Source organism: Allosediminivita pacifica, from assembly GCF_003054175.1.
GTDB classification, from domain to species: Bacteria; Pseudomonadota; Alphaproteobacteria; order Rhodobacterales; family Rhodobacteraceae; genus Allosediminivita; species Allosediminivita pacifica.
This window is the reverse complement of record NZ_QBKN01000001.1, coordinates 278,697-334,147: the sequence shown is the minus strand read 5'-3', so window position 1 is coordinate 334,147 and position 55,451 is coordinate 278,697. Positions and strand designations below refer to the sequence as shown.

At 67.3% G+C, this 55,451-nt stretch carries 54 protein-coding genes (2 of these 54 cut by a window edge); 29 read left to right on the top strand and 25 right to left on the bottom strand.

Annotated features, from left to right (window positions below; genetic code table 11):
• Both C8N44_RS01620 and C8N44_RS01615 read left to right on the top strand, forming a co-directional pair.
• Window positions 1-492 carry the final stretch of a YeeE/YedE family protein gene (locus C8N44_RS01620; RefSeq protein ID WP_107974401.1) on the top strand. The gene continues 570 nt to the left of window position 1, outside the view, so the window shows 492 of its 1,062 coding nt (coding positions 571-1,062); its start codon lies off the left edge, out of view; the stop codon is at window positions 490-492.
• Window positions 493-564: 72 nt separating this feature from the next.
• Window positions 565-1,707, top strand: coding sequence for an MFS transporter (locus C8N44_RS01615; protein WP_245412985.1), 1,143 nt, complete (start codon window positions 565-567; stop codon window positions 1,705-1,707).
• Here C8N44_RS01615 and C8N44_RS01610 read toward each other — a convergent pair.
• Entirely contained in the window at window positions 1,700-2,287 is a 588-nt protein-coding gene (locus C8N44_RS01610) for a riboflavin synthase (RefSeq protein WP_107974399.1), read from the bottom strand. The genes C8N44_RS01615 and C8N44_RS01610 overlap by 8 nt on opposite strands.
• A 375-nt stretch (window positions 2,288-2,662) precedes the next feature.
• Between C8N44_RS01610 and C8N44_RS01605 the strand changes: the two genes are divergently transcribed.
• A complete protein-coding gene (locus C8N44_RS01605; protein WP_107974440.1) occupies window positions 2,663-3,757 on the top strand; it encodes a polysaccharide biosynthesis/export family protein in 1,095 nt (364 codons plus the stop codon).
• 232 nt (window positions 3,758-3,989) lie between these two features.
• On the opposite strand, the gene ribD is transcribed toward C8N44_RS01605, so the two are convergent.
• The 4 genes from ribD to C8N44_RS01585 all read right to left on the bottom strand — a co-directional run bounded on the left by ribD (window position 3,990) and on the right by C8N44_RS01585 (window position 6,891).
• Window positions 3,990-5,093 carry a bifunctional diaminohydroxyphosphoribosylaminopyrimidine deaminase/5-amino-6-(5-phosphoribosylamino)uracil reductase RibD gene (ribD, locus tag C8N44_RS01600; RefSeq protein WP_280514069.1) on the bottom strand — a complete coding sequence of 368 codons (1,104 nt, stop codon included), beginning with the start codon at window positions 5,091-5,093 and terminating at the stop codon, window positions 3,990-3,992.
• Window positions 5,090-5,566, bottom strand: a complete 477-nt coding sequence (nrdR, locus tag C8N44_RS01595; RefSeq protein WP_107974397.1) for a transcriptional regulator NrdR — start codon at window positions 5,564-5,566, stop codon at window positions 5,090-5,092. Before nrdR ends, ribD begins: the two co-directional genes overlap by 4 nt.
• Before the next feature lie 127 nt (window positions 5,567-5,693).
• The gene (locus C8N44_RS01590) at window positions 5,694-6,410 is read right to left on the bottom strand and encodes a DUF1353 domain-containing protein (protein ID WP_158273979.1); all 717 of its coding nucleotides are present in this window, start codon (window positions 6,408-6,410) and stop codon (window positions 5,694-5,696) included.
• 70 nt (window positions 6,411-6,480) lie between these two features.
• Window positions 6,481-6,891: a secondary thiamine-phosphate synthase enzyme YjbQ gene (locus C8N44_RS01585; protein ID WP_107974395.1), complete on the bottom strand. Its 411-nt coding sequence runs from the start codon at window positions 6,889-6,891 to the stop codon at window positions 6,481-6,483.
• A gap of 81 nt (window positions 6,892-6,972) precedes the next feature.
• On the opposite strand from C8N44_RS01585, the gene C8N44_RS01580 reads away from it, so the two are divergent.
• Together C8N44_RS01580 and C8N44_RS01575 are read left to right on the top strand one after the other, a co-directional pair.
• Window positions 6,973-7,653 carry an SDR family oxidoreductase gene (locus C8N44_RS01580; RefSeq protein ID WP_107974394.1) on the top strand — a complete coding sequence of 227 codons (681 nt, stop codon included), beginning with the start codon at window positions 6,973-6,975 and terminating at the stop codon, window positions 7,651-7,653.
• Between the two features lie 266 nt (window positions 7,654-7,919).
• Window positions 7,920-8,780 carry an NAD(P)H-binding protein gene (locus tag C8N44_RS01575; RefSeq protein ID WP_107974393.1) on the top strand — a complete coding sequence of 287 codons (861 nt, stop codon included), beginning with the start codon at window positions 7,920-7,922 and terminating at the stop codon, window positions 8,778-8,780.
• Window positions 8,781-8,831: 51 nt separating this feature from the next.
• On the opposite strand, the gene rpoD is transcribed toward C8N44_RS01575, so the two are convergent.
• The 7 genes from rpoD to C8N44_RS01540 form a co-directional block, all read right to left on the bottom strand.
• Entirely contained in the window at window positions 8,832-10,832 is a 2,001-nt protein-coding gene (gene rpoD, locus C8N44_RS01570) for an RNA polymerase sigma factor RpoD (RefSeq protein ID WP_107974392.1), read from the bottom strand.
• 132 nt (window positions 10,833-10,964) lie between these two features.
• Entirely contained in the window at window positions 10,965-12,923 is a 1,959-nt protein-coding gene (dnaG, locus tag C8N44_RS01565; RefSeq protein WP_107974391.1) for a DNA primase, read from the bottom strand.
• A 55-nt stretch (window positions 12,924-12,978) separates the two neighbouring features.
• Entirely contained in the window at window positions 12,979-13,305 is a 327-nt protein-coding gene (locus C8N44_RS01560; RefSeq protein ID WP_107974390.1) for a hypothetical protein, read from the bottom strand.
• Window positions 13,306-13,336: 31 nt separating this feature from the next.
• The gene (locus C8N44_RS01555; RefSeq protein WP_107974389.1) at window positions 13,337-13,903 is read right to left on the bottom strand and encodes a sarcosine oxidase subunit gamma; all 567 of its coding nucleotides are present in this window, start codon (window positions 13,901-13,903) and stop codon (window positions 13,337-13,339) included.
• A complete protein-coding gene (locus C8N44_RS01550; RefSeq protein WP_107974388.1) occupies window positions 13,896-16,826 on the bottom strand; it encodes a sarcosine oxidase subunit alpha family protein in 2,931 nt (976 codons plus the stop codon). Before C8N44_RS01550 ends, C8N44_RS01555 begins: the two co-directional genes overlap by 8 nt.
• Entirely contained in the window at window positions 16,816-17,082 is a 267-nt protein-coding gene (locus C8N44_RS01545; RefSeq protein WP_107974387.1) for a sarcosine oxidase subunit delta, read from the bottom strand. The genes C8N44_RS01550 and C8N44_RS01545 overlap by 11 nt, the downstream gene beginning before the upstream one ends.
• 24 nt (window positions 17,083-17,106) lie before the next feature.
• The gene (locus C8N44_RS01540; protein WP_107974386.1) at window positions 17,107-18,360 is read right to left on the bottom strand and encodes a sarcosine oxidase subunit beta family protein; all 1,254 of its coding nucleotides are present in this window, start codon (window positions 18,358-18,360) and stop codon (window positions 17,107-17,109) included.
• A gap of 128 nt (window positions 18,361-18,488) precedes the next feature.
• Between C8N44_RS01540 and C8N44_RS01535 the strand changes: the two genes are divergently transcribed.
• Window positions 18,489-18,959, top strand: coding sequence for a DUF1203 domain-containing protein (locus C8N44_RS01535; protein WP_107974385.1), 471 nt, complete (start codon window positions 18,489-18,491; stop codon window positions 18,957-18,959).
• A gap of 3 nt (window positions 18,960-18,962) precedes the next feature.
• Here C8N44_RS01535 and C8N44_RS01530 read toward each other — a convergent pair whose 3' ends face one another.
• The 3 genes from C8N44_RS01530 to C8N44_RS01520 form a co-directional block, all read right to left on the bottom strand.
• Window positions 18,963-20,405 (bottom strand): Glu/Leu/Phe/Val family dehydrogenase, encoded by a 1,443-nt coding sequence (locus C8N44_RS01530; protein ID WP_107974384.1) that lies wholly within the window; start codon window positions 20,403-20,405, stop codon window positions 18,963-18,965.
• A 148-nt stretch (window positions 20,406-20,553) separates the two neighbouring features.
• Window positions 20,554-21,036, bottom strand: coding sequence for a hypothetical protein (locus C8N44_RS01525; protein WP_107974383.1), 483 nt, complete (start codon window positions 21,034-21,036; stop codon window positions 20,554-20,556).
• A 22-nt stretch (window positions 21,037-21,058) separates the two neighbouring features.
• Window positions 21,059-21,892 (bottom strand): prephenate dehydratase, encoded by an 834-nt coding sequence (locus C8N44_RS01520; protein ID WP_107974382.1) that lies wholly within the window; start codon window positions 21,890-21,892, stop codon window positions 21,059-21,061.
• Between the two features lie 133 nt (window positions 21,893-22,025).
• Here C8N44_RS01520 and C8N44_RS01515 point away from each other — a divergent pair, with 133 nt between their 5' ends.
• The 5 genes from C8N44_RS01515 to C8N44_RS01495 all read left to right on the top strand — a co-directional run bounded on the left by C8N44_RS01515 (window position 22,026) and on the right by C8N44_RS01495 (window position 28,590).
• Window positions 22,026-22,541, top strand: coding sequence for a c-type cytochrome (locus C8N44_RS01515; RefSeq protein ID WP_107974381.1), 516 nt, complete (start codon window positions 22,026-22,028; stop codon window positions 22,539-22,541).
• A 186-nt stretch (window positions 22,542-22,727) separates the two neighbouring features.
• Window positions 22,728-24,716, top strand: coding sequence for an extracellular solute-binding protein (locus C8N44_RS01510; protein ID WP_244640933.1), 1,989 nt, complete (start codon window positions 22,728-22,730; stop codon window positions 24,714-24,716).
• 1 nt (window position 24,717) lies between these two features.
• Entirely contained in the window at window positions 24,718-25,812 is a 1,095-nt protein-coding gene (locus C8N44_RS01505; RefSeq protein ID WP_107974380.1) for a microcin C ABC transporter permease YejB, read from the top strand.
• A 4-nt stretch (window positions 25,813-25,816) separates the two neighbouring features.
• Window positions 25,817-27,004 (top strand): ABC transporter permease, encoded by a 1,188-nt coding sequence (locus C8N44_RS01500; RefSeq protein WP_107974379.1) that lies wholly within the window; start codon window positions 25,817-25,819, stop codon window positions 27,002-27,004.
• Window positions 27,001-28,590, top strand: coding sequence for an ABC transporter ATP-binding protein (locus C8N44_RS01495; RefSeq protein WP_107974378.1), 1,590 nt, complete (start codon window positions 27,001-27,003; stop codon window positions 28,588-28,590). The genes C8N44_RS01500 and C8N44_RS01495 overlap by 4 nt, the downstream gene beginning before the upstream one ends.
• 99 nt (window positions 28,591-28,689) lie before the next feature.
• Here the strand turns inward: C8N44_RS01495 and C8N44_RS01490 are convergent, their stop codons facing one another.
• The 3 genes from C8N44_RS01490 to hemN form a co-directional block, all read right to left on the bottom strand.
• Window positions 28,690-29,670 (bottom strand): zinc-binding dehydrogenase, encoded by a 981-nt coding sequence (locus tag C8N44_RS01490; protein WP_107974377.1) that lies wholly within the window; start codon window positions 29,668-29,670, stop codon window positions 28,690-28,692.
• Entirely contained in the window at window positions 29,667-30,281 is a 615-nt protein-coding gene (locus C8N44_RS01485; RefSeq protein ID WP_107974376.1) for a TetR/AcrR family transcriptional regulator, read from the bottom strand. Before C8N44_RS01485 ends, C8N44_RS01490 begins: the two co-directional genes overlap by 4 nt.
• 397 nt (window positions 30,282-30,678) lie before the next feature.
• Window positions 30,679-32,034, bottom strand: a complete 1,356-nt coding sequence (gene hemN, locus C8N44_RS01480; protein ID WP_107974375.1) for an oxygen-independent coproporphyrinogen III oxidase — start codon at window positions 32,032-32,034, stop codon at window positions 30,679-30,681.
• A 62-nt stretch (window positions 32,035-32,096) separates the two neighbouring features.
• Here hemN and fnrL point away from each other — a divergent pair, with 62 nt between their 5' ends.
• From fnrL to C8N44_RS01465, 3 genes are all read left to right on the top strand, one after another.
• Window positions 32,097-32,843: a transcriptional regulator FnrL gene (fnrL, locus tag C8N44_RS01475; protein ID WP_107974374.1), complete on the top strand. Its 747-nt coding sequence runs from the start codon at window positions 32,097-32,099 to the stop codon at window positions 32,841-32,843.
• Window positions 32,815-33,756 (top strand): PhzF family phenazine biosynthesis protein, encoded by a 942-nt coding sequence (locus C8N44_RS01470; protein WP_244640934.1) that lies wholly within the window; start codon window positions 32,815-32,817, stop codon window positions 33,754-33,756. Before fnrL ends, C8N44_RS01470 begins: the two co-directional genes overlap by 29 nt.
• A gap of 63 nt (window positions 33,757-33,819) precedes the next feature.
• Entirely contained in the window at window positions 33,820-34,275 is a 456-nt protein-coding gene (locus C8N44_RS01465; RefSeq protein WP_244640935.1) for a MarR family winged helix-turn-helix transcriptional regulator, read from the top strand.
• 3 nt (window positions 34,276-34,278) lie between these two features.
• On the opposite strand, the gene C8N44_RS01460 is transcribed toward C8N44_RS01465, so the two are convergent.
• Both C8N44_RS01460 and C8N44_RS01455 read right to left on the bottom strand, forming a co-directional pair.
• Window positions 34,279-34,635: a DUF1428 domain-containing protein gene (locus tag C8N44_RS01460; RefSeq protein ID WP_107974372.1), complete on the bottom strand. Its 357-nt coding sequence runs from the start codon at window positions 34,633-34,635 to the stop codon at window positions 34,279-34,281.
• Window positions 34,636-34,804: 169 nt separating this feature from the next.
• Complete coding sequence (locus C8N44_RS01455; RefSeq protein ID WP_107974371.1) at window positions 34,805-35,644, bottom strand: universal stress protein; 840 nt, start codon at window positions 35,642-35,644, stop codon at window positions 34,805-34,807.
• A gap of 202 nt (window positions 35,645-35,846) precedes the next feature.
• On the opposite strand from C8N44_RS01455, the gene ccoN reads away from it, so the two are divergent.
• The 4 genes from ccoN to ccoP are packed head-to-tail and all read left to right on the top strand — an operon-like array spanning window position 35,847 to window position 39,320.
• On the top strand, window positions 35,847-37,457 hold the full coding sequence (gene ccoN / locus C8N44_RS01450; protein WP_107974370.1) for a cytochrome-c oxidase, cbb3-type subunit I: 1,611 nt from the start codon (window positions 35,847-35,849) through the stop codon (window positions 37,455-37,457).
• 14 nt (window positions 37,458-37,471) lie between these two features.
• Complete coding sequence (gene ccoO / locus C8N44_RS01445) at window positions 37,472-38,203, top strand: cytochrome-c oxidase, cbb3-type subunit II (RefSeq protein WP_107974369.1); 732 nt, start codon at window positions 37,472-37,474, stop codon at window positions 38,201-38,203.
• Window positions 38,204-38,215: 12 nt separating this feature from the next.
• The gene (locus C8N44_RS01440; RefSeq protein ID WP_107974368.1) at window positions 38,216-38,407 is read left to right on the top strand and encodes a cbb3-type cytochrome c oxidase subunit 3; all 192 of its coding nucleotides are present in this window, start codon (window positions 38,216-38,218) and stop codon (window positions 38,405-38,407) included.
• Window positions 38,408-38,420: 13 nt separating this feature from the next.
• On the top strand, window positions 38,421-39,320 hold the full coding sequence (gene ccoP / locus C8N44_RS01435; RefSeq protein ID WP_107974367.1) for a cytochrome-c oxidase, cbb3-type subunit III: 900 nt from the start codon (window positions 38,421-38,423) through the stop codon (window positions 39,318-39,320).
• A 519-nt stretch (window positions 39,321-39,839) separates the two neighbouring features.
• Here ccoP and C8N44_RS23290 read toward each other — a convergent pair.
• Window positions 39,840-40,004 carry a hypothetical protein gene (locus tag C8N44_RS23290; RefSeq protein ID WP_158273978.1) on the bottom strand — a complete coding sequence of 55 codons (165 nt, stop codon included), beginning with the start codon at window positions 40,002-40,004 and terminating at the stop codon, window positions 39,840-39,842.
• Window positions 40,005-40,107: 103 nt separating this feature from the next.
• On the opposite strand from C8N44_RS23290, the gene C8N44_RS01430 reads away from it, so the two are divergent.
• From C8N44_RS01430 to ccoS, 5 genes are all read left to right on the top strand, one after another.
• Window positions 40,108-40,986: a LysR family transcriptional regulator gene (locus C8N44_RS01430; RefSeq protein ID WP_107974366.1), complete on the top strand. Its 879-nt coding sequence runs from the start codon at window positions 40,108-40,110 to the stop codon at window positions 40,984-40,986.
• Window positions 40,987-41,077: 91 nt separating this feature from the next.
• The gene (gene ccoG / locus C8N44_RS01425) at window positions 41,078-42,514 is read left to right on the top strand and encodes a cytochrome c oxidase accessory protein CcoG (protein WP_107974365.1); all 1,437 of its coding nucleotides are present in this window, start codon (window positions 41,078-41,080) and stop codon (window positions 42,512-42,514) included.
• Complete coding sequence (locus tag C8N44_RS01420; protein WP_107974364.1) at window positions 42,514-42,990, top strand: FixH family protein; 477 nt, start codon at window positions 42,514-42,516, stop codon at window positions 42,988-42,990. Before ccoG ends, C8N44_RS01420 begins: the two co-directional genes overlap by 1 nt.
• A 1-nt stretch (window position 42,991) precedes the next feature.
• A complete protein-coding gene (locus C8N44_RS01415) occupies window positions 42,992-45,172 on the top strand; it encodes a heavy metal translocating P-type ATPase (protein WP_107974363.1) in 2,181 nt (726 codons plus the stop codon).
• A 4-nt stretch (window positions 45,173-45,176) separates the two neighbouring features.
• Complete coding sequence (ccoS, locus tag C8N44_RS01410; protein WP_107974362.1) at window positions 45,177-45,338, top strand: cbb3-type cytochrome oxidase assembly protein CcoS; 162 nt, start codon at window positions 45,177-45,179, stop codon at window positions 45,336-45,338.
• A 3-nt stretch (window positions 45,339-45,341) separates the two neighbouring features.
• Here the strand turns inward: ccoS and C8N44_RS01405 are convergent, their stop codons facing one another.
• The gene (locus tag C8N44_RS01405) at window positions 45,342-45,800 is read right to left on the bottom strand and encodes an Lrp/AsnC family transcriptional regulator (RefSeq protein WP_107974361.1); all 459 of its coding nucleotides are present in this window, start codon (window positions 45,798-45,800) and stop codon (window positions 45,342-45,344) included.
• Window positions 45,801-45,936: 136 nt separating this feature from the next.
• Here C8N44_RS01405 and ald point away from each other — a divergent pair, with 136 nt between their 5' ends.
• Window positions 45,937-47,055, top strand: coding sequence for an alanine dehydrogenase (gene ald, locus C8N44_RS01400; RefSeq protein WP_107974360.1), 1,119 nt, complete (start codon window positions 45,937-45,939; stop codon window positions 47,053-47,055).
• 106 nt (window positions 47,056-47,161) lie between these two features.
• The gene (locus C8N44_RS01395; protein WP_107974359.1) at window positions 47,162-47,863 is read left to right on the top strand and encodes a glutathione S-transferase family protein; all 702 of its coding nucleotides are present in this window, start codon (window positions 47,162-47,164) and stop codon (window positions 47,861-47,863) included.
• 109 nt (window positions 47,864-47,972) lie between these two features.
• Here the strand turns inward: C8N44_RS01395 and C8N44_RS01390 are convergent, their stop codons facing one another.
• A complete protein-coding gene (locus C8N44_RS01390; protein WP_107974358.1) occupies window positions 47,973-48,422 on the bottom strand; it encodes a YtoQ family protein in 450 nt (149 codons plus the stop codon).
• A gap of 70 nt (window positions 48,423-48,492) precedes the next feature.
• On the opposite strand from C8N44_RS01390, the gene C8N44_RS01385 reads away from it, so the two are divergent.
• Entirely contained in the window at window positions 48,493-49,242 is a 750-nt protein-coding gene (locus C8N44_RS01385; protein ID WP_107974357.1) for a DUF4336 domain-containing protein, read from the top strand.
• A 71-nt stretch (window positions 49,243-49,313) separates the two neighbouring features.
• Here C8N44_RS01385 and C8N44_RS01380 read toward each other — a convergent pair whose 3' ends face one another.
• Together C8N44_RS01380 and C8N44_RS01375 are read right to left on the bottom strand one after the other, a co-directional pair.
• Window positions 49,314-50,105, bottom strand: a complete 792-nt coding sequence (locus C8N44_RS01380) for a hypothetical protein (protein ID WP_107974356.1) — start codon at window positions 50,103-50,105, stop codon at window positions 49,314-49,316.
• 1 nt (window position 50,106) lies between these two features.
• A complete protein-coding gene (locus C8N44_RS01375) occupies window positions 50,107-52,611 on the bottom strand; it encodes a GcvT family protein (protein WP_107974355.1) in 2,505 nt (834 codons plus the stop codon).
• Window positions 52,612-52,884: 273 nt separating this feature from the next.
• On the opposite strand from C8N44_RS01375, the gene C8N44_RS01370 reads away from it, so the two are divergent.
• The 3 genes from C8N44_RS01370 to mreC form a co-directional block, all read left to right on the top strand.
• Window positions 52,885-53,526 carry an alpha/beta hydrolase family protein gene (locus tag C8N44_RS01370; protein WP_107974354.1) on the top strand — a complete coding sequence of 214 codons (642 nt, stop codon included), beginning with the start codon at window positions 52,885-52,887 and terminating at the stop codon, window positions 53,524-53,526.
• A gap of 158 nt (window positions 53,527-53,684) precedes the next feature.
• Entirely contained in the window at window positions 53,685-54,731 is a 1,047-nt protein-coding gene (locus C8N44_RS01365) for a rod shape-determining protein (RefSeq protein ID WP_107974353.1), read from the top strand.
• Window positions 54,732-54,810: 79 nt separating this feature from the next.
• Window positions 54,811-55,451 carry the 5' portion of a rod shape-determining protein MreC gene (gene mreC / locus C8N44_RS01360; RefSeq protein ID WP_107974352.1) on the top strand. Its footprint extends 286 nt past the window's final position, so the window shows 641 of its 927 coding nt (coding positions 1-641); it begins with the start codon at window positions 54,811-54,813; its stop codon lies off the right edge, out of view.

Sequence of the window (55,451 nt, the reverse complement as noted above, 5' to 3'; positions counted from 1 at the left end):
GCCTGCAGGGCGCTATGGACGCGGCCGATGCAGATCTTCTGGGCCGCTGCCGTGGGCCTCGGCGTGGTGATCGGCTGGGCGGGCACCGCTTACGTCGCACGCACCGGCTTTGCCGGGCTGTCGCCGGTGTCGCACAGCTTTGCCGCCCCGCTGGGGGACTCGGTGCTGTGGTGGATGACCGGCTCGGCCCGGCCTCTGTCCTTTGCCGTGGGGTCCGTTGCGGGCGTCTGGTGCGGCGCCTTCCTCGGCTCGCTCATCAAGGGCCACTTTCGTTGGGAAGCCTGCGAGGACCCGCGCGAGCTGCGCCGCCAGATCGTCGGCGCGGCGCTCATGGGCGGCGGCGCCGTCATCGCGGTGGGCTGTTCGGTCGGACAGGGGCTGTCGGCCTTTTCGCTGCTTGCCTTTTCGGGGCCGGTGACGCTGGCCGCGATCTTCGCAGGCGCGGCGCTGGGACTGCGCCAGCTGATCGCCGGGTTCCTGCCTGCCGAATAGCGGTTGCGGCGCGCAGCGCCTTTGGCCAGTGTCGCGCGGCACGCGAAGGCACGGGGCGGCATGTCATCTTCCATGAAAACCTGGGGGCAGGTTCTGCTGCTCTACGCCACAGGGCTCGGCGCCGCGGGGCAGTTCGCCAAGCTGTCGAGCGGGTTCGCCGGGCTGGAGAGTTTCTACGGTGAGGCGGCAGGGCAGCTCGGCTTTGCCGTGTCTCTGATCAGCTTCTTAGGCGTGGCGCTCGGGCTGGTCGCAGGCATGATCGTCGCGCGGATCGGATTTCGCCGGGTGCTTGTGGCGGGGCTGGTGCTTGGCGCCGTGCTGTCGGCCTTTCAGGCGACATTGCCCGCCATGCCGCTACTGATGCTGAGCCGCCTTGTCGAGGGCGCGGCGCATCTGGCCATCGTGGTTGCGGCCCCCACGCTGATCGCCGAGATCACCGGTGACCGCGAACGGCCCGTGGCCATGTCGCTCTGGAGCACCTTCTTCGGCACGGGGTTCGCCCTCTTCGCCTATTTCGTGACGCCGCTTGCGGAGGTTCACGGGCCCGCCCTGGCCCTCTGGCTTCACGCGGGCGTCATGGCGGTGCTGGCAGCTGTCGTGCCCTTTGTCCTGCCCCCGGCCCGGACGCATTCGGAGGAGCCGCTCGGGGTGCGCGAGATCGCGGCGCGGCATGTCGCGGTATACCGCTCGCCCTTCATCGCGGCGCCGGCTCTGGGGTGGCTGTGCTACACGCTGACCTTCGTGTCAGTCCTGACCTTGCTGCCGAGGCTCGCGCGCGATGCCGGCTGGCTGGCGACCGCCCTGCCCCTCGTCGGCATCGTCATGTCGCTGACGCTGGTGGCGGCCCTGCTGCGCCGTGTGCCCGCGGTGCCGGTGGTGATCGCGGGATTTGCGCTGGCCGCGCTCGGGGTGGCGGCGATCGCACTTGCCCCGGCAAGCCCCCTGCCCTGGATCGCGTTGTTTGCCGTGCTCTCGCTGGTCCAAGCGGGAAGCTTTGCCGCGATTCCGCAGCTCAACCGGGACCTCTCGGCGCGGGCGCTGTCGAACGGGGCGGTGGCGCAGATGGGCAACCTCGGCAACTTGGCCGGGACGCCCGTCCTGCTGGGTGTGCTGGCGCTGGGGGGCCTGCCCGGCGCGCTGACATTCCTCGGGGCCTGCTACGCCGGGGGCGTGGCACTGCACCTCTGGCTGGCGCGCCGCAGGCGGCTCAGCTGAACTCGTGCAGGCGCGCCACGTAGCGGGCAAGCGTGTCGATCTCGAGATTCACGTGGTCGCCGACCGAGGCCTTGCCCCATGTCGTGACCGCCTTGGTGTGCGGTATGAAGTTGATCCCGAATTCCAGGCCCTCGACCTCGTTCACCGTAAGCGAGGTTCCGTTGAGCGCGACCGAGCCCTTCTGCGCGATGAAACGGGCAAGGTCCTCGGGGGCGCGCAGGGTGACGCGGGTGCTGTCGCCCTCCTCGTGCATGCCGACGATCTCGGCCACGCCATCGACGTGGCCCGACACGATGTGGCCGCCAAGTTCGTCGCCTACCTTGAGCGCCCGCTCGAGGTTCACGCGGTGGTCGGTCGCCCATGTGTCGAGATTGCTGCGCGAGAGCGTCTCGGCACTGACGTCGACCTCGAACCAGTCCTGGCCAAGCGCGACCACCGTCAGGCAGACCCCGTCACAGGCGATGGAGGCGCCGATCTCGATGCTGTCGGTGTCGTAGGACGTGCCGATGCGCGCCCGCATGTCGCCGCGCCGCTCGATCCCGCGGAGGGTGCCCATATCGGAGATGATCCCGGTAAACATGTCCCGCCCTTTTCCGCCGGCCTGCCGGCCTGCCGGCCTGCCGGCTCAGATGTCGTGGAAGTGGGAAAACTACAAACCCCGCTTTCGCATACCCTTAGTTGCGCCCCCGGAGCGACGCAACACCCATGGCCCATGGTCTCCCGACCGTCCGAGATTGCGCGATTTCTGTGCATTGCGGCGGCCTTGCACCGCGGCGCCATGGCAACAGTCGGGGCTGCGGCGGGGCGCAGGGGCGCGCCGCGGTGGCATTTCGTCACTGCCCATGTATCCTTTCGGGTACAACACGACCGAGGCAGACAAGAACCAGGTCGAGGAGAGCGAGCAGTGAGTACCCCCCCGACCCGTTGGGCGCGGACGGTGGCGATCGTGGCCGCGATGTCGATTGTGGCATCGTGCGGTCTGCCGCGTCTCGGGCCCAGCAAGCGAGAGATCTACGCCGGGTCGATCCAACGGCAAGGCGATGCCTTTGTCGTGGCCGTGAACGACCGCGTGACGCGGGCCACGGCGGTGGCGCCCGCGCTTGGCTTTTCCGACGATTTCCTCCGTGCCGGCCCCCTGGGATCCGACACGATCCGGCCCGGCGACAGCCTGGGCCTGACCGTCTGGGAAAACGTCGACGACGGGTTGCTGTCACCCCCCGAGGCCAATGCCACCGTGCTCGAAGAAGTGCAGGTGGACGGCGCCGGTTTCATCTTCATCCCCTACGCCGGGCGCATCCGCGCCGCCGGCAATACGCCCGAGGCGCTGCGCCGGGTGATCACCGAGCGGCTTGCCGACCAGACGCCGGACCCGCAGGTGCAGGTCCGCCGGCTGTCGGGCGACGGCGCAACGGTCAGCCTTGTCGGTGCCGTGGGCGAGCAAGGGGTCTACCCGATCGAGCGGCCGACACGAACGCTTGCCACGATGCTGGCCGAAGCGGGCGGCATCACGATCTCGCCCGAGGTGGCGCAGGTCACGGTCATGCGGGGCGCCCGGCGCGACACGATCTGGTTCGAGGATCTCTACGACCACCCGGGTCTCGACATCGCGCTGCGCGGCGGCGACCGCATCCTTGTCGAACAGGACACCCGCGCCTTCACCGTGCTCGGCGCCACCGGGCGGCAGGCGCGCGTGCCATTCGAAACCCAGACGCTGAGCGCCATCGAGGCGCTGGCCACCGTCGGCGGCCTGCGGACGTCGGCGTCGGACCCGACGGGTGTCTTCGTCTTCCGCAACGAACCAGAGGCCATCGCCAACCAGGTGATGGGGCGCAACGACCTCTACGGGGCGCAGCGCATGGTCTACGTGTTGGACCTGACCGAGCCCACCGGCATGTTCGTGGCGCGCGATTTCGTCGTGCGCGACGGTGACACGCTCTACGTGACCGAGGCACCCTTCGCGCAGTGGAACAAGGTCATCGCCGCGCTGACCGGATCGCTGGGCGCGGTGGACAGGGTCACCAATTCGGCGCGGACGCTGGGCAGCGAATAGTCAACTTGGCCTAAACGAGGGACAGGCCGGCGCCGGGGAGGAGATGCCCCGGCGCCTTTTCCTTCGCGCCCACCTGGGCACACTACCGCAGCGTCGCCACCCGATGGCGGCGCTAACAGGACGCCACACAACGGGTTGTCGCGGAAGGCTTTTTCGCGCTCCGCTCACAGGCTTCCGCGGCGTCATAAACGCGGCGCACCAATTCCCTCAAAACACTGTTACGGAATGTATTTTAGCCGCGCGTGGTACGTCGCCAGACATGTCGGATGTCCACACCATCCACCGAGTTATCCACAAGCTCGAAACGCGGGGCTTCGGCCAGACGGTCGACGCCGAGCGCACCGATGGCAGGCTGCCCTTCGGCGCCCAGAGCCAGCCCCGCCGTGAAGACCTGCAGTTCGTCGACGAGGTCCGCCGAGAGAAGCGCCGCGGCAAGCTGACCGCCGCCTTCGCAGAAGACACGTGTCAGCCCCGCCTCTCCGAGCGCGCCGAGAACACCCGCCGGATCAAGACGACCCGCGCTGACCGGGCAGCTGAAAAGCCGCGCGCCGAGCCCCTCCCAGGCGCTGCGCCTTTCGCGCGGCGCGTCGCTTCCGTGGCAGAGCCAGAGCGGCACCTCGCCCGCCGTCATGGCGAGCTTGCCCATCAGGGGCACGTCGAGCAGCCGCGACACGACGATCCGCAGGGGCTGATGCCCCATGCCGAGGCCCCGCACGGTCAGCGAGGGGTCATCGGTGCGCGCGGTCCCTGCCCCGACCATCACTGCATCATGGCTGGCGCGCAGGGCGTGCACACTGCGGCGGGCCGCGGGCCCCGTGATCCACTGGCTTTCGCCGGTGGCCGTGGCGATGCGACCGTCGATGGTCATGGCGAGCTTAAGGGTCACGAAGGGCCGGCCCCGCCTTACCCGCAGGAAGAAACCTGCGTGATCGCGCGCGGCTTCCTCGGCGAGGACGCCGGTCTCGACCACGACCCCGGCCGCGCGCAGCCGATCAAAGCCACGCCCCGAGACCCGAGGATCGCTGTCACCGATCGGGGCCACAACGCGGGCAATGCCTGCCTTGATCAGCGCGTCGGCGCAGGGCGGCGTCTGACCGTGATGAGAGCAGGGTTCCAGCGTGACATAGGCGGTGGCGCCGCGGGCCGCCTCTCCGGCCATGGCCAGCGCCTGGGGTTCCGCATGCGGGCGACCGCCGGGGGCTGTGTGCCCGCGGCCGACCACACGGCCGTCGCGGACGATGACGCAGCCCACCGAAGGGTTGGGCCAGCAGCGCCCCATGCCCCGCCGGCCCAGCCGGAGGGCGTGGGCCATGTGGCGGGCGTCTTCGGAGGTCACTTCTCGACCGGCGCTCCCTGTGGGACCGGGCGAAGCTCGCTCACGAAGCGGTCGAAATCATCTGCGGCCTGGAAGTTCTTGTAAACGCTTGCAAAACGCACGTAGGCGACGGTGTCGATCCGGGCGAGCGTCTCCATCACGATCTCGCCGATCATCTTGGAGGGAATGTCGGTCTCGCCCATGCTTTCGAGCCTGCGGACGATGCCGGAGATCATCTGATCGACGCGTTCGGGTTCGATCGGGCGCTTCTGGAGCGCGATGCGGATCGAGCGTTCGAGCTTGTCGCGGTCGAAATCCTCGCGCCGGCCGCTGGACTTGATGACCACGAGGTCACGAAGCTGGACCCGTTCGTAAGTGGTGAAGCGACCGCCGCAGGCCGGGCAGAACCGCCGCCGCCGGATCGAAACGTGATCCTCGGCAGGGCGGGAATCCTTCACCTGCGTATCGATATTTCCGCAAAACGGGCAGCGCATTCCCGTCCCCCTTGATGCTAGCAGTCCGCCTCATCACGGGGTTGGCCCCCGCTTATCCACAGCCACTATAGGGGAGCCGCCATAATTTGGGTAGGGGTGAAATAACGCCGCTATATACGCGTCCGATCTACTCGCCATGCGCGGCGCGCATCTTTGCTTCGCGGTCCTTCATCCAGTCCATGATCTCTTCGGGCCCCGGGTCCGCGCGTTCGATCCAGTCCATTCCCTGCTTCATTTCCTTCATGAGGTCGTCATCGGACATCATGTCGAGCGCGCGCGCCGGGTCATTCCATCGCGGACCGCCAAGATAGACGGCGGCGAACATGACCTTGGCGATACGCGGTGGCGTGCCCGCGGTGAGCAGCGCGTCGTAGAACATGCGGTGGACCTCTTCCCAGGGCCGGCTCTGGTAGGTCGGGAGCGCCTCGTTCCCGATGCCGCAGTAGGCGTCGTGCAACGCCGCCGCGAGCAGGTACTCGCGGCGCTGCCGGTCACCCACGAGCGGCGCGAAAAGCGGCGGGATCGAGGCCCCGTCGGTAAGCGTGTCGGGGGGCACGATCCAGCGCCGCCCGCTGCCGTCGACGAAGCTGATCTCTTCAAGCGTGGGCAGGAAGGCCCCCTGCCGGTTGCCGATGTAGACGGGCGTGCCCGAGACGCGCAGGGGCGTGCCTTCGAACCGGCAGACCTCGCTGCCCGCGCCTTGCGGGCAGGTCACCCTGCCCTCGGACTGTTGGCGCAGCTGCTCGATCCCGGCGAGTGTCGCCGCCGCGGCCAGAAGCGCCGAGATCATCACGCCAATCGCGCGACCCGAAACGAGCTTGAGGCTTGCGCCGCCACTATGCATTGGTCGAAATCCCTTAACCGCAGGCAGCATGCGGCGAATCCTGACGTCGGGGCAAGTCCGGTTTCACATCTCACACGGCGAAATGCGCGGCGACCGTGCGGCGATGCGGTGCGGAGCGATGCTCCACAAGGTAGATCCCCTGCCAAGTCCCGAGCCGCATGCGCCCGCTTTCCACCGGGATCTGGAGCGAAACCGGCAGCAGCGCGGACTTGATATGGGCGGGCATGTCGTCCGGCCCCTCGAGCACGTGCGTCAGGTAGGACATCGACGGATCGCTAGCCGGCGGCACGAGGCGGTCGAGATAGGCCATGAGATCGGTGCGCACGTCAGGATCGGCGTTTTCCTGGATCAACAGCGAGGCCGAGGTGTGACGCACCATGAGGGTGAGAAGGCCGTCGCGCCCGTCGAGCCAATCGGCCACTTCGCGGGTGAACTCGTAGAGGCCCGGGCCCAGCGTCTCGATCGTGAAAGTGGTCTGCATGTCATCCTTTCCCCTGGTCGCGGGCAACTCCGGCGGGGGGCCCGCGTTGTCCCCCGAGACACATCACTACTGTGAGGGTACATGACCGATAAACCCAAGACCCTGTTCATCACCGGCGCATCCACCGGGATTGGCGCGGAAACCGCCCGCGCCGCGGTTAAGGCGGGGTGGAACGTGGGGCTCTTCGCCCGCTCCGCCGACAAGCTCAACGACCTCGCGGCCGAGTTCGGCGACAAGGCGCTGGCGCTGCCCGGCGACGCGACCTCGCTCGACGACCAGACCGGCGCACTGGAAATGCTGGCCGAGAAGTTCGGCGGAGTCGACGCCGTCTTTGCCAATGCCGGCATGGGCCTGTCGACCTCGGGCACGGACGAGGGCCAGCCCGATGAGTGGCGCAAGATGATCGAGCTGAATGTGCTCGGGGTCCTCTGGACGACCAAGGCCGCGACGCCGCACCTGAAGAAGACCGGCGGCCATCTGCTGCTGACCGGGTCGGCCGCCGGGCGCCGGCACATCAAGGGATCGGTCTACGGGGCCTCCAAGTGGTTCGTGCACGGCTACGGCGGAAACCTCGCCGAGGAGATGCGCGAATGGGGCGGGCGCTGCACCGTCATCGCGCCCGGCATGGTCGATACGCCCTTCTTCGATGAAGGCAAGCCCGACAAGCTCAAACCCGAGGACATTGCCGAGGCGGTGATGTACGCGCTGCACGCCAACAAGCGCGCGAACGTTCAGGAAGTCTTCGTGATGCCGACGGGCTGATCCTGTCGCGATGCGCCCTGCCACCTCATGCCGGCGGCGGGGCGCCCTTCCGGAAGCCCCACCCAACGCCAAGTTGCGCGAGAAGGGCAAACTTTTAACGAGTTGGCGGCAGTCCGGAGGCTACCAAGCGGCGTGGCATAATTCCCATCTTTCTTTTTCAGATTCCACTTTGACTCGACTTCACCCTGCCATCTTTTACTGATCTGACAACCGCTTAGAGGAGAATCATTCTCCCGCAGGTACGGCTCAAACAGGCATTTGCAGTCATGAACCCGATACTCGTCACCGGAGCGAGCGGAGAGCTCGGCCGCTGCATCCTCAAGGAACTTTCGAAATTCTCGCCAGACGGAGAGGTCTTTGGCCTCGTCCGGACGCCGGGCGACGCGCAGGCGCTGAGCGCTGCGGGCCTTCTGTCGCGCATCGGCAGCTGTGACGACCCGGCAAGCCTCAGGGTGGCACTGGAAGGCGTCGGTCGCCTGTTGCTCGTATCGCCGGAAGCGCCCGTGCTGCGCGCCGGACGCAATGCGAGGGTGATCGCCGCCGCCCGTGAGGCCGGCGTGACCTACATCACCTACATCTCGTTCCTGAATGCCGACCGTTCGCCGCTGCGCATCGCGGCGGCTCATGCCGAGACAGAGGCCATGCTGGCGCAATCGGGTATTCACCACGCGATCCTGCGCACAGGCTGGTTCCTGGAGAACCTGACTTGCCGGTTGCAAAAGGACCTTGCCTCGGGTCGACATCCGGGCACATCGGGCAAGGGCAGGCTCTCGCTGGCATCGCGCAGCGACTACGCGGCCGCGGCGGCGGTGACGATCCTCAACTCCGAATTCGCGGGACAGGTCTACGAGCTGGCCGGCGACAGCGCGATCAGCCGCGAAGAGTACACCGACCTTCTGTCAGAGCTTTCCGGGCGCGAGGTGAAGTATCGCCATCTGACCCGAAAGGAATACGGCAAGTTCCTGAGGAAGGGCGGCATGACGCCCGAGACCTCGGAGCTTTTCGCCGACTGCGAAGCGGGGGCCCGAAAGGGATGGCTGCGGTCCGACACGGGTCACCTTTCGCGTCTGATCGGTCGGCCGACACGCACGGCCGAAGAACTGCTGCGCATCGAACTGGCCAAATGAAAAGGGCCGCACAATGGTGCGGCCCCTTCCGAAATACCGTGATCGCCAGCCCTACTGGTCGAGGAAGCTGCGCAGCTTGCGCGACCGGCTGGGGTGCTTGAGCTTGCGAAGCGCCTTGGCCTCGATCTGGCGAATACGCTCGCGCGTCACGCTGAACTGCTGGCCGACCTCCTCGAGCGTGTGATCGGTGTTCATGCCGATGCCGAAGCGCATCCGCAGGACGCGTTCCTCGCGCGGCGTGAGGGACGAGAGAACCCGGGTCGTGGTTTCCTTGAGGTTTTCCTGAATGGCGCTGTCGAGGGGCAGTATCGCGTTCTTGTCCTCGATGAAGTCGCCAAGCTGGCTGTCTTCCTCGTCGCCGATGGGCGTCTCGAGCGAGATGGGCTCCTTGGCGATCTTCATCACCTTGCGGACCTTCTCGAGCGGCATCTGCAGCTTCTCGGCCAGTTCCTCGGGCGTCGGTTCGCGGCCGATCTCGTGGAGCATCTGGCGCCCGGTGCGGACCAGCTTGTTGATCGTCTCGATCATGTGGACCGGGATACGGATCGTGCGGGCCTGGTCCGCGATGGAGCGGGTTATGGCCTGACGGATCCACCAGGTCGCGTAGGTCGAGAACTTGTAGCCGCGGCGATACTCGAACTTGTCGACGGCCTTCATCAGGCCGATGTTGCCTTCCTGGATGAGGTCCAGGAATTGCAGGCCGCGGTTCGTGTACTTCTTGGCGATGGAGATCACGAGGCGCAGGTTGGCCTCGACCATTTCCTTCTTGGCCTGCCGGGCTTCCTTCTCGCCCTTCTGGACCTGCCCGACGATGCGGCGGAATTCGCTGATGTCGAGACCGACGTACTGGCCGACCTGTGCCATGTCGGCGCGCAATTCCTCGACCTTGTCGGACGAACGCTCGATGAACATCTGCCAGCCACGGCCCGGCTTCTGCGACATCCGCTCCATCCAGTTGGGATCAAGCTCGTGACCGCGATATTCCTCGACGAATTCGCGACGGTTGATCCGGGCCTGGTCGGCGAGCTTCACCATGGCGCTGTCGATGGCCATGATGCGCTTGTTGATCCCGTAGAGCTGGTCGATCAGCGCTTCGATGCGGTTGTTGTGCAGGTGAAGACCGTTCACCAGCGTCACGATCTCGGAGCGCAGCTTCTGGTAGCGTTCCTCGTCGCCCGCGCTGAAGGAGCCGTCCTCGTTCAGGGTCGCCGAAATCCGGCTGTCCTGCATCGCGGCCAGTTCCTCGTAATCGCCGGCGATCGTGTCGAGGGTTTCGAGCACGCGCGGCTTGAGCGCGGTCTCCATCGCGGCAAGCGACATGTTCGCCTGCTCGTCGTCGTCCTCGTCGTCGTCCTTGGCGATCGGGTTGCCGTCCGCATCAAGCTCGGGCTCGCCCGAGGTGCCCTGCTTCTCGGCCTTCTTCTCGGCGTCGACGGCATTCGCCTCGCTCACCATCTGCGGGTCGATCTCGCCGTCCTCGCCGAGCTGACCCGAGAAGGTCGTCTCGAGGTCGATCACGTCGCGCAGCAGAATGTCCTCGGCGAGAAGTTCGTCACGCCAGATCGTGATCGCCTGGAAGGTCAGCGGGCTTTCGCAGAGGCCCGCGATCATGGTGTTGCGCCCGGCCTCGATCCGCTTGGCGATGGCGATCTCGCCCTCGCGCGACAGAAGCTCCACGCTGCCCATCTCGCGCAGGTACATGCGGACCGGGTCGTCGGTGCGGTCGAGCTTTTCCGAACCACCGCCCGAGACGGCGACTTCGCCGGCCTTCTTGGTCTCGACGAGATCGGTGGTGCCCTTGTCCTCGTCCTCGGTTTCCTCCTCGGCCTCGGTCACCTGGATGCCCATTTCGGAGAGCATCGACATCACGTCCTCGATCTGGTCCGAGCTCACCTGGTCGGGAGGCAGGACCTGATTGAGCTGGTCGTACGTGATGTAGCCACGCTCCTTGGCCTCGGCGATCATCTTCTTGACCGCCGTCTGGCTCATGTCGAGCGAAAGCTCTTCTTCCTGCTCTTCCGGCTTGGCGTCGTCGGTGTCCTTGGCTGCCATGCGGCTCTCCTGCTGGGGCATTCCCTGATGGGGATTCGGGCCGAGCGATTCGTTAAACCGAATCAATATCGTTTTGGAACGATTCGCACACCCGTATCACCCGAATTTCCTTAAAAGTTGCCGTCCGAGGACCTAGCGCTTGGATTTCTCAAAGCGAATCCTGTCGAACAGCGCATCGAATGCACTGCGTTCCTCGCGGTCGATGTGGGCCCCGTTGGGACCGATGTCGAAGTCTGCATCTTCTTCGTCGCTCAATCGTCCGGCGTGATTGCGTGCCTCGGCCGCCTGGGCCAGGCGGTAGGTCATCGACTCGTCCGCCCGATCCTCAAGATCCTCCTCGGCCTCGGCCAGTTCCTCGGCCCAGCCCTGGTGGGCCGCAAGCTTGGCCAGTTCCTCTGCCACGGTCTGACGGGCGAGTTCCGCGTCGCCCGGCCGCCGGATACAGGGCACGACGGCTACATGGCGCGCAGACAGCAGGGTTTCAAGGGCTTGGGGGCCTATCGCGGCCTCGGCGGCCTCGCGCATCAGGCGCGTGTCGTCGAGACTGCGCAGGATCGCAGCACGCAGCGCTTCGTGGTCGGCATCGAGACAAGCCATCTCGGCGAGGCGGGTTTCGAACTCGGGCGCGATCTCGGGCGCAGAGAGGATGGCGCAGAGCACCACCTGCTCGCGCAGCCGGTCCTGGCCGCGTTCATCAGCCACCAGAAGGGACTGACGCGCGGCTGCCGAGGCTGGCAGCGGCGCCTTCCAGTCGCGGCGCGGGCCGCGCTGGCCCCCTGCCCCGCCAAAGCCGCGTGGCGCGCGCTGCGGACGGAAAAGCTGGTAGCGCAATTCCTTGATCTCGTCGCCGTAGTGGCGGCGCAGGCCCTGGTCCGCGATCCGCGCGATGCGCTCGCGCAGGCGCTTTTCGAGCGCGGCCTTGCGTTCGGGGCTGTCGAAGACCTTGCCCTCGGTTTCCTGGCGCCAGAGCAGCTGGACCATGGGAATCGCCCCTTCCAGCAGCTTGCGCACGGCATCGGCGCCCTCGGCGCGCAGCAGATCGTCGGGGTCCTTGCCCTCGGGCATGATGGCAAAGCGCAGGCCCTTGCCGGCCTCGAGCAAAGGCAGTGCAAGGTCGATGACCCGGTACGCGGCGCGCAGTCCCGCGGTGTCGCCGTCGAGCGCGATGATCGGCTCTTCGGACATGCGCCACATGAGCTGCAACTGCGGCTCGGTCACGGCGGTGCCGAGCGGGGCCACGGAGGATTCGAAGCCCGCCTCGCTGAGCGCGATGACGTCCATGTAACCCTCGGCCACCACCAGCGGCTGGCCCTTGCCCGCGGCGGCGCGGGCGGGCTGGAGGTTGAAGAGATTGCGCGACTTGTCGAAAAGCTCGGTCTCGGGCGAGTTCAGGTATTTCGCGTTGTCGGAAGGGTCCATCGCGCGCCCGCCGAAGGCGATTGCGCGGCCCCGCCCGTCGCGGATCGGGAACATGATGCGGTTGCGGAACACGTCATAGGGCGCGCGGCCCTTGTCGGACTGCCGCACCAATCCTGCGCCCAGCATCAGGTCCGGCGACACGCCCTGCCCTTCGAGTTGCGTGCGCAGCCCTTCCCAGGCTGCAGGGGCAAACCCGATCTCCCAACGCTCCAGCGCCGCTTCATCAAGCCCGCGCTTCTGCAGGTAGGCCCGGGCCTCGGACCCGGCGGCGGTGCGCAACTGCATGCGGAAGAAGCGGACAGCCTGCTCCATGACCTCGGTCAGCTGCGTGCGGCGGTCGGCCTTCTGCTGCGCCTTGGGATCGGGCTGGGGCACCTGCATGCCGGCCTCGCCGGCAAGGATTTCCACCGCCTCCATGAATTCGACGTTCTCCGTCTCCTTCACGAAGGAAATCGCGTCGCCCTTCGCGTGGCAGCCGAAGCAGTAGTAATAGCCCTTCCGGTCGTCGACGTGGAAGGAGGCGGTCTTTTCATGGTGGAAGGGACAGGGCGCCCACATGTCGCCCTTGCCCTGGTTCGATTTGCGCTTGTCCCACAACACCTTGCGCCCCACCACCTGGCTCAGGCTGATGCGGGTGCGCAGTTCGTCGAGAAATCCGGGAGGCAGACTCATGCCCGACAATATCGGGCCGCGGCGCCGCGGAGTCGAGAGGGCGCGAGCGCGCCTCTCACTCGTTGGCGAGCTGCTCGAGCGCGGCGATGCACTGCGCCTGCCAGGCGTCGCCCACGGCAGGGGTCAGTTGCTCTTCGGGCAGGCTGTAGATCCACGCGCTCAGCATCTCGGCGGCTTCGGGACCCAGTTCCTTGCGCAGGCCGCGCCGGGCGCGGCGTTGCGAAACCCCGTCGGCGCGCGCCTCCACGGCGCCGGCGACAAGCTGGGCCTGGCGGGTGCAGCTTTGCAGCCGCTCGGTGTCGGCACCGTCGGTGCCGCTTTGCTGTGCGGCCACCGGGGCCGCGAGGATCAGTGTCAGGGCCGCGGCCTTGATGCTTTGCATGGTCGCCTCCGTTCGATTGGCTGGCGCGGGGTTATCCCGCCTCTGCCCGGGCCGCAACGCGGCGCATGGCGGTTTCCAGTTCATGGACCAATGTGGTCGCCATGGAACGAAAGGCGAGGATGGTGAAGGCCGTTTCCGCCACGTCGGCAGGATCACGCAGGATCGTGACCGTCATGTGGCCAAGCAGGGTCCGGGCGGCGCTACCGGGCGGAAAGGCACCGGGCCGCAGGTCGATGGGCACAAGCCGCGCCAGGGCATCGGTCGCGCCTGCCCCCGATAGCCGCACGACAGCCCAGCCGTCCGACTGATCGGTGAGCGCTGCGAGCGAGGCCAGCGCCGCGTCGGGTTCCGGACCTGCCAGCAGGGCCTGCGCCCGACCGGACCAGAGGCAGAGCGTGTCCCACACCCTGATCGCCACGCCCGGATCGGGAAAGCCAACGCCATGCGCGTCGTGCAGCGCGTCGGAGGTGGCCTCGACCTGCCCGGCGAAGGGCGCGACGAGGGTCAGCGAGCCGAGGTCCAGCTCGGCAAGGATCATGTCGCCCACCTGAAGCGGCAGCAGGTCGCCGCAGGGGGATGCGGGGGCCAGTTCAATCACGCAGGCGTCCTCCCTCGGGGTCGTAGGCAACCGGATCCGTCACCTCGCAAAGCGTCTCGACCCCGCGCAGGTGGTCGACCATGCGGACCCTTTCGCCATGACGCGCGCGGCCATTGCGCAAGAACCCCAGAGCCAACGGCAGGCCCAGCGTCGGGGAGTGGCAGGCCGAGGTGGTGTAGCCCTGCGCGTGGATACGATCGGCGGGATCGCCTTCGTTGAAAAGAAACGCCCCGGCGGTGAGCCTGCCCAGCCCGTCGACGGGTCGCAGGCCCACCATTTGCTCGCGCTCCGGCCCGGTCAGGCCCGGCCGCGCGGCCATGGTCTTGCCGATGCAGTCCTTCTGCGCGCTCACCATCCGTTCGAAGCCGCAGTCGAAGGCGGTGGTGCGGCCGTGGATCTCGGCATGGGTGATATGGCCCTTCTCGATCCGCAGGACGTTCAGCGCCTCCATCCCGTAGGGGCCGCCGCCCAGCGCCTCGGCCCGTTTCACGAGTTCATGAAAGAGCGAAGCCCCGTAGCGGGCGGGCACCGCGATCTCGTAGGCCTCTTCGCCCGAAAAGGAGATGCGGAAAAGCCGCGCGTCGATGCCCCCGATGCTGACGGGACCGCAGGCCATGAAGGGGAAATCGCCAAGCGGGGCATCCAGCAGCCCGTCGAGCAGCTCGCGCGATTTCGGGCCGGCCACCGCGAACTGCGCCCATTGCTCCGTCACCGAGGCGAAGCGCAGGTCGAGCTGCGGCATCAGCGCCTGATGCACCCAGTCGAGGTGGCGCATGACCTGCCCCGCCGCGGCCGTGGTCGTGGTCATGACCCAGCGATTGTCGTCGAGCCGCGCGGTCGTGCCGTCGTCCATGACGAAGCCGTCCTCGCGCAGCATCAGGCCGTAGCGCACCCGGCCCGGTTTCAACGTGCTGAAGGTGTTGGTGTAGACGAAGTCGAGGAAGCGGCCCACGTCGGGGCCCTGAAGCTCGATCTTGCCCAGCGTCGAGACATCGCAGATGCCGACGCTGTTGCGGACCATCCGGACCTCGCGATCGCAGGCCACCTGCCAGTCGCGCTCGCCCTTCTGCGGAAAATAGCTGGGCCGGTACCAGAGCCCTGCCTCGATCATGGGCGCGCGGCGGGCGGCGCTGGCCGCGTGGCTGGTGGTGAGGCGCCGGGGCGCAAAGCCCGGCCCCTCGCCCCCCGCGCCCATCGCGGCGATGGCGACGGGGGTGTAGGGCGGGCGGAAGGTAGTCGTGCCGGTCTCGGGGATGGCGCGGCCGGTGACATCGGCGAGGATGGCCAGCGCCGCCACGCTCGAGGTCTTGCCCTGATCGGTCGCCATGCCCTGCGTGGTGTAGCGCTTCATGTGCTCGACCGAGCGGAAATTCTCCTGCGCGGCCTGCTTCACGTCCTTGACGGTCACGTCGTTCTGGAAGTCGAGCCAGGCGCGGCCCTTGCCCTCGACCGCCCAGAGGCGGCGGAGCCTGTAGGGCGCGTCCTCGGCCTCGGGCAACGCGGCTGGCGTCGTGGCATAGCCAAGCGCGCCTGCGGCCTCGGCCCCAACCTCGGCGCCCTCGCGCAGGCAGGCGGCGGTCGAAAAGCTGCCCCGCGCAGCCCCGGCGGAGGTCAGGCCGGGCACCGCGCCCTCCGGCGGGACGAAGGCGGCGATGCGGTCGTCCCAGAGGGGTTTCGCGCCCTGGTGGCAGGTCAGGTGCAGCGTCGGGTTCCAGCCGCCCGAGACGCCCAGCGCCTGCACGGCAAGCCGCCGTTCGCCACCATCCGGCGCGCGCAGCGAGATCGCCTCGAGCGCAGACCCCCCATGGGCGCGAGTCACCTGCCAGCCGGGATAGAAGGGCACGTCGCCGGCAAGGTTCTCGGCCTCGTGGCGGGAATCGACGAGGGCGACCACCTCCAGCCCGGCGGCGGCCATGTCCCGCGCGGTGCGATGGGCGTCGTCGTTGTTGCCGAAAACCGCCACTTGCCGCCCCGGAACAGTGCCCCAGCGGTTGAGATAGGCGCGCAGCGCGCCCGCCATCATCACGCCGGGCCGGTCGTTGTCGCGGAAGGCGATGTGGCGCTCCAGCGCCCCGGCGCAGAGCACCGCGCGCTTGGCCACGATCCGCCAGAAACATTCGCGCGGCAGATCGCCGGGTTCAGCCAAGTGCTGCCCGCTGCGTTCCAGCGCGCCGTAGGTGCCCTGGTCATAGGCGCCGGTAACGGTCGTGCGCGGCATGAGGCGGACGTTGTCCATCCCCGCCAGTTCAGCCGCGAGCGCCGCGGCCCAGTCGGCTCCGGGCTGTCCGCCCACCTGCTCGTCCTCGGCCAGAAGGCGACCGCCGAAATCGCGATCCTCCTCGCAGAGGATCACATCCGCACCGGCCCTGGCGGCCGACAGCGCCGCCATGAGACCCGCAGGCCCGCCACCGATCACCAGCACGTCGCAGAAAGCCCAGGCCTTCTCGTAGGTCTCGGCATTGGGCGCGCCCGAAAGTGCCCCGAGACCGGCGGCACCACGGATGAGCGGCTCGAAGAGCTTTTCCCAGGTTTTCCCGGGGCCCATGAAGGTCTTGTAGTAGAAACCCGCGCCAAGGAAGGGCGCGAAGCGGTCGTTCAGCGACAGGATATCGAAGTCGAGCGAGGGCCAGCGGTTCTGGCTGCGCGCCTCGAGGCCGTCGTGGATCTCGACCATGGTGGCGCGGCGGTTGGGCTCCGCCCTGCCCCCGTGGCCCGTGATGACCAGCGCGTTGGGTTCTTCCGAACCGGCAGTGAGCACGCCGCGCGGGCGGTGATACTTGAAACTGCGCCCCATGAGCATCTGCCCCGAGGCCATGAGCGCCGAGGCAAGCGTGTCGCCGGGGTGCCCAGCACGCACCACGCCATCGAAGAGGAACTTGACCTCGCGGGTCCGGTCGATGCGGCCCCTGCCCTCAATCCGCATGGCGGGCCTCCACCAGCGTGGCGCCGTAGATTTCGTGCGTGACCGTGTCGCGATCGACCACCAGCCAGCAGCCGCAGCCGGCCTCGTGATACCACAGGTCCTGCGTCCGCCCGGCGGGGTTGTCGCGCAGGTGCAGGTAGGCGTCCCATGCGTCTTCCCCGGCCTCGGGGTCAGGCCGGTGCAGCGCCTCGGCCGCGCCCTGGTAGTAGAATTCGCGCCGGTCGCGCGTGCCGCAGATCGGGCAGGTTATCCGCATGTCATAAACCTCCGCCGCGCGGCGTCAGTGCAGGTTGTGCTGCGCACCGGTGCCCTCCTCGTCCATGAGCCCCACGCCGTCGCGGAAGCGATCCAGCCGGAACCTCGCGGCGCTGTCGTGCGGGCGGTCCTGCGCGATGAGATGGGCGAAGGCAAAGCCCGAGCCCGGGACCGCCTTGAAGCCGCCGTAGCACCAGCCGCAGTCGATATAGAGCCCCTCGATCCCGGTGCGGTCGATGATGGGCGAGCCGTCGGGCGTCATGTCCATGATGCCGCCCCAGCTGCGCCGGACCTTGGCCTTGCCGATCATGGGCATGAGCGTCATCGCGGCCTCCATCACGTGTTCGGTCAGGGGCAGGTTTCCGCGCTGCGCGTAGGAGGCGTACATGTCGAGGTCGCCGCCGAAGACCAGCCCGCCCTTGTCGGACTGGCTGATGTAGAAATGCCCCATGCCAAAGCTCACCACGTGGTCGATGCAGGGTTTGAGCCCCTCGGTCACGAAGGCCTGCAGCACGTGGCTTTCGATCGGCAGGCGCATGCCCGCCATGGCGGCAACCTGTCCCGAGCGTCCCGCGACGACGATGCCGACCTTCTTGGCCTTGATCGCGCCGCGCGTGGTCTGCACTCCGGTGACGCGGCCACCCTCGGTGTCGATGCCGGTGACCTCGCAATTCTGGATCAGATCCACGCCCCGGCTGTCGGCGCCGCGGGCATAGCCCCAGGCCACGGCGTCGTGCCGGGCGGTGCCGCCGCGCGGGTGGTAGAGCCCGCCGTGGATCGGGAATCGACCGCTGTCGAAATTGAGGTAGGGCAGATGTTCGCGCACGCCCTCGCGGTCGAGCAGGATGGCGTCGTCGCCCTGGTTGATCATCGCGTTGCCGCGCCGGGCGAAGGCGTCGCGCTGGCCGTCGCTGTGGAAGAGATTGATCAGCCCGCGCTGCGAATGCATCACGTTGTAGTTCAGCTCGTGCTCCAGCCCCTCCCAGAGCTTGAGGGAGTGCGAGTAGAACTCGGAATTGCCGGGCAGGAAGTAGTTCGCCCGCACGATGGTGGTGTTGCGCCCCACGTTGCCGCCGCCGAGGTAGCCCTTCTCCAGCACCGCGATGTTGGTGAGCCCGTGTTCGCGGGCAAGGTAGTAGGCAGTGGCAAGGCCGTGCCCCCCACCGCCGATGATGACGATGTCGTATTCGGATTTCGGCTCGGGATCGCGCCAGTGCGGCACCCACCCCTTGTTGCCTGTCAGCCCCTCGCGCAGAACGCGCAGCCCTGAAAATCGCATCGCCTCGCCCCGTTGTCTCGGGCGCACTCAAGCAGGACGAGGGCCGGGGTGCAATCCGCAAGCTTCGGGTCGCGCGTGACGGTCGCAGTGGCAATTCTGCGGGCCTGCAACCAAGGGAAGAACGACCGATGGCCTATCGCATCACGGGGTTGGACCCCGCCCCTTTCCGCCACCTGTGGCACACGAGCGAGGCATCGCTCGCCCAGCACGGCGCCCGCCGCGTCCGGGCGGACACCTGCCCGGGCTATCCCGACCGCATCACGCTGAGCGACGCGCCAGAGGGGGCGACGCTGCTGCTGATGAACCATATCAGCATGCGGACGGCATCCCCCTACCGGGCGAGCCATGCCATCTTCCTGCTGGAGGGAGCGGACGCCCCTTGGGACGCGGTAGACGCACTGCCGCCCGTCATGCGGCACCGTCTGCTGTCGCTACGCGGCTTTGATGCAGACGGCATGATGCGCGACGCCGACGTGAGCGAGGGGGTCGACCGGACCGAGGCCCTGATCGACCGCCTGTTCGCTGACCCCGCGATCCACGAGATCCACGCCCACAACGCCCGGCAGGGCTGTTTCGCGGCGCGGATCACGCGGGCCTGAGGGTCAGAGACCCTTGGCCTTGTAACTTTGCGCCACGCGATCGATGGACACGAGGTATGCCGCGGTACGCAGGTCGGTGACATCGTCACGCCCGTGCCAGACCTGGCGCATCGACTGGTAGGCGATGCGCATGGTGTCATCGAGGCCCGAACGCACCAACTCGAGTTCGTCGGCACCGCGCAGGTACTTTTCCTTGAAGTCCGGCGAGAGTGTCCAGCCGATGCCGCTGTCCGCCGAGAGGCGTTCGAGTTCGTCAACGACGAGCTGGTGGCGGGATTCCTCCTGCCGCCGCTGCATGCGACCGAAGCGGATGTGGCTTAGGTTCTTGACCCACTCGAAGTAGGAGACCGTCACGCCACCCGCGTTGGCGTACATGTCGGGGATGATGACCACGCCGCGTTCGCGCAGGATGTCGTCGGCCCCGGCCGTGATTGGCCCGTTTGCCGCCTCGATGATCAGGTTGGACTTGATGTTCTTGGCGTTGCCGAGGTTGATGACCCCCTCGAGCGCGGCCGGGATGAGGATGTCGCAGTCCTCTTCCAGCACCGCCGCACCTTCGGCCGTGTGCGAGGCGTCGGGAAAGCCCGTGACCCCGCCGTGGCGGACGATCCAGTCGCGCACCGCGTCGACGTTGAGCCCGTCGGGATTGAAGAGCGCGCCGTCGTGCTCGATGATCCCGGTGATCCGGCAGCCGTCCTCGTTCCGCAGGAAGCTTGCCGCGTGGTAGCCCACGTTGCCGAGGCCCTGGACGATGACGCGCTTGCCGTCGAGCTTGCCTTCGAGCCCCGCCTTCTGGACGTCCTCGGGGTGGCGGAAGAATTCGCGCAGCGCGTATTGCACGCCACGCCCCGTGGCCTCGACGCGCCCTGCGATGCCGCCGGCGTTCAGCGGCTTGCCCGTGACACAGGCATTGGCGTTGATGTCGGTGGTGTTCATCCGGCGATACTGGTCGGCGATCCAGGCCATTTCGCGCTCGCCCGTGCCCATGTCGGGGGCGGGGACGTTCTGGCTGGGGTGGATCAGGTCGCGCTTGGCGAGCTCGTAGGCGAAGCGGCGGGTGATGCGTTCCAGCTCGTGCTCGTCGTATTCGCGCGGATCGAGGCAGAGCCCGCCCTTGGAGCCACCGAAGGGCGCCTCCACCAGGGCGCACTTGTAGGTCATGAGCGCGGCAAGCGCCTCGACCTCGTCCTGGTTGACGCTGGGGGCAAAGCGGATGCCGCCCTTGACCGGCTCCATGTGTTCGGAATGCACCGAGCGGTAACCGACAAAGGTCTGGATCTGGCCGCGCAGCCTGACCCCGAAACGCACCGTGTAGGTGGCGTTGCAGACGCGGATCTTCTCTTCGAGACCCGGCGGAAGATCCATGAGCGCCACGGCGCGATTGAACATCAGATCGACGGATTGGCGGAACGTCGGTTCGTTGGCCGGTACGGCTGCGGCGTTCATCGGGTCCTCCTCAGTTTCCCGCCACGCTGACGTGGCGCCCGTTGCGTGAGTACCCGCCTAACATGTCGCGGTGGTTAATGTCCTCCCCGGAAACCGCGTAGGATGCGATCCGTTCCGGCAAGGCAACCGGAAGCTGTCTCGGTGGCCGTCATTCCCCGTCGCGTTGGCTGAGGCGCAGGGTCATGATGTCTGCCATGGGCTTGGTTTCGGACCCGGCGGTGACACCGCCCACGGCGACCCGCTTGCCGAAGCGCCACCACAATCCCGGCCGCCAGCCCCGTCCCGCGGAACCGTGCAGCAGGACGATGAATCCGTTCGACGGCTTCATCGCGAAGGTGCCGCGGTCGACCTTGCGAATTTCCTCGAAGGCCGCAAGCCGGGTGCCGTCGCTGTCGTAGAGACCGCTTTCGCGCAGAACCAGGGAATGGGCCGTCGCGCGCCAGAGCCGGTGCGCCATGAAAAGCGCCGAAAGCCCCACGGCCGCCAGCATCACGACCCAGCCGAAACCGCCCTGAGGGACAGCAAGGGCCAGCCAGATCACCAGCAGGCCGAGCGCGGTCAGCACCGTGACCGCGAAGATGCGCCGTGGCTGCGAAGCGCCCGCCGTCGCCAGGATGTCGTCGTCGGCCATGGTCCCCTCCCCTGCCCGGCGTTCAGTCGCGGCGCGGATCGCGCGGGTAGACGCCGAGGATCTTCAGCTCGTTGGTGAAGTACTCCAGCTCGTCGAGCGCGCGCGCCACGGCCGGATCGTCGGGGTGGCCCTCGATGTCGGCGTAGAACTGCGTCGCCGTGAAGGAGCCGTTGACCATGTAGCTTTCCAGCTTGGTCATGTTGACGCCGTTTGTCGCAAACCCGCCCATCGCCTTGTAGAGCGCGGCGGGAATGTTGCGCACCTGGAAGATGAAGGTCGTCATCATGCCATGGGTGCCACGCCGGGTTAGGTCCGCCTCCTTGCCCATGATGAGGAATCGCGTGGTGTTGTGGTCGTGGTCCTCGATGTGCCGCGCGAGGATCTCGAGCCCGTGCGTCTCGGCCGCGAGGTCGGAGGCGAGGACGCCCTCGGTCGGCGTCCGGTCGCGGGCGAGCTCCGCCGCGGCGCCCGCGCTGTCGGCGGCGGCCTCGCCCTTGATGCCGTACTTGTCGAGGAAGCTTGCCGCCTGAGGGATCAGCACGAGGTGCGCGCGGACCTTCTCCAGTTCCTCGATCTTCACCCCCGGCAGCGCCATGAGACTGATGTGCACCCGCACGAAGGCCTCGTCGATGATCCGCAGACCGCTGGCCGGAAGCAACCTGTGAATGTCCGCCACGCGACCGTATGTGGTGTTCTCGACAGGCAGCATTGCCAGGTCGGCCTTGCCGCTCTGCACCGCGTCGATCACCTCCTCGAAGGTGTGGCAGGGCAGCGCTTCCATGTCGGGCCGTGCGTCGCGGCAGGCTTCGTGGGAATAGGCGCCAAGCTCGCCCTGAAAGGCTATGCGACTGGTCATCGTGGCGTTTCGCTCCGCTTCCGTCGAAATTTCGGCCCCGGACGGGCGTTTGGTCGCGGCTTCTATACCTTGCTTCATGGCGATGGAAGCCGTAGATACCGCCACCGACGGACAACTGTGGGACGCGACGGATATGTTTGACACGATGACGTTCACAAAGGTCGTGGGCGGCCTCTGCGGCGCGCTGCTGGTCTACCTGCTGGGTGTGTGGGCGGCGGAATCGCTCTATCACGTTGGCGGTGGCCACGGCGAGGAAGTTGCATCCTACGTGATCGAGACGGAGGATGACGGCAGCGGCGAGGAAGAAGAGGCCGAGGTCGACTTCGAGACGGTCTACGCCGAGGCGGACGCCGGCGCAGGCGAGCGGGTCTTCGGACGCTGCCGCGCGTGCCACAACCTTGACGGCAGCAACGCCACCGGCCCCCACCTCGACGGTGTGGTCGGCCGCGACGTGGCCGCGGTCGATGGCTTCAACTACTCGGGTGCACTGGTCGAGGCGGCCGATGTCTGGAGCCCCGAGAACCTGAGCCACTTCATCGAGAACCCCCGCGGCTACGCCCCGGGCACCGCGATGAGCTTCAACGGCCTCAGCGACATCGAGGATCGCGCCAACCTGATCGCCTACCTCGAGCAGCAAAGCGGCGGCTGATCCTGACCGAGCGCACCGAATTTACGGGGCCGCACCTTTGGGTGCGGCCCTTTTCGTCTGCACTCACGATCCGCAGGCCTTTGGTGACGGATGTTTGACAATGGTTAGTGCATTCTCAACTTGAACATGGTTAAGCCGGACAATTAGCCTGACCGCCAAAGGTGAGAGGATGAGAAGGGAACGCCCATGATCCGCACGCCCGCCCGGCCCCCCCGCGCACAAGCCCGCACCCAAGCCGCCGAAATGGCCGAGGATGGCGCGCCGCTGCGCAGGCTCGCGACCTCGGGCCTTGTCCTGATCGCGGCCGCAGCGCTTGCCGGCGCCGCCTTCGCCCAGGACGCGCCGACCGGGGACAGCGCCGACACCGCCGGGGAGGAGATCATCACGTCTCACGGCTATTCCTACTTCGGCAACCTAGACTACCCCGCCGACTACGAGAGCTTCGACTTCGTCAATCCCGACGCCCCCAAGGGCGGCCGCATGGTTCTTGGCGCAACCGGCACCTTCGACAGCCTCAACCCCTATTCCACCAAGGGACGCGCCGGTGCGCTGACCTCGATCCTCTACGACAGCCTGATCGAATCCATCGAGGACCAGGTCGGACAGTACTACTGCATCGTCTGCGAAAGCCTCGAGTACCCCGAGAGCAAGGACTGGGTCATCTTCCACATGCGCCCGGATGCGACGTTCTCGGACGGAACGCCGGTGACGGCAGAGGACGTGGTCTATTCACACACGCTCTTCATCACGCAGGGCCTGCCCTCCTACGCGCAGGCCGTCGACCGGATGGTCGAAAGCGCCGAGGCCCTCGACGAGCACACCGTGAAGTTCACCTTCAACCCCGAGGAATCCAAGCGCTCGCGGATCGAGACCGTGGGTGCCACGCCGATCTTCTCCAAGGCCTGGTTCGAGGAAGACCCCGAGAACCGCCGCCTCGACGAGCCACGGCTCGAGGTCGCGGTGGGATCGGGTCCCTACGAGCTTACCAACTACGAGGTGAACCGGCGCATCGTCTACGAACGCCGCGACGACTACTGGGGCGAGGATATCCCCTTCAACGCCGGGCGGAACAACTACGACACCATCCGGGTCGAGTATTTCGCCGACCAGACCGCCTCTTTCGAGGCCTTCAAGGCGGGCGAGTACCTTTTCCGGACTGAGAGCGACCCGAGGCTCTGGGCGACGGCCTACGAGTTCCCCAAGGTGCAGGAAGGCATCGTCGTGAAGGAAGAGATCCCGGACGGCAGCCCGCCGAACCCGACGGGTTTCGTCTTCAACCTCGCCAAGCCGCAGTTCCAGGACAAGAACGTTCGCAAGGCGATCGCGCTGGCCTACAACTTCGAATGGAGCAACGAGAGCCTGCTCTACGGTCTCTACACCCCGCGCAGCTCCTTCGTTGAAGGCACACATGTCGAGGCCAAGGACACGCCGTCGGACGCAGAGCTGGCCTTCCTCGAATCCCTCGACGAGGGCATCGTCCCCGACGACCTGCTGTCAGAACCCGTGCCGGTCATGCATGAATCCTCGGCCAGCGATCTTGCCGACCGCCGCAACCTGCGACAAGCCTCCCGCCTGCTTGACGAGGCCGGCTGGACCGTCGACGACCAGGGCATCCGCCGCAATGAGGCGGGCGAGACCCTCAAGGTCCACATGCTGATCCCCTCGAACATCGAACCCTCGGTCGAGTCGATGCACGAGACCTACGTTCGCAACCTGCGCCAGATCGGCGTGGATGCGAGCTTCGAGCGCGTCGACCCCTCACAGTACACCCTGCGCCGCCGCGAGCGGGACTACGACATGCTCTACTCGACGCGTTACGGCAGCTTCCTGTCCACGGGCGGCGGGCTCAGCCAGATGTACGGCTCACGCGAGGCGGAGTTCAGCCTCTTCAACCCCGCCGGGCTCGCCAGCCCGCTGGTTGACGCGATCATCGAGGCGAGCTTTACCGCAGACTCGCAGAAAGAGACCGACGTGGCCCTCAAGGCGCTCGACCGCGCGCTGCGCTACGAGTTCTTCGTGGTGCCAACCGGCTACATCGCAGACCACTGGGTGGCCTATTACGACATGTACGAACATCCAGATCAGATCGCGCCCTACGACCTCGGCTACCTGTCCACCTGGTGGGTGGACCCCGAGAAGGAAGAGGCCCTGCGCGAGGCGGGCGCGATAGACTGATATGGGCGCCTACATCCTTCGCAGGCTACTGCTGATCATTCCCACCCTGCTGGGGATCATGATCATCAACTTCACGCTCGTCCAGTTCGTCCCCGGCGGGCCGATCGAGCAGATCCTTGCCCAGATCGAGGGCGAGGGAGACGTCTTCGGCGGCTTCTCCGGCTCGGGCGGTCCTGCCCCGGCCGAGTTCGAGGGCGGCGGTCCCGGCAGCAGCGAATATGCCGGCGCCCGCGGCCTGCCCCCCGAGTTCATCGAGGATCTCGAGCGCGAGTTCGGCTTCGACAAGCCGCCGCTCGAGCGCTTCCTCAACATGCTGTGGAACTACATGCGCCTCGACTTCGGCGAGAGCTACTTCCGCTCGATCAGCGTGATCGACCTGGTGCTGGAAAAGCTGCCCGTCTCGATCAGCCTCGGCCTGTGGTCGACGCTCATCGCCTACGTCGTCTCGATCCCGCTCGGCATCCGCAAGGCGGTGCGCGACGGCTCGCAGTTCGACACCTGGACCAGCGGCGCCATCATCGTCGCCTACGCAATCCCCGGCTTTCTCTTCGCGATCCTGCTGCTGGTCCTGCTGGCGGGCGGTAGCTACTGGCAGATCTTCCCGCTCCGGGGGCTGACCTCGGACAACTGGGAAAGCCTGAGCTGGCCGATGCGCATCGCCGACTATTTCTGGCACATCACCCTGCCGGTGCTGGCCTCGACCATCTCGGCCTTCGCGACGCTCACGCTGCTCACCAAGAACAGCTTCCTCGATGAGATCAAGAAGGCCTACGTCATGACCGCCCGCGCCAAGGGCCTGAAGGAAAGCCGCGTGCTCTACGGCCATGTCTTCCGCAACGCCATGCTGATCGTCATCGCCGGTTTCCCGGCGGTCTTCGTCGGCATCTTCTTCACGGGATCGCTCATCATCGAGACCATCTTCTCGCTCGACGGGCTGGGGCGTCTTGGCTTCGAGGCGGCCGTGGCGCGCGATTATCCGGTGATATTCGGCACGCTCTTCATCTTCGGGCTCATCAGCCTGATCGTGGGGATCATCTCGGACCTCATGTATGTGGCCGTGGATCCGCGCATCGACTTCGAAAAGCGGGAGGGCTGAGCCGATGGTCGCAGATCCCGATCCCCGCATCACCCCCGAGCCCGCACCCGGCAAGCCGGTGGCCCCCGAGCCGCCGCGCGGGCGCTTCGCGCTCTCGCCGCTCAACAAGCGGCGCTGGCGCAACTTCCGCCGCAACGGCCGGGCCTTCTGGTCGCTGCTGATCTTCCTCGTGCTCTTCGGGCTGTCGCTCTTTGCCGAGTTCATTGCCAATGACCGGCCGATCCTGGTGAACTACCGGGGTGAACTGCGCATGCCGATCTTCAGCTTCTACGCCGAGACGGATTTCGGCGGCGATTTCCAGACCGAGGCCGCCTACCGCGACCCCGAGGTGCGCTGCCTGATCCGGACCGGCGGGCTCGATGCCTGCTTCGACGATCCGGCGGGGCTCATGGTCCAAGTGGACCAGGGCACGGTGGTGAACGACGGCTTCGAAGAAGGCTGGATGATCTGGCCACTGATCCCCTATGCCTACGACACGCCCGTGGACCGGTCCGGCGCCGCCCCCCTGCCCCCCAACGGGCAGAACTGGCTCGGCACCGACGACACCAAGCGCGACGTGCTGGCGCGGGTGATCTATGGCTTCCGGCTGTCGATCCTCTTCACCCTCATCGTGACGGTCGCCGCCTCGGCCATCGGCGTCTTCGCGGGCGCCGTGCAGGGCTACTTCGGTGGCTGGCTCGACCTCATCTTCCAGCGCATCATCGAGATCTGGCAGTCGACCCCGGCGCTCTACATCATCATCATCCTTTTCGCGATCCTGGGACGAAGTTTCTGGCTGCTGGTCTTTCTCACGGTGCTCTTCGGCTGGACGGCGCTGGTGGGTGTGGTCCGGGCCGAGTTCCTGCGCGCCCGCAACCTCGAATACGTGCGCGCGGCCAAGGCGCTGGGGGTGTCGAACACCACCATCATGTTCCGCCACATGCTGCCCAACGCGATGGTGGCGACGCTGACCATGCTGCCCTTCATCGTGACCGGCACCATCGGCACACTGGCGAGCCTCGACTTCCTCGGCTTCGGCCTGCCCTCCTCGGCGCCCTCGCTGGGTGAGCTGACGCTGCAGGCCAAGCAGAACCTTCAGGCGCCCTGGCTCGCCTTCACCGCCTTCACCGTCTTCGCGGTGATGCTGTCGCTGCTCGTCTTCATCTTCGAGGGCGTGCGGGATGCCTTCGACCCCCGAAAGACCTTCAAATGAGCCTTCTGCAAGTCCGCGATCTGCGTGTCCGTTTCTCTCAGGACGGCAATAAGACCGAGGCCGTGAAAGGCGTGAGCTTCGACGTGGCCCCGGGTGAAACCGTGGCGCTGGTGGGCGAAAGCGGCTCGGGCAAGTCGGTGACGGCGCTCTCCACCGTGTCGCTGCTGGGCGACGCGGCCGAGGTGTCGGGCTCTGTCACCTACAAGGGGCAGGAGATGATCGGCGCGCCCGACCGTCTGCTGCGGCAGGTGCGGGGCAACGACATCAGCTTCGTCTTCCAGGAGCCGATGACCTCGCTCAATCCACTTCACAAGCTGGAAAAGCAGCTGCGCGAAAGCCTAGAGCTGCACCAAGGTCTGACGGGCGACGCGGCGCGGGCGCGCATTCTCGAGCTTCTGAACAAGGTGGGCATCCGCGATCCCGAAAGCCGCCTCGAGGCCTATCCGCACCAGCTGTCCGGCGGGCAGCGGCAGAGGGTGATGATCGCCATGGCGCTGGCCAACGATCCCGACCTGCTGATCGCGGACGAACCCACCACCGCGCTCGACGTGACGATCCAGGCGCAGATCCTCGACCTGCTGGCGGACCTTCAGAAGTCCGAGGGCATGAGCCTGCTGTTCATCACCCACGACCTGACCATCGTGCGCAAGTTCGCCGACCGTGTCTGCGTGATGAAGGACGGCGAGATCGTGGAGCATGGCGACACGCGCGAGATCTTTGCAGCGCCCTCGCACGACTACACCCGGATGCTGCTGTCTGCCGAAAGCACGGGTGCGCCGGACCCGGTGCCGGCGGACTCCGAGGAAATCGCGCGGACCGATCACCTGAAGATCTGGTTCCCGATCCAGCGCGGCCTGATGAAGCGCACCGTGGGCTACGTGAAGGCGGTGAACGACGCCACGATCTCGGTCCGCGCGGGCGAAACGGTGGGGATCGTGGGTGAAAGCGGCTCGGGCAAGACGACGCTGGCGCTGGCCATCATGCGGCTGATCCAGTCCGAGGGGGCGATCACCTTCCGGGGCGAGGATGTGAACCGCTGGTCGGTCAAGCGGCTGCGCAAGCTGCGTTCGGAGATGCAGATCGTCTTTCAGGACCCCTACGGATCGCTCAGCCCGCGCATGACCTGCGAGCAGATCATCGCCGAGGGGCTGGAGGTGCACGGAGCGCCGGACGGTCGCAAGCACCGCGAGCTGGTGGCCGAGGTCATGGCCGAGGTGGGGCTCGATCCCGCGACCATGTTCCGCTACCCGCACGAGTTCTCGGGCGGGCAACGGCAACGGATCGCGATTGCCCGCGCCATGGTCCTGCGGCCGCGCCTTCTGGTGCTGGACGAGCCGACCTCGGCGCTGGACATGACGGTGCAGGTCCAGATCGTGGACCTGCTGCGCAAACTCCAGAGAAAGCACGGGCTGGCCTATCTCTTCATCAGCCACGACCTGAAGGTCGTCCGCGCCATGAGTCACCAGGTGATCGTGATGAAGGACGGCGACGTGGTGGAGACCGGGACCGCGCAGGAGATCTTCGACGCGCCGCAGACCGAGTACACCCGCAAGCTCATGGCGGCGGCCTTCGACATCGCCGTCTGAGGGTGTCCGGGGCCGGGACAGTGTTAAGAAGTGTTTAACGACGCCCCTTAACCCATTGACTCTGTTGACATGGAAAACTGTCCCGGCGCGGGACAGCCGTCAGGGCGCCAGCATCACCTTGCCCGCGCGGCCCGGTGTCAGCGCCGCTTCCATGGCCTCGGTGACCTGCGTGAGCGGGTAGCTCCCGCCGGTTTCAAGGGCCAGGTCGCCCTTTGCGGCCAGCGTCACCAGCTCGGTCATCAGCCGCTTGCGCTGGTCGGGGTCCATGTCGGAGCTGACCTGCGAGCCCCAGAAGCCGCGCACGGTGATCTGCTTCATGATGAGCGCGCCCGAGGAAAGCGGCAGCGGCGCGCCGGTGGCGGTGCCGAAGACGACTAGCTCGCCGTCCTTCGCCAGAAGCTCTACCAGGTCCGCCCCGGTTGCGCCGCCCACGGAATCGATGGCCGACACGGCGCGTCCCTCACCGATGATCTCGCGCGCGCGGTCCTTCCAGCCGTCGTCGGCGGTGCAGACCACGTTCTCGACACCCGCGGCCCGCAGGTCCTCGGCGGCTTCCTCGCGGCGGACGAGGTTCAACAGGTGAATGCCGCGCGCCTTGGCGAGCACCATCATGATGCGGCCGACGGCGCCGTTGGCGGCGGTCTGGATCACCCAGTCGCCTTCGCCCGCCTGGAGCCCCTCGAGCAACGAGAGGGCGGAAAAGGGCATGGCGATGAGCTGCGCGCCCATCTCGTCCGAGATCGCCTCGGGCAGCGGGATCACCCCGCCCGCAGGCGCGGTGAAGTACTCGGCCCAGGTGCCGTGGACACCGGCCACGGCGACGCGCTTGCCGACCATGTCTTCGTCGACGCCGGGGCCGGCCTTTTCGATCACGCCGGCGGCCTCGCTGCCGCCGATGGCGCCGGGCAGCGGCGGCTTGTAGCCGTAGTTGCCGCGGATGGTCCAAAGGTCGTGGTTGTGGATCGGAGACAGCAGCGTGCGGACCAGCACCTCGCCCTCGGCGGGCTCGGGCGTCTCCACATCGCGAGTTTCGAGCACGTCTTTCGGCTCGCCGAAGGTATCGTGAATCGCGGCTTTCATTGGTCTTGTCCTTTCCCTGCGCCGGGGATGAGGCGCAGTCTTGTATCGTCCAGGGCGCGTTTCAGCGGCGCCTGGTCATGCGAGAGTTTCGAGAGGATCGCGGCGCCCAGCCACTGCGCGTAGAGCGCCTCGGCGCTCCGATCCGGGTCCGGCAGCGGGCGGACCGAGCCATCGGAGATGCCTTCCCGCAGGATCCCCGCCAGACGCCCGGTCAGGGCTGTAACGCCTTCGTCTAGGGCCAGGCGCATGGGGTCCGAGAGGTCCGAGACCTCGGCCCCGAGCTTCACCACGAGGCAGGTGCCGGCGAGCCCCGCCTCGCGTTCGCGGTCGAGCCAGGCCTCGCAGAAGGCCACAAGCTTGTCGGCGCCCGTGCCCGGCCTGTCGAACAGGGCGTCGATCCGGGCGAGGTAGTCGGCCACGTAGTCCTGCAGCATGGCCTCGCCAAAGGCCTCTTTCGAGGGGAAGTAGTAGTAGAACGACCCCTTGGGCACGCCACTTTCGGCGAGGATCGCCTTGAGCCCCACCGCGCCGAAGCCGCCCGTCTGAACAAGGCGTCGCCCGGCTGCGAGGATCGCCTGGCGTGTCTGATCGGATCGGCTCTGCACCGTCATGGGAGGGCAAATGGGAAGAAACCGACCGGTCGTCTAGTGGCGGGATATGGATATCTTGAGGGACGTGGCGTCAGGGGTGACGGTCGCATCGGAAAGCGACGGGTGTCAGGTCGCGGTCGCCACGGTGAGGAGGCCGGGTGGGGAGCCGGACCGTGGTGTGGCGCAGCACGTTTCGTGGTGCACACTTTATCTCAGCCAGATCCGGACAATCCGTGAACGGCGCCCTTCGATTGCAAAAGCGCCAGACCGCGCGGACGGTCCGGCGCTCGCCCGGCGGCGCTGACGCCCCTTGTCCCGGGCGGTGGCGCGCGGCAGCCAAACGCTGCTCTGCACCGCAACCGAATAGAAACAAGGGCGCGGCGCCCCTCCCCTCCGGGGCGCCGCGCGGAGAGCAAGGTCAGATGGCCGAGCTGTGGCCTGCCTTGCTCAGATCGTACGCGTCGAAGGCGCGCGCGATCATGCGGGTGAGCGGGCGCGCGTCCGGCGGAATGAAGAGACCGTCCTCGGTCACCTCGAGCACGTTTTCGAAGCTGCTGTCGGCGGCGCGGAACAGGGCGAAGAGCTCGGCGCGCGAGATGTCGAAATCACGCAGGATCTCGGCCGCGTCGATGCGGAAGTCGCACATGATTGCCTCGATCATCCGTCCGCGCAGCAGGTCGTCGCCGCCGAAAACATGGCCCCGCGAGGTCGAGAAGCGCCCCTCGCGTATGGCAGCCGTATGGGCCGACGTCGCGGGCGCGTTCTGTGCAAAGCCCTGCGGAAAGCGCGATATCGACGAGGCGCCGAGCCCGACCAGCGCGCTGGTCTGATCGTCGGTGTAGCCCTGGAAGTTGCGCCGCAGGCGGCCGGTCTTCTGCGCGATGGCCAGCGCGTCGCTGGGTGCCGCGAAATGGTCGATGCCGATCTCGGCGTAACCGTCCCACCGGAAGAGCCGCGCCGCCGTGTCGAAGAGCGCAAGGCGTTCCTCGGGGGTGGGCAGCGCGTCGGAGGGAATCATCTGCTGGCGCTTGGCCATCCAGGGCACGTGTGCATAGCCGTAGAGCGCGACCCGGTCGGGCGCCAAACTCAGCAGCTTCTGCACGGTCTCGGTGATGCCGGACTGCGTCTGGTAGGGCAGCCCGAAGAGGATGTCGGCGTTGAGACTGGCGATGCCGCGCTCGCGGATCATGTCGACGGCATCGCGCGTGATGTCGAAGCTCTGCACCCGGCCGATGGTTTCCTGGATCCGGTCGTCGAAATCCTGCACGCCGATCGAGGCCCGGGTCATGCCACCCTCGGCCAGCGCATCGAGCCGCGCGGCGTCCACCTCGTTCGGGTCGATCTCGACCGAGAACTCGGCATTGTCGGCAAAGTCCGCCACCTCGCGGGTGGAGGCGATCAGGTCGCGCATCATGTCGGGCGACAGCAGTGTCGGCGTGCCCCCGCCCCAGTGCAGGCGCGACAGGCGAATGCCCCGCGGCAGATGCGCGCGCAGGAGCGCCAGTTCCTGCTTGAGCGTCGCGACATAGGCCGCCACCGGCGAGAGCGTCGCCGTGCCCTGCGTGCGGCAGGCGCAGAACCAGCAAAGCCTGCGGCAGAAGGGCACGTGGATGTAGAGCGAAATCTCCCCGCCCTCGGGCAGCGCGGAGATCCAGTTTGCAAAGCGCTCGGGCCCCACGCCGCCGCCGAAGTGCGGCGCGGTCGGATACGAGGTGTAGCGCGGCACCTTCGCGTCAAACAGACCCAGCCGGGCGAGTTGTGTTCGTGTCATCATGTGCTTACAGTTAACGGCGTCAGGGAGGCGCGACCTTGACCCAGATCAACAGAGGAAACGCGATGCTGAACGAACGGAGCCTTGCCGTATCGCAGGACTGCGGGGATTGCCCGATCCGGCACCGTGCGGTTTGCGCACGCTGTGAATCGGACGAGCTTCAGGCGCTGGAAGAGATCAAGTACTACCGCAAGTACGAGGCCGGCAGCCACGTGATCTGGTCGGGCGACCGGATGGATTTCGTGGGCTCGGTCGTGTCGGGAATCGCGACGCTGACCCAGACGATGGAAGACGGGCGCACCCAGATGGTGGGCCTTCTGCTGCCCAGCGATTTCGTCGGTCGACCGGGGCGCACCACGGCCTCCTACGATGTCACCGCGACGACCGACATGGTCATGTGCTGTTTCCGCCGCGCCCCCTTCGAGCAGATGATGACACGAACGCCGCACATCGCGCAGCGACTGCTGGAGATGACGCTGGACGAACTCGACGCCGCGCGCGAGTGGATGCTGGTGCTCGGGCGCAAGACCGCGCGCGAGAAGATCGCCTCGCTTCTGTCGATCATCGCGCGGCGGGATGCGACTCTGAACCTGCGCGGCACCGACGGGCCGCTGGTCTTCGACCTGCCGCTCACGCGCGAGGCGATGGCGGATTACCTCGGGCTCACGCTCGAGACCGTGAGCCGCCAAATCTCGGCGCTGAAACGCGATGGCGTGATTGTGCTTGAAGGCAAGCGCCACGTAACGATTCCCGACATGGGCCGCCTCATGGAAGAGGCCGGCGATGATGCAGATGGTGGTCTTCTTGTCTGAAACCCTTCCCTTCACAGTCTGGGACGTCTTCACCGACGTGCCCTATTCCGGCAATCCTCTGGCCATCATCGAGGGCGCGGGGGCGCTCAGCGACGCGGCGATGCAGGCCATGGCGCGGCAGTTTAATCTGTCGGAGACCATCTTCGTGATGCCGCCCGAGTCCGAGGACCCGGCGCATACCGCGAAGGTGCGGATCTTCACGCCGAACGCGGAGCTGCCCTTTGCCGGACATCCGACGGTGGGCTGCGCCATTCATCTGGCGCTTGCCGCCTGCCCCAAGCGGGATTTCGAAACGACACTGACGCTCGAAGAGGTCGCCGGCGACGTGCAGGTCACAGTGACGCGCCGCGACGACATGGTGGCGGCCGAGTTCCGCGCGCCCGTCCTGCCCTTCACTCCCGAGACCGGCAAGGCGCCCGATGCCGCGACTGCCGCGGCGGCGCTTGGGCTCACCCCGGCGCAGGTGGCGCTCGAAGGGCACGCCCCGGCGCTGCGCCAAGGCGGTCCGGGCTTCATCTACATCCCCGTGGTGGACGTCGACGCGCTGCGCGCGGCGCGGCCTACGGGCGTCGCCTGGCAAGAGATGTGCGAGGCCGCGGGGCTTGGCAGCGTCTACGTCTACACGCGCGCCGCGGTCACCGACTATGCCGCGCGCATGTTCGCGCCCGGCGAGGGTATTCCCGAGGACCCGGCCACGGGCTCCGCCAGCGCAGTCTTCGCGGCGCAGCTTCTGGCGGCGGGCGCCCTCGAAGAGGGCGAAACGGCCCTGACGCTGGCGCAGGGCACCGACATGGGCCGGCCCAGCGCCATCGGGCTGCGGGTCACCGTCACCGATGGCGCGATCGAGGCGATCTACGTCTCGGGCAGTGCCGTCCCCGTCAGCCGCGGCGAAATCATGCGTCCGGATCTCTGATCCGGACCGCGCCGTCGCGTCAGGGATTGGAAACGGTCGGATCGCGGTTATGTTGATATCAACATGACCGATGCGATGGACCCCTCCCTGCCCCTCGGGACGACGCTTGAGGTTCGCGACCGCTGCCTCTGCCTCGCCACCCAGCGCGCGGCCCGGGCGCTGGCCCGGCGGTTCGACGCGGTGCTGAAACCGCACGGGCTGACCAACGGACAGTTCTCGCTGCTGATGGCGCTGAACCGGCCCGAAGCGCCGCGGATCTCGGAGCTCGCCCCCTTCCTTGCCATGGACCGCACGACGCTGACGGCAGCGGCCAAAGTGCTGGAACGGCGCGGCCTTCTGAAGACCGCCGCCGACTCGCGGGATGCCCGCGCGAGGCGCCTTTCGCTGACGGAAGAGGGCCGCTCGGCGCTGAGAGCGGCGGTGCCGGACTGGCGGGCTGCGCATGACGCGCTCGACGCGGAGATCGGCGGCGGCGACGGGGCCGCCCGGCTCCGGGCGGCGCTCATGGGGATCGGCTGAGGGTCAGGCCCTTTCCTCGAGCACGGTCTGGAAACCGCCGTAGATCATGCGTTTTCCGTCGAAGGGCATCTCGCCCATCTCGGCCCAGCGTTCGTCGGTGTCCATGGTGCTCCAGCAGGCCTCGGCGGTGTCCCTGTCCGGCCAGAGGATCCAGGAAAAGACGACGACCTCCCCCTCCTCGAGCTTCACCGCCATGGGAAAGGAGGTCAGCTCGCCATCGGGCACCATGTCGCCCCAGTTCTCCATCATGGACAGCGCGCCGTAGTCCCTGAAGAGCGGCCAGGTCTTGCGGGCGAACGCGATGTAGGCGTCCTTCTTGTCCTCCGCCACGGCGGCGATGGTTCCCGATACGTAGGTCATTTCATGATTCCCTTTTCACCAATGGTGGCAGGGTGGCGGCAATTCAGGTTGATATCAACATATATCGTCCGGATACGCGAAACGCCGCCCCCTGCGGGACGGCGTCTGCGGGATGGCGGGCGGGGCGATGCGCCCCCGCCGGGGGGCGCGAGCGGCGTCCCGTCAGCCCTCAGTGCGCCATGAAGACCGGCACCGGCGTCAGTTCGAGCATGTGGCGTGTCGCGCCGCCGAGGATCGCCTCCCGGAAGCGCGAGTGCCCGTAGGCCCCCATCACCACCATCCCGGCATCCAGGTCGGCCACGTGGCGCAACAGCACGTCGGAAACCCGAGGCAGCGTGCGCGACAGCACGTCAATCTCGACGTTCACGCCGTGGCGCGACAGGAACTGCGAGAGCATCCCGCCGGGGTCCGAACGGTTCGGGCCGTGGGCCGGCGGATCGATGACCACCACGTTCACGCGGCTGGCCCCCTTGAGCAGCGGCAGGGCCGCACGGATCGCACGGAGCGCCTCGGGGCTCTCGTTCCAGGCCACCACCACGCGTTCGGGCTGGGCACGTGGCGTGACGTCGTCCGGCACAATCAGAGCGGGAACCTGTGCCTCGAAGAGAGCTGATTCGAGAATCGGCTCAAGCTCGATGCCGTGGTCGTCTCCGTAGGGCTTGGGCAGCACCGCGAGGTCCGCAAACCGTGCCCTGAGCGCAACATGTCGTCCGATGTCAGGCAGCTGCGCCACCCCTTCCTCGACCGCCCAGCGGTCCCCCCAGCGGGTGAGCGCCTTGCGCGTCTTGGCCGCCAGCGTCTTGGATTCCTCGGTGGCGCGGTTCAGGGTTTCCTGCAGCACCATGGCGTTGGCACCGGCGTAGTAATAGCCCGTCTGCGTGCGATCGACACCGAACGCCAACACATCGAGATGAGCCTGCATCCAGTCGGCGACGGCGGCTGCATGTTCGACCGTGCTGTCGACAATCGCCTGATCGGTCACGGCCGTGAAGATCGTCTTGTAAGACATCTGACACCTTCTTCCTGTTCTTGTCTTTCCCGGGGATCAACCTAGCGGGGTATTGAGCGGCTCACCTTGACGCGTATCAATGAACGGGGTGCCGCCGCTTGACGCAGATCAAGGCCCCGATCCGGCGAAGCCCTCAAAACCCCCCGCAGTCAACATCGCCTGCGCGGGGGAAGAATCGTGCGGGAAGACGAAGGGACGAACTATGGTCAATTATTTCAAGCTGATCGTGCTTGGCCTCATTGCGCTGTTCGCAATGATCGCGGCCAACTACGCACGTGATGCGGCTTACCTGGCCCAGGCGATCATCATCATGCTGACTGCCGGGGGCCTCTTTCTCTGGACGCTGCGCAACACTGACGAACCCGTCGTCGTCAACCCGCAGCTGGAATACATGGACGGCGTCGTGCGCTACGGCGTCGTGGCGACGGCCTTCTGGGGCGTCGTGGGCTTCCTGGTGGGCACCGTCATCGCCTTCCAGCTCGCCTTCCCGGTGCTCAACTTCGAGTGGGCGCAGGGCTACATGAACTTCGGACGCCTGCGGCCGCTGCACACCTCGGCGGTGATCTTCGCCTTCGGTGGCAACGCCCTGATTTGCACGTCCTTCTATGTGGTGCAGCGCACCTCGGCCGCGCGCCTGTGGGGCGGCAACCTCGCCTGGTTCGTGTTCTGGGGCTACCAGCTGATGATCGTGCTCGCTGCGGTGGGCTACATCCTCGGCGCGACGCACGGCAAGGAATACGCCGAGCCCGAGTGGCTGGTCGACTGGTGGCTGACCATCGTCTGGCTCGCCTATCTCGCGGTCTTCGTCGGCACGATCGTGAAGCGCAAGGAGCCGCACATCTACGTGGCCAACTGGTTCTACCTCGCCTTCATCATCACCGTCGCGATGCTGCACGTGTTCAACAACATCGCCATCCCGGTGTCCTTCTTCGGCTCCAAGTCGGTGCAGGTCTTCTCGGGTGTGCAGGACGCCATGGTCCAGTGGTGGTACGGCCACAACGCCGTGGGCTTCTTCCTGACCGCGGGCTTCCTCGGCATGATGTACTACTTCATCCCGAAGCAGGCCGAGCGTCCGGTGTTCAGCTACAAGCTGTCGATCATCCACTTCTGGGCGCTGATCTTCATCTACATCTGGGCCGGTCCGCACCACCTGCACTACACCGCCCTGCCCGACTGGGCCTCGACCCTCGGCATGGTGTTCTCGATCATCCTGTGGATGCCCAGCTGGGGCGGCATGATCAACGGCCTGATGACGCTCTCGGGCGCCTGGGACAAGCTGCGCACCGACCCGGTGCTGCGGATGCTGGTGATCTCGGTCGGCTTCTACGGCATGTCCACCTTTGAAGGTCCGATGATGTCGATCCGCGCGGTGAACTCGCTTTCGCACTACACCGACTGGACCATCGGCCACGTGCACTCTGGTGCGCTCGGCTGGAACGGCATGATCACCTTCGGCGCGCTCTACTTCCTGACGCCCAAGCTGTGGAACCGTGAACGGCTCTACTCGCTCTCGCTGGTCAGCTGGCACTTCTGGCTCGCCACCATCGGCATCGTCTTCTACGCCGCCTCCATGTGGGTGTCGGGCATCATGGAAGGCCTGATGTGGCGCGAAGTCGACGCAAACGGGTTCCTCGTGAACTCCTTCGCCGACACGGTTGCCGCCAAGTTCCCGATGTACGTCGTGCGCGGTCTGGGCGGGGTGCTCTACATCTCCGGCGCGCTGATCATGTGCTACAACCTGTGGATGACGGTTCGCCGCGCCCCGGCCATCGAGGCCAAGGCTGCCGCCGCCCATGCCACGCCGGCCGAATAAGAAGGGGACCGGACATGGGAATTCTCAACAAACACGCGAAGCTGGAAAAGAACGTCACCCTTCTGGCCATCTGCGCCTTCTTCGTGGTGACCATCGGCGGGCTTGTGCAGATCGTGCCGCTCTTCTACCTCGAGAACACCATCGAGGACGTGGAGGGCATGCGCCCCTACACCCCGCTCGAGCTCGCCGGGCGCGAGATCTACCTGCGCGAGGGCTGCTACGTCTGCCACAGCCAGATGATCCGCCCCATGCGGGACGAGGTGGAGCGATACGGGCACTACTCGCTGGCCGCGGAGTCGCAGTACGATCACCCGTTCCAGTGGGGTTCCAAGCGGACCGGGCCTGACCTGGCCCGCGTGGGCGGCCGCTACTCGGACGAGTGGCACGTCGACCACCTGCGCGATCCGCAGTCGGTGGTGCCTGAATCGGTGATGCCCAAGTACGGCTTCCTCGAGGACACACGCATCGAGGGCGAGCACATCGAGGATCTGATGGCCACCAACCGGCTTGTCGGGGTGCCCTACACCGACGAGATGCTGGAAAACGCGCGGGCCGACTTCCGCGCGCAGGTGGACCCGTTCGGCGACATCGACGGTCTCTACGAACGCTACGGCGAGGAGAGCGTGAACGTCTCGAACTTCGACGGGCAGCCCGAGATCACCGAGGCCGACGCCTTGATCGCCTACCTGCAGATGCTCGGTACGCTGGTCGATTTCTCGACCTTCACGCCCGACGCCAGCCGCTGAGGAGTAACCGACATGGATACCTATTCCTTCCTGCGTCAACTCGCCGACAGCTGGGCGCTGCTGGGGATGTTCCTGTTCTTCGTGGGCGTGATCCTCTGGGCCTTCCGGCCCGGGTCGCGCGACACCCACCAGGACACGGCCAACATCATCTTCCGGCACGAGGACAGACCCGCTCCCGCCTCCGGCGAGACGGACGAGCGTTAAGGAGTCTCACGACATGAGCGACGACAAGAAACAGGACGATCTCGACTACGAGACGACCGGCCACGAGTGGGACGGGATCAAGGAGTACAACAAGCCGCTGCCTAAGTGGTGGCTCTGGACCTTCTACGCCACGATCATCTGGGGCATCGGCTATACCATCGCCTACCCCGCATGGCCGGGCATCAAGGAAGCGACGCCGGGGCTGCTGGGCTATTCCACCCGCGCCGAGATCGCCAAGGACCTCGAAGAGGCCGAGGCGGCCAACGCCGAGATCAACGAGCAGCTGGCCTCGGTCGAGCTGACCTCGATCACAGACGACCAGGAGCTGCTGACCTACGCCAACAACGCCGGCGGCGCGATCTTCCGCACCTGGTGCGCGCAGTGCCACGGCTCGGGCGCGGCGGGAGCCAAGGGCTATCCCAACCTGCTCGACGACAACTGGCTCTGGGGCGGCACGATGGAGGACATCCATTACACGGTCAGCCACGGCATCCGGAACGAGGTCGATCCCGATGCCCGCTGGTCGCAGATGCCCGCCTTCGGCGCCGACGAAATCCTCCCCGAGGAGGAGATCGACGCGGTGGTCAACTACGTGATGGATCTGTCCGGCCAGGAGCCGCGCGATCCCTCGCTGGTGGAAACCGGGGCCGAGGTCTTCGACATCAACTGCACCTCGTGCCACGGGCAGGACGGCACCGGCGACCGGATGCAGGGCGCGCCGAACCTGACCGACGCGATCTGGCTCTATGGCGGCGACTACGACACGCTGCACGAGACAGTGACCTATGCCCGCTTCGGCGTGATGCCCCCCATGGGCGGCGCCGAGCTGAGCGAGGCCGAGATCCGGGCCGTCACGACCTACGTGCACGGTCTTGGCGGCGGCGAAGCGCCGGAAATGGCCGAAGCCGAGTAAGCGCCTTCGAACGGGGGATGGAAGGGGTCGGGCGGAAACGCCCGGCCCCTTTTCGAGTGGCGGGCGGTTGTCCTCGCCAGGACGAAGGCCGACCGGCCATTGCAGTTTTTGGCAAAAGGTATGCGGATGGTGAGTTGCGAGGATCACTCCGCCTCTCGGTCGGGCGCCGCCCGTGGCGCAGCTTTCAGCGGCGCGGCATCACCGACTTTTCGCATTCGCAGCACCAACGATTGACCCAAATCAAGGCGCTTTGATTCACCCGGCAGTAGACCTGTGCACATGAGGCGGGCTTGCCCGTCTCAGGGTCCCCGGCCCTGCCGGGGATTGCGTCGGTGCCCCGTCCTGTTCGCGCGTTTCCCGGGGTACCGGCGCATCCCAACAAGGCCCGCCGAGCGGTGTTCGGCGGGCCTTCTGGTGTCCGGTCATTTCCGGCTCGGCAGGGCCATCCGGCGCTCTGCCGGGCGGTGCCGAACCCGCGGCAATCCCAGCATCGCATAGCGCGCGTGGTAGAGGATCGGGTCAATCATGACGCCCGCTCCGACGACCGGCGTGGTGGCGGAAGGGCAGGTCCTCTTCCAGCCAGCTCAGGCGGGGCAGGTCCCCGCGGTTGCGGATGACGTCGGCCCGGCGGGGCCGTTCGGTGCGGGTGGCAACGCTGAAGCTGCGGGCGAAGATATCGAACATGGCGCTTTCCTCTCGGGCTGATGTTTCCGATGCCCCGAACTTGACCTTTCGGCAGGTCGCATGCCACTCAGGAATCCTCACCATGTGAAAGGCAGGCTTACATATGGACTGGTCCACCCTGCCCCCGCTTTCCGCCCTCCGGGCCTTTTCCGCATACGCAACAAGCGGTTCCGTCAGCGCAGCCGGCGCGGCGCTCAATGTAAGTCACGCTGCGATCAGCCAGCAGATCCGCGCGCTGGAGGGCCACCTTGGCGTGACGCTGCTCGAACGCGGTGCGCGGCAGGCCACGCTGACCCCCGAGGGCGAGACGCTGGCTCGCACGCTGGGCGAGTCGTTCGGCGCGATTGCGGCGACGATCGAGGCGCTGACCGGTGCAGACGCGACGCGGCCCCTGCAGGTCTCGGCGACCCCGAGCTTCGTGGGGGGATGGCTCATGCCGCGGCTGGCGGCCTTCCGTGAGAAACACCCCGAGATCCACCTGATGATCGATCCCACCGCCATGGTGCAGAAGCTGGAGCCCGGCGGCATCGACGTGGCGCTGCGCTACGGCAACGGCAATTGGCCGGGGCTCGAGTCCGAACTGCTGATCGAGTCGCCCATCGCCATCGTCGCGGCCCCCGACCTCGTGACGGGGCGCGAGATCAATTCGCCCGCCGACCTTGCCGATTTCCACTGGCTGCAGGAGCTGGGCACCAACGAGGCGACCGAGTGGCTGGCGAGCCACGGCGCGGCGCAGCAGGCCGGGCGCGGGTTGATCGCCCTGCCCGGCAACCTGATGATCGAGGCGGCGCGGCAGGGCCAGGGGGCTGCCATCGCCGCGCGCGTGTTCGTCGAACACGACATCAAGGCTGGGCGGCTGCGGCTTCTCTTTGAGGACACGCGAAAGAAGGGCTATCATATCGTGACGCGGCCGGGCCCGCCGCGCCCGCCGCTCAAGGCATTCCTGCATTGGCTGCGACGTGAAGCCGCAAAAGCTGAATGACAGATTCAGATTTTGACGCAGATCAAGGCCGCTGCAAGGGTCGGCTGAGAGAAGAGCGTCGAGACGACTCATCGACGGAGCGATTCCGACCGTGGCAGACAGCAGCAATTCCCCGGCACCAGCCCTTTACGCGGGCCGCGAGCCGATCTTCCCGCGCCGCGTCAGTGGCAAGTTCCGCAACCTGAAATGGGTGCTGATGGCCCTCATGCTGGGGGTCTACTACATCCTGCCGTGGATCCGCTGGGATCGCGGGCCCGAGCTGCCCGACCAGGCGGTGCTGCTGGATCTTGCCAACCGTCGGTTCTTCTTCTTCTGGATCGAGATCTGGCCGCACGAATTCTATTTCGTCGCGGGGCTGCTGGTCATGGCGGGGCTGGGGCTGTTCCTCTTCACCTCGGCGCTGGGGCGCGTCTGGTGCGGCTATGCCTGCCCGCAGACGGTCTGGACCGACCTCTTCATCCTCGTCGAGCGCTGGATCGAGGGCGACCGCAACGCCCGCCTGCGCTTGCACCGCCAGAAGAAGCTGGATTTCCGCAAGGCACGTCTGCGCATGACCAAGTGGGTGGCCTGGTTCCTGATCGGGCTGGCCACGGGCGGCGCGTGGATCTTCTACTTTGCCGACGCGCCCACGCTGGCGCGGGACCTGGTGACGCTGAACGCGCACCCGGTGGCCTATACCACCATGCTGATCCTGACCTTCACGACCTTCTTCTTCGGCGGGTTCGCGCGGGAACAGATCTGCATCTATGCCTGCCCCTGGCCCCGCATCCAGGCGGCCATGATGGACGAAGAGACGCTGACCGTTGCCTACCGCGACTGGCGCGGCGAGCCGCGCGGCAAGCACCGCAAGTCCGCCGGCGCCGACCAGCTGGGCGACTGCATCGACTGCAACGCCTGCGTGAACGTCTGCCCCATGGGAATCGACATCCGCGATGGCCAGCAGATGGCCTGCATCACCTGCGCGCTCTGCATCGACGCCTGCGACGACGTGATGGCGAAGGTGGGCAAGCCGCGCGGGCTGATCGACTATATCGCGCTGTCGGACGAGACCCGCGAGCGCGCCGGCGCAACCCCGCGCCCGATCTGGAAACACGTCATGCGCCCGCGCGTCATGCTCTATACCGCGCTGTGGTCGCTGGTGGGCGTGGGGCTGCTGTTCGCGCTCTTCATCCGGCCCGAAATCGAGATGACCGTGGCCCCGGTGCGCAACCCCACCTACGTGACGCTCAGCGACGGCACGATCCGCAACACCTACGACGTGCGGCTGCTGAACAAGCACGGTGAGGACCGGCCGTTCCAGGTCACGCTGACAGGCCCCGATGCGCTGAGCGTCGAGCTCGAGAACGTGGCCGACACCACGGTGACCGTGCCCGCGAACGAGACCTACCTGCAGCGCGTCTACGTGCTGGCGCCGCCGAACTCGGCCCCGGCGCAGGACGAACGGACCGAGTTCCGCTTCTGGGTCGAGGACCTGACCAACGGCGACCGCGCCCACACCGACACCATCTTCAACGGAAGGGATGACTGATGGCCACTCAAACGACCGATGGCGGCCGCAAGCTGACGGGCTGGCACGCGCTGGGGATCTTCGTGGGCTGCTTTGCCGTCATCATCGGCGTGAACATCGCGCTGGCCTGGAACGCGGTGGCCACCTTCCCCGGGGTCGAGACGCACAATTCCTACATCGCGAGCCAGACCTTCGACGAGCGCCGCGCCGCGCAGGAGGCGCTGGGATGGGACGTGCACGCCCGCCACGAGGACGGGCTGCTGACCCTGTCGATCACGGGCGAGGACGGACGCCCGGTTCAGGCGGGCACGGTCGAGGCCACGCTGGGCCGGCCGACCCACGTGCTCGACGACAGCACGCCCGACTTCGCCTTCGACGGCCATGCCTACGTCGCGCGCCAAGAGCTTGCCCCGGGCAACTGGGATCTGTGGCTCGACATCACGGCGCTCGACGGGACCGAGTTCACGCAGCGCCTGCAAGTCGAGGTCCTGCACTGAGATGACCGCGATCATGCGCCCCCAGGCCTCGGCCTGCCCGGCCTGCGTCGCCGCCCCCGCGGCCGAGGCGCTGGCCGGATCCGCGTTGCACGAGGAGGACGCCCACGTCGTCCTGTCGCTGCCGACGATCCACTGCGCCGCCTGCATGAGCACCGTGGAGCGCGCCCTGGCAGACGTGCCCGGCGTGCATTCGGCACGGGTGAATCTCACCCGCAAGCGGGTCGCGGTGGAGGCCGATCCCGGCATCCGCGCCGAGGACCTGATCCCCGCGGTGGAAGCCGCGGGCTACGAGGCGCATGAGCTGGACACCGCGACGCTTCGGGCGACCGAGACCGACCGCGCGGGGCGCGATCTGCTGATGCGGCTGGCGGTGGCGGGCTTTGCCGCCATGAACGTCATGCTGCTGTCCATCGCCGTCTGGTCGGGGGCCGAGGGGCCGACGCGCGACATGTTCCACTGGATCTCGGCGGCCATCGTGCTGCCGGCGGTGGGCTTCTGCGCGCAGCCCTTCTTCCGCAACGCCTGGACCGCGCTGCGTGTCGGGCGGCTCAACATGGATGTGCCGATCTCGCTCGCCATCCTGTTGGCGGTGGCGACATCGCTTTGGGAAACGGCGCTGTCGGGCGAACACGCCTATTTCGACGCGGCGATCGCGCTGACCTTCTTCCTGCTGACGGGGCGCTACCTCGACCACCGCACGCGGTCAGCCGCGCGCTCGGCTGCCGAGGAGCTGGCCGCGCTCGAGGTGCCGCGGGCATGGCGCATCGGGGCTGCGGGCGAGGAACAGGTGTCGGTCACCGACCTTGCCGTTGGCGACCTGATCCGGGTGCGCCCCGGCGGGCGGATGCCGGTGGACGGGGTCATCGCCGAGGGCACATCGGAACTCGACCGCGCGCTGCTGACCGGGGAAACACTGCCGGTGCTGGCCGAACCCGGCCGCGCGGTGAGCGCGGGCGAGGTGAACCTCACCGGGCCGCTGACGGTGCGGGCGACCGCCGTGGGGCGCGATACCTCGCTGCACCGCATGGCCGATCTTGTCGCCGTGGCCGAGTCGGGCCGCTCGCGCTACACCTCGCTCGCCGACCGGGCGGCGAAGCTCTATGCGCCCGGCGTGCATATCCTCTCGGCGCTCGCCTTCCTCGGCTGGCTGATCTACTCGGGCGACCTGCGCGTGGCGCTGAACGTCGCCGCGGCCGTGCTCATCATCACCTGCCCCTGCGCTCTTGGCCTTGCCGTGCCCGCCGTCACCACCGCCGCGTCGGGGCGGCTGTTCCGGCACGGGCTGCTCATCAAGGACGCCACCGCGCTGGAACGGCTGGCCGAGATCGACACCGTGGTTTTCGACAAGACCGGCACGCTGACCGCCGGCACGCCTGAGCCCACCAACCTGCACGACTTGTCCGAGCGGGACCTGCGCGTGGCACTTGCGCTGGCGCAGGGGTCGTCGCACCCGCTGTCGGTGGCCCTGACGCAGGCGGCATCGCTCGCCCCTGCGCATGTCACCGACCTTTCGGAGGTGCCGGGCTACGGCACCGAGGGCACCTGGCAGGGCCGCCGCGTGCGCCTTGGCCGCGCGGCGTGGGTCGGGGCGGAGCCGGTGGAGGAAACCGCCGCCTACCTGTCGATCGAGGGCGGGACACCATGCGCCGTGACCTTCACCGACCGCCTGCGCGACGGTGCGGAAGAGGCCGTGCGGGGCCTACGCGAGGCCGGGCTGAAGGTCGTGCTGATCTCGGGCGACGCGCCCGCGCCGGTGGCAGCGCTGGCCCGCAGGCTCGACATCGACGACTGGCAGGCCGAGGCGCTGCCGCAGGATAAGGCCGCGCGCATCACGCAGATGGGCGAGAATGGCGCGCGGGTGCTCATGGTGGGCGACGGGCTGAACGACACCGCGGCGCTGGCCGCGGCGCATGCCTCGATCTCGCCCGCATCGGCGCTGGATGCGGCGCGCGTGGCCTCGGACATCGTGCTGCTGGGCCGCAGCCTTGCCCCGATCCCCGAGGCGCTGCGCACCGCGCGTAAGGCGCGCCGCCGCATCCGCGAGAACTTCTCGATCGCGTCGTGGTACAACGTCATCGCCGTGCCACTGGCCATCGCGGGGCTCTGTTCCCCGCTGATCGCGGCGCTGGCCATGTCCGCGAGTTCCGTTACCGTATCGCTGAACGCGCTGAGAGTGAGGTGATCCCTTGAATATCCTGGCCTATCTGATCCCGATCTCGCTGATACTGGGGGGCCTGGGACTGGTGTTCTTCGTCTTCACCGTCAGGTCGAACCAGTACGACGACCCCGAGGGCGACGCCCAGCGCATCCTGTCGGGCGAATACGACGACCACCCGAAGCAGGACTGAGCGTCAGAGCGGCAGCGCGGTGCTGTTGCAGACGGTGCGCAGCGCGAAGCTCGACTTCATCTGCGCGACGCCCGGCAGGCGGGTCAGGTACTGGCGGTGGATGCGAGCGAAATCCTCGGCATCCTCGGCCACGACCTTGAGGATGTAGTCTGCCGTCCCTGCCATCAGGTGGCATTCCAGCACGTCGGGCACCCGGGCGACCGCCTTTTCGAAGGCGTCGAGCACCTCGTTGGCCTGCGCGTTCAGCGTGATCTCGACATAGACAGTCGTGGCGAGCCCCATCTTGCGGGCGTCGAGAAGCGCCACATAGCCCGAGATCACGCCCGACTCCTCGAGCCGCTGCACCCGGCGGTGGCAGGCAGAGGCCGAGAGATTCACCTGTTCGCTCAGCTCGGCATTCGACAGCCGTCCCCTGCCCTGCAGCACCCGCAGAATCCGCCTGTCGGTCTCGTCCGGTTCCATCCGCGCAATTCCTTCCTGTCCGCGACGCATTTCTTCGAAGGATCTTCGATCACGACGCGTGTCGCACGACAAGGGCGCTCGCACATTGCGGGGGTTTTCTGGCAGGCTGTGCCTACAAATCAGGAGGAGGAACCCCATGAAGATCGGATGCCCCACGGAGATCAAGCCGCAGGAATTCCGGGTCGGCCTCACGCCCAACGCCGCGCGTGAGGCCGTGTCGCACGGGCACGAGGTCATCGTGCAGTCGGGCGCAGGGCGCGGCGCGGGCTTCGAGGATGCCGCCTACGAGGAGGCCGGCGCGCGCATGGTCGGCACCGCCGAGGAGGTCTTTTCCGAGGCCGGGATGATCGTGAAGGTGAAGGAGCCGCAGGCGGGCGAGCGCAAGATGCTGCGCGAGGGCCAGGTGCTGTTCACCTACCTGCACCTCGCCCCCGACCCCGACCAGACGCGCGACCTGATGGACAGCGGCGTGACCGCCATCGCCTACGAGACGGTGACCGACGAGCGCGGCGGGCTGCCTCTGCTGGCGCCCATGTCCGAAGTGGCTGGCCGTCTTGCGCCGCAGACCGGCGCCTGGGCCCTGCAGAAGGCCAACGGCGGGCGCGGTGTCCTGATGGGCGGCGTGCCGGGCGTGGGCCCGGCCAGGGTCGCAGTGATCGGCGGCGGCGTGGTGGGCACGCATGCGGCCCGGATCGCGGCGGGCATGGGGGCCGATGTCACGGTGCTCGACCGGTCCCTGCCCCGGCTGCGGCATCTCGACGAGGTCTATGCCGGTCAATTTTCCACCCGCTACGCCAGCGCCGGCAACACCGCCGAGCTGGTGGTCGAGGCCGATCTCGTGATCGGCGCGGTGCTGATCCCGGGGGCCGCGGCGCCGAAGCTCGTCAGCCGCGCGCAGCTGTCGGAGATGAAGCCCGGCGCGGTGCTGGTGGACGTGGCCATCGACCAGGGCGGCTGCTTCGAGACATCGAAGGCCACCACGCATGAGAACCCGATCTTCGAGGTCGACGGCATCGTGCACTACTGCGTGGCCAACATGCCCGGCGCCGTGCCGCGCAGCGCGACCATCGCGCTTGGCAATGCCACCATGCCCTACATGCTGGCGCTCGCAGACAAGGGCTGGCAGACGGCCTGCAGCGAGGATCCGCACCTGCTGGCGGGGCTGAACGTGCACGCGGGCAAGCTGACCAACTACGCGGTGGGCCGCGCGCTGGGGATCGACGTGACCTCGCCCGGCCTTGCGGTGAAGGGCTGACGGCCCCTCGCGCAGGCGCCTTGCGCCTGCGCACAAGCCCCGGGGGGTGTGCGGCGGCACCGCAGGGCCTAGCTTTGCGGCAACGCAGTCCCCCCGGAGGTTTTCCATGACGGCCATCGCCGACCACCCGATCTCGAAACGCTGGCCCGCGCAGCATCCCGAGCGCATCCAGCTCTATTCCTTTCCGACGCCCAACGGCGTGAAGGTCGCCATCGCGCTCGAGGAGATGGGCCTGCCCTACGAGGCGCATCTCGTGGCGCTTGGCGACGAGGACGTGAAGAGCCCCGAGTTCACCGCCCTCAACCCAAACGGCAAGATCCCCGCGATCATCGACCCAGACGGGCCGGACGGGGAGCCGCTGGAGCTCTTCGAGAGCGGCGCGATCCTCATCCACCTCGGCGACAAGACCGGCCAATTCATGGGGCGCAGTGCCACCGAGCGGGCGCATGTGATCCAGTGGCTGATGTTCCAGATGGGCGGCGTCGGGCCGATGTTCGGCCAGCTTGGCTTCTTCTGGAAGTTCGCGGGCAAGGACATCAAGGACCCGCGCCCGCGCGAACGCTACCTTGGCGAGGCGAGGCGCCTGCTCTCGGTTATCGAGGCGCAGCTCGAGACCCGCGACTGGATCGCGGGGCCCTATTCCGTCGCCGACATGGCGCTGGCGCCCTGGCTGAACGCGCTGGAGTTCTACGAGGCGAAGGAGGCCGTGGGCTGGGACGACTTCCCGCGCACCAAGGCCTACGTCGCGCGCTTCATGGCGCGCCCGGCGGTGCAGACAGGCATGAACATGCCGCCGCGCGAGGGCTGATCGTTTCCCGGGGGGGCTTTCCCTGCGGAAAGCCGCGATGGGGGCTCTGCCCCCGGCCCTGCGGGCCTCCCCCGAGGTATTTGGGGTGAGAAGGAGCGCCGGGCGCGCCCTAGCCCGGCAGCATGCCCTTCTGGACGTAGGTGAGGATCTGCACGACCTCCTCGGGGGTGCGGGCCACCGCAAGGGCAGCGGCGTCGACTTCCTTGAGGGCGTGGTCGTGCTCGGGCGGTTGCAGGACGATGAGCGACTTGCCCAGCGCCGCGGCGAAGCCCGCATCGAACGCCGCGTTCCACTGCTTGTACTTGTCGCCGAAGCGCACGACGACCACGTCGGCCTGCTCGATCCCCTTGCGGGTGCGGATGGCGTTCATCAGCGCGCCCTTGCGATCGTGCCAGAACTTGTCGTCCTCGGCCCCGAGGATGGCGACACCGCAGTCGTCGCTGGCGGCATGGTCGGTGACGGGGGCGTCGAAGGCGACGTCGAGACCGGCGGCGCCACTGGTGATGACCTCGCGCCAGTCGGTGTGGATTTCCCCGGAAAGGTAGACCTTGAGGGTCATGGCATGCTCCTGTCGTGGTGTCGTCATGGTCATAGGGTTCTTTGGGTGTGGGGACAAACGGGGGGATGTCATGACCGGACTGCTGGAGCCCTACAGGCCGCTGCACGTGTTGAAGCCGTTCGGCCCGGGGATCTGGATCGCGGACGGCGGCGTGATCTCCATGCGCTACGGGCCGACCGCGCTGCCCTTCACCACGCGCATGGTGGTGATCCGTCTGCCTGGCGGCGGGCTCTGGCTCTGGTCGCCGGTGGAGGCGGCGCCGGGGCTGGTGGCGGAGGTTTCGGCGCTTGGCGAGGTGGCGTACATCGTGTCGCCCAACGCGATCCACTACGCCCATATCCCCGCCTGGGCGGCGCTTTTCCCCGCGGCGCGGGTCTGGGCCTCGCCCGGGGTGCGGGAACGGGCCGCGTCGCAGGGGATCGAGGTGGACTTTACCGACGACCTCGGCGATGCCGCGCCGCCCGACTGGGCGGGCGCGATCGACCAGGTGGTTTTCCGCGGCTCGCAGCTCATCGAGGAGGTGGTCTTCTTTCACCGCGGGAGCCGGACCCTGGTGCTGGCCGATCTCATCGAGAACTTCGCGCCAGAGCGGGTGCGCTCGCCGCTGTTCCGCAGGCTTTTGCGGGTCTCGGGGGCGCTGGCGCCCCGGGGGCGGCTGCCGCTGGACCTGCGGCTGAGCTACCTAGGCCGGCACGCGCGGGCGCCTCGGGCGCTGGCGGTGATGAAGGCCTGGGCGCCGGAGCACATCGTGGTGGCGCACGGCGATTGCTTCGAAAGCGGCGGTGTCGCGGAACTGGAACGGGCGTTTGCCTGGGTTTGAGGTCGGCGGGGGCTCTGCCCCCGGCCCTGCGGGCCTCCCCCGGGATACTTGTGCCAAGAAGAATCGAGGGGTCAGGACGCCGGGCGGGCGAGATTGCGGGCCACGACGAGGAGCCCGCCCATGAGCAGCGCGGGCAGGATCAGCAGGCGGAAGAGGAAGACCGCGAGGATGGAGATCAGGCTCGCGATAAGTTCGTCCGCACGGGCGTAGATGCCGCCCGCGAGACTGCGGTAGCGGTCGAGATCGTCCCACATGCCACCGATGTCCGGCAGCCAGCCGTTGTCTGGGGCCTCGGGCACAAGGGCCGGATCGGCCTGCGCGGTGATCTCGGTGAGGATCGCGGCGTTCTGCGCCATGACGCTCGCCGTCATCAGCTCGGAGAGAAGCGCGGCCAGCAGGAAGGAGAGGGGCACGGCGAGGCCGAGAAAGGCCCCGTACCAGCCCAGCCGGCGTGCGACGCGCGCGCCCTGCCCGCCCCGCGCCGTGACCAGCCAGAGCGCCGCCGCGAGGGTGAGCATGGCGTAGCCCAGCGCGCTGGCCGGTCCCATGGCCACCGACAGCACGCCGGTGGCAACCATGACGAAGAAGACAAGGCCCGCGACGCGCTCCACCGTATCGTCGACGGGTTCGAGGGCCTTGGAGGGGTGCGCCGTGCCGGAGACGAGGAAAGTGCCACCGACCTCGATCTCCTGCGCGGTGGAGAGGAAGGCGTTGAGCGAGCGCAGGGTCAGGTAGACGCCCCCGGCCGAGGCCGCCACCGTGGTGGCATAGCGCTGCGCGCCGCCGGTCACCGGGTTGCGCTGGAAGAAAAGCGCCGCCAGCACCGAGAGCAGGAGCACTGCGATGATGGCGGCGCGGCGCATGTCAGCCGTCGGCCCGGAGCTTTTCGTTCTTCGGGTCGTAGGGGCTGTCCTCGGTCACGGTGGCGTCCCAGAGGCTGTCGAGCATCTTCACCTTGAGCTTGGTGCCCGCGACGGCGAGGTCGGGCGAGACGTAGCCCATGCCGATGGCCTTGCCGAAGGCCACCGAGTAGCCGCCCGAGGTGAGGCGGCCGACGCGGGTGCCGTCCTCGGTATAGAGCGCCTCGCGGCCCCAGGGATCGGCATCCTCGGGACCGTCGATGAGCACGGTCACGCATTTGCTGCGGATGCCGGTTTCCTCGAGCTTCGCCTTGCCGTGGAAGTCCTTGGAAAGATCCACGAAGCGCGGCAGGTCGGCCTCGAGCGGGGTGGCGTCGCGGCCAAGCTCGTGCCCGAAGGCGCGGTAGCTCTTCTCCTGGCGCAGCCAGTTCTGGGCGCGGCCGCCGACAAGCTTCAGCCCATGCTTTTCGCCCGCCTTCATCAGCAGGTCCCAGAGGTGGTTCTGCATCTCGATCGGGTGGTGAAGCTCCCAGCCGAGTTCCCCGGTATAGGCCACGCGGATGGCGCGCACCGGCACCATGCCGAGCTCGATGTCGCGGCAGGAAAGCCAGGGGAAACGCTTGTTGCCCAGCACGGTCTCGGGATCGGCGTCCTTGACGATCTCTTTCAGCACGTCGCGCGACTTCGGACCCGCGATCGCGAAGACGCCCCACTGGGTGGTCACGTCCTGGATCTCGATCCAGCCCATTTCGGCCTTCTTGTCGTCGGCGGCCTTGCGCAGGTAGTCGCCGTCATAGGCGGTCCAGGCCCCGGCGGAGATGAGGTAGTATTCATCCTCGGCCAGCCGCACGATGGTGTATTCGGTGCGCGTGGTGCCGTGGTCGGTCAGCGCGTAGGTCAGGTTGATGCGCCCGACCTTCGGCAGCTTGTTGCAGGTGAACCAGTCGAGGAAGGCGGTGGCGCCGGGGCCCTTGACCAGGTGCTTGGTGAAGGCGGTGGCGTCGATCAGGCCCGCGCCTTCGCGCACGGCCCTGGCCTCGTCCACCGCGTATTGCCACCAGCCGCCGCGGCGGAAGCTGCGCGCCTCGTGGTCGAAATCGGCGGGCGCGTCGAGCGGGCCGTAGTAGTTGGGCCGTTCCCAGCCGTTGACCGAGCCGAACTGCGCGCCCAGCGCCTTCTGGCGGTCGTAGGCGGGCGCCGTGCGCAGCGGGCGGGCGGCTTCGCGTTCCTCGTCGGGGTGGTGCAGGATGTAGACGTGCTCGTAGGCCTCCTCGTTCTTGCGGGCGGCGTATTCGGTCGTCATCCAGCTGCCGTAGCGCTTGGGATCGAGGCTGGCCATGTCGATCTCGGCCTCGCCCTCGACCATCATCTGGGCGAGGTAGTAGCCGGTGCCGCCGGCGGCGGTGATGCCGAAGGAGAAGCCCTCGGCCAGCCACATGTTGCGCAGGCCGGGCGCGGGGCCGACCAACGGGTTGCCGTCGGGCGTGTAGCAAATCGGGCCGTTGAAATCATCCTTGAGACCTACTTCCTCCGAGCTAGGAAGCCGGTGAATCATGGACATGTATTCTTCCTCGATCCGCTCGAGATCGAGCGGGAAGAGGTCGGCGCGGAAGCTGTCGGGCACGCCGTATTCGAAGCGCGCGGGGGCGTTACGTTCGTAGGGGCCGAGGATCCAGCCGCCGCGTTCCTCGCGGACGTACCACTTGGCGTCGGCGTCACGCAGCACCGGGTGCTCGGCGCCGCCGTTCTTGCGGTATTCCACCAGCGCCGGGTCAGGTTCGGTCACGATGAACTGGTGCTCGACCGGGATGGCGGGGATCTTGATGCCCAGGAGCTTTGCCGTGCGCTGCGCGTGGTTGCCGGTGGCGGTGACGACGTGTTCGGCGGTGATCGTGGTGGTTTCCTCGGAGGGGACGAGGTTGCCGCCCTTCTCGACCATCTTGGTCAGCGTCACCTTCCACTCGGAGCCGGTCCACTCGTAGCCGTCGACCTGCCACTTGCGCTCGATCGTGACGCCGCGCTGGCGGGCGCCCTTGGCCATGGCCATGGTGACATCGGCGGGGTTGATGTAGCCGTCGGTGGGGTGGAAGATCGCGCCTTCGAGCCCCTCGATGTTCACCAGCGGCCAGCGCTCCTTGATCTGCGCGGGCGTCATCCACTCGTAGGGGACGTCGCAGGTCTCGGCCGTGGTGGCATAGAGCCGGTACTCGTCCATCCGCTCCTTCGTCTGCGCCATGCGCAGGTTGCCCACGACCGAGAAGCCGGCGTTGAGCCCGGTCTCGGCCTCGAGGGTCTTGTAGAAGTCGACCGAGTACTTGTGGATGTGCGTTGTGGCGTAGCTCATGTTGAAGAGCGGCAGCAGGCCCGCGGCGTGCCAGGTGGAGCCCGAGGTCAGTTCGTCGCGTTCGAGCAGAACAACATCTTCCCAGCCGGCCTTGGCCAAGTGGTAGGCGATCGAGGTGCCGACGGCGCCGCCGCCGACCACCAGGGCTTTGACATGGGTTTTCATGACGCACTCCGCACGTTGGATATTTCCGGAGGGATAGCGGCTGGGCGCCGCGCGCATGCCGCGCGGCGCGACGCTCGCTGGCGTGAAACCGACATGGGGTAATGCGGAACGGGGGGCGTGCGGGTTTGACGCGGGGTCCGGACCCGAGCCACCCGCACCACGCACAGGCCCACGGCCCTGCGCAACGGCGCAATACCCGACCAGACCGGCGCCACGACCTCGTGTATCCTGCTGGCATTTCCGACGAGACATTTTCAGGAAGGGAGATTTCCCATGACCGAGACCCTCACCCTCGACGAGGCCGCCGACCTCATCCGCGATGCCTATGCCGATGCGCTCGGGGACCGGGTAGACACCTCGATCGACATCCGCGGCGTGCAGGCGCATTACCTGAAGGACGGCACGCTGATCATTCCGGGCACCAACGAGTTTTCGGACTGGTTCGACTTCAACCTGCAGTTCGGAGCCGAGTCGCCCGAGACGCACGGCTTCGAGGTCATGCCCGGCGACAGCGGATCGCTCTACCATGGCGGGTTTCTCGAACATGCGCAGGTGGTCTACACCTTCGCCAAGGGGCTGCGGCCGAAGTTCGTGGTGGGCCATTCGCTGGGCGCGGCCTCTGCACAGATCGTGGGCGCCTCGCTCGGTACGCCCACGGTAGCCTTCGCCTCGCCGAGGACGACCAAGACGGCGACCCGGCTGCGTGGCGAGGGCTGGGTGGTCAACGTCAACCGGACCGACGACACGGTGGCCCACGTCCCCCCGCCCTTCCTGGGGTTCCGGCATATGGGCAGCCTCTACTGGATGTCGCCCGAGGAGCCGAATGTCGGAGAGGATCACCGCATCGACAACTACAAGGACCTGCTGAAGCTCAAGCGGCACCGCGAACGCATCCCGCAGGCCTGGCCTGCCTGATCAAAGGGCGCCCGCGACCCGATCACGTTGAGGTGCTTTGCGAATTCACGCTGATTTGGCGGCGCATCCCCTTTCGCGTAATGGACCCGGGCCCTATAAGGGCAAGCGCCCGCGGCACTGGTGTCGCGGGCGCCGCAGCATATGGGAAACGGACGCGGATGCTTGGACTGGACAAACTCATGGGCCTGTTCTCCTCGGACATGGCCATCGACCTCGGGACGGCGAACACGCTCGTCTACGTCAAGGGCAAAGGGATTATCCTGTCCGAACCCTCCGTCGTCGCCTATCACGTGAAAGACGGAGTCAAGAAGGTGCTTGCCGTAGGCGAGGACGCCAAGCTGATGCTTGGACGGACCCCGGGCAGCATCGAGGCCATACGCCCCATGCGCGAAGGTGTCATCGCCGACTTCGACACGGCCGAGGCGATGATCAAGGAATTCATCCGCAAGGTGCACAAGCGGTCAACCTTCTCCAAGCCCAAGGTCATCGTCTGCGTGCCGCACGGCGCCACGCCCGTCGAAAAGCGCGCCATCCGCCAGTCGGTGCTGAGCGCGGGTGCCCGCAAGGCGGGCCTGATCGCGGAGCCGATCGCCGCCGCCATCGGCGCGGGCATGCCCATCACCGATCCGACCGGTAACATGGTCGTCGACATCGGTGGCGGCACCACCGAGGTGGCGGTCCTGTCGCTGGGCGACATCGTCTACGCACGCTCCGTGCGCGTCGGTGGTGACCGCATGGATGAGGCGATCATCAACTACCTGCGCCGCCAGCAGAACCTGCTCGTGGGCGACAGCACCGCGGAGCGCATCAAGACCTCGATCGGCACGGCGCGGATGCCCGACGACGGGCGCGGCAGTTCCATGCAGATCCGCGGGCGCGACCTGCTGAACGGTGTCCCGAAGGAGACCGAGATCAGCCAGGCGCAGGTCGCCGAGGCGCTGAGCGAGCCGGTCCAGTCGATCTGCGAGGCGGTGATGACCGCGCTCGAGGCGACGCCGCCGGATCTTGCCGCCGACATCGTCGACCGCGGCGTGATGCTGACCGGAGGCGGCGCGCTTCTGGGCGATCTCGACCTCGCCCTGCGCGAACAGACCGGTCTTGCCGTCTCGATCGCGGACGAGAGCCTCAACTGCGTGGCGCTCGGCACCGGCAAGGCGCTGGAATACGAAAAACAGCTGCGTCACGCCATCGACTACGACAGCTGACCCCCCGGTGCGCCCTTGCCATGGCAGGGGCAGACCGGCCAACCTACCAGAACCGACCCCCGCGTGAGGAGGCACCCGCTTGGCCCAGGACCGCGCGAGCCAGGACAATTATACCGGTCCGCTGAAGCGCCTGCTTCTGACGGTTCTCGTGATGTGCCTGCTCGGGCTGTTCCTGTTCTGGCGAATCGACAGCCCGCGCGTGGAACGGTTCCGGGCGCAGGTGGTCGACGCAGTGGTGCCGCAGATGGACTGGGCCATGGCTCCGGTCACCGCCACGGTGAACATCCTGCGCGATTTCCGCAGCTACCAGCAGATCTACGACCAGAACCAGGAACTGCGCCGCGAGCTGCGCCAGATGACGGCCTGGAAGGAAGCGGCCCTGCAGCTCGAACAGGAGAACGCCCGGCTGCGCGATCTCAACAACGTGCAACTCGACCCGCGGCTGACCTACATCACCGGCGTCGTGCTGGCCGACAGCGGATCGCCCTTCCGGCAGTCGGTGCTCATCAACGTGGGCGGCCGTGACGGCATCGTAGACGGCTGGGCCACCATGGACGGCATCGGCCTTGTCGGACGTATCTCGGGCGTCGGGCAGAACACCAGCCGGGTCATCCTGCTCACCGATGCCACCAGCCGCATCCCGGCGGTGATCCAGCCTTCGGGCCAGCGGGCCCTTGTGGTGGGCGACAACACCGGCGCGCCGCATATCGATTTCCTCGA

Coding starts and splice junctions, on each gene's coding strand:
- ccoN (WP_107974370.1), top strand. CDS start 35,847: ATGGTCAATTATTTCAAGCTGATCGTGCTTGGCCTCATTGCGCTGTTC.
- C8N44_RS01530 (WP_107974384.1), bottom strand. CDS start 20,405: ATGAACGCCGCAGCCGTACCGGCCAACGAACCGACGTTCCGCCAATCC.
- C8N44_RS01385 (WP_107974357.1), top strand. CDS start 48,493: ATGACCGGACTGCTGGAGCCCTACAGGCCGCTGCACGTGTTGAAGCCG.
- C8N44_RS01365 (WP_107974353.1), top strand. CDS start 53,685: ATGCTTGGACTGGACAAACTCATGGGCCTGTTCTCCTCGGACATGGCC.
- C8N44_RS01440 (WP_107974368.1), top strand. CDS start 38,216: ATGGATACCTATTCCTTCCTGCGTCAACTCGCCGACAGCTGGGCGCTG.
- dnaG (WP_107974391.1), bottom strand. CDS start 12,923: ATGAGTCTGCCTCCCGGATTTCTCGACGAACTGCGCACCCGCATCAGC.
- C8N44_RS01615 (WP_245412985.1), top strand. CDS start 565: ATGAAAACCTGGGGGCAGGTTCTGCTGCTCTACGCCACAGGGCTCGGC.
- C8N44_RS01485 (WP_107974376.1), bottom strand. CDS start 30,281: ATGACGGTGCAGAGCCGATCCGATCAGACACGCCAGGCGATCCTCGCA.
- C8N44_RS01495 (WP_107974378.1), top strand. CDS start 27,001: ATGAGCCTTCTGCAAGTCCGCGATCTGCGTGTCCGTTTCTCTCAGGAC.
- C8N44_RS23290 (WP_158273978.1), bottom strand. CDS start 40,004: ATGTTCGATATCTTCGCCCGCAGCTTCAGCGTTGCCACCCGCACCGAA.
- C8N44_RS01550 (WP_107974388.1), bottom strand. CDS start 16,826: ATGCGGATTGAGGGCAGGGGCCGCATCGACCGGACCCGCGAGGTCAAG.
- C8N44_RS01490 (WP_107974377.1), bottom strand. CDS start 29,670: ATGAAAGCCGCGATTCACGATACCTTCGGCGAGCCGAAAGACGTGCTC.
- C8N44_RS01500 (WP_107974379.1), top strand. CDS start 25,817: ATGGTCGCAGATCCCGATCCCCGCATCACCCCCGAGCCCGCACCCGGC.
- C8N44_RS01545 (WP_107974387.1), bottom strand. CDS start 17,082: ATGCGGATAACCTGCCCGATCTGCGGCACGCGCGACCGGCGCGAATTC.
- fnrL (WP_107974374.1), top strand. CDS start 32,097: ATGCTGAACGAACGGAGCCTTGCCGTATCGCAGGACTGCGGGGATTGC.
- hemN (WP_107974375.1), bottom strand. CDS start 32,034: ATGATGACACGAACACAACTCGCCCGGCTGGGTCTGTTTGACGCGAAG.
- C8N44_RS01415 (WP_107974363.1), top strand. CDS start 42,992: ATGACCGCGATCATGCGCCCCCAGGCCTCGGCCTGCCCGGCCTGCGTC.
- C8N44_RS01585 (WP_107974395.1), bottom strand. CDS start 6,891: ATGCAGACCACTTTCACGATCGAGACGCTGGGCCCGGGCCTCTACGAG.
- C8N44_RS01460 (WP_107974372.1), bottom strand. CDS start 34,635: ATGACCTACGTATCGGGAACCATCGCCGCCGTGGCGGAGGACAAGAAG.
- C8N44_RS01380 (WP_107974356.1), bottom strand. CDS start 50,105: ATGCGCCGCGCCGCCATCATCGCAGTGCTCCTGCTCTCGGTGCTGGCG.
- C8N44_RS01560 (WP_107974390.1), bottom strand. CDS start 13,305: ATGCAAAGCATCAAGGCCGCGGCCCTGACACTGATCCTCGCGGCCCCG.
- C8N44_RS01370 (WP_107974354.1), top strand. CDS start 52,885: ATGACCGAGACCCTCACCCTCGACGAGGCCGCCGACCTCATCCGCGAT.
- C8N44_RS01395 (WP_107974359.1), top strand. CDS start 47,162: ATGACGGCCATCGCCGACCACCCGATCTCGAAACGCTGGCCCGCGCAG.
- C8N44_RS01525 (WP_107974383.1), bottom strand. CDS start 21,036: ATGGCCGACGACGACATCCTGGCGACGGCGGGCGCTTCGCAGCCACGG.
- C8N44_RS01430 (WP_107974366.1), top strand. CDS start 40,108: ATGGACTGGTCCACCCTGCCCCCGCTTTCCGCCCTCCGGGCCTTTTCC.
- C8N44_RS01510 (WP_244640933.1), top strand. CDS start 22,728: ATGATCCGCACGCCCGCCCGGCCCCCCCGCGCACAAGCCCGCACCCAA.
- ccoP (WP_107974367.1), top strand. CDS start 38,421: ATGAGCGACGACAAGAAACAGGACGATCTCGACTACGAGACGACCGGC.
- C8N44_RS01455 (WP_107974371.1), bottom strand. CDS start 35,644: ATGTCTTACAAGACGATCTTCACGGCCGTGACCGATCAGGCGATTGTC.
- ald (WP_107974360.1), top strand. CDS start 45,937: ATGAAGATCGGATGCCCCACGGAGATCAAGCCGCAGGAATTCCGGGTC.
- C8N44_RS01535 (WP_107974385.1), top strand. CDS start 18,489: ATGGCCTATCGCATCACGGGGTTGGACCCCGCCCCTTTCCGCCACCTG.
- C8N44_RS01605 (WP_107974440.1), top strand. CDS start 2,663: ATGTCGATTGTGGCATCGTGCGGTCTGCCGCGTCTCGGGCCCAGCAAG.
- rpoD (WP_107974392.1), bottom strand. CDS start 10,832: ATGGCAGCCAAGGACACCGACGACGCCAAGCCGGAAGAGCAGGAAGAA.
- C8N44_RS01470 (WP_244640934.1), top strand. CDS start 32,815: ATGATGCAGATGGTGGTCTTCTTGTCTGAAACCCTTCCCTTCACAGTC.
- C8N44_RS01390 (WP_107974358.1), bottom strand. CDS start 48,422: ATGACCCTCAAGGTCTACCTTTCCGGGGAAATCCACACCGACTGGCGC.
- C8N44_RS01610 (WP_107974399.1), bottom strand. CDS start 2,287: ATGTTTACCGGGATCATCTCCGATATGGGCACCCTCCGCGGGATCGAG.
- C8N44_RS01375 (WP_107974355.1), bottom strand. CDS start 52,611: ATGAAAACCCATGTCAAAGCCCTGGTGGTCGGCGGCGGCGCCGTCGGC.
- C8N44_RS01505 (WP_107974380.1), top strand. CDS start 24,718: ATGGGCGCCTACATCCTTCGCAGGCTACTGCTGATCATTCCCACCCTG.
- C8N44_RS01540 (WP_107974386.1), bottom strand. CDS start 18,360: ATGCGATTTTCAGGGCTGCGCGTTCTGCGCGAGGGGCTGACAGGCAAC.
- C8N44_RS01580 (WP_107974394.1), top strand. CDS start 6,973: ATGACCGATAAACCCAAGACCCTGTTCATCACCGGCGCATCCACCGGG.
- C8N44_RS01575 (WP_107974393.1), top strand. CDS start 7,920: ATGAACCCGATACTCGTCACCGGAGCGAGCGGAGAGCTCGGCCGCTGC.
- nrdR (WP_107974397.1), bottom strand. CDS start 5,566: ATGCGCTGCCCGTTTTGCGGAAATATCGATACGCAGGTGAAGGATTCC.
- C8N44_RS01515 (WP_107974381.1), top strand. CDS start 22,026: ATGTTTGACACGATGACGTTCACAAAGGTCGTGGGCGGCCTCTGCGGC.
- C8N44_RS01405 (WP_107974361.1), bottom strand. CDS start 45,800: ATGGAACCGGACGAGACCGACAGGCGGATTCTGCGGGTGCTGCAGGGC.
- C8N44_RS01590 (WP_158273979.1), bottom strand. CDS start 6,410: ATGCATAGTGGCGGCGCAAGCCTCAAGCTCGTTTCGGGTCGCGCGATT.
- C8N44_RS01420 (WP_107974364.1), top strand. CDS start 42,514: ATGGCCACTCAAACGACCGATGGCGGCCGCAAGCTGACGGGCTGGCAC.
- C8N44_RS01465 (WP_244640935.1), top strand. CDS start 33,820: ATGACCGATGCGATGGACCCCTCCCTGCCCCTCGGGACGACGCTTGAG.
- ccoO (WP_107974369.1), top strand. CDS start 37,472: ATGGGAATTCTCAACAAACACGCGAAGCTGGAAAAGAACGTCACCCTT.
- C8N44_RS01520 (WP_107974382.1), bottom strand. CDS start 21,892: ATGACCAGTCGCATAGCCTTTCAGGGCGAGCTTGGCGCCTATTCCCAC.